Source organism: Bradyrhizobium nitroreducens, assembly GCF_002776695.1.
GTDB lineage: Bacteria > Pseudomonadota > Alphaproteobacteria > Rhizobiales > Xanthobacteraceae > Bradyrhizobium > Bradyrhizobium nitroreducens.
Genome location: NZ_LFJC01000003.1, coordinates 1379293 through 1433153, shown reverse-complemented (window position 1 = coordinate 1433153; position 53861 = coordinate 1379293). Strand labels below are relative to the sequence as shown.

The 53861-nt window shown below is 64.9% G+C and carries 61 protein-coding genes and 1 pseudogene (2 of these 62 only partly in view); 35 read left to right on the top strand and 27 right to left on the bottom strand.

The window, feature by feature from the left end:
• Together TSA1_RS38780 and TSA1_RS07260 are read left to right on the top strand one after the other, a co-directional pair.
• A protein-coding gene (locus TSA1_RS38780) for a hypothetical protein (RefSeq protein ID WP_145984279.1) crosses the window boundary here: on the top strand, positions 1-143 show its 3' portion. The gene continues 277 nt to the left of window position 1, outside the view; 143 of the gene's 420 nt are visible here — the last part of the coding sequence; its start codon lies beyond the left edge, outside the window; its stop codon occupies positions 141-143.
• Positions 144-177: 34 nt separating this feature from the next.
• Positions 178-543, top strand: a complete 366-nt coding sequence (locus TSA1_RS07260; protein ID WP_100175755.1) for a hypothetical protein — start codon at positions 178-180, stop codon at positions 541-543.
• Here the strand turns inward: TSA1_RS07260 and TSA1_RS07255 are convergent, their stop codons facing one another.
• Both TSA1_RS07255 and pdxR read right to left on the bottom strand, forming a co-directional pair.
• The gene (locus tag TSA1_RS07255) at positions 544-789 is read right to left on the bottom strand and encodes a DUF6719 family protein (RefSeq protein ID WP_100175754.1); all 246 of its coding nucleotides are present in this window, start codon (positions 787-789) and stop codon (positions 544-546) included. It abuts the gene before it with no gap.
• A gap of 65 nt (positions 790-854) precedes the next feature.
• Positions 855-2345, bottom strand: a complete 1491-nt coding sequence (gene pdxR / locus TSA1_RS07250) for a MocR-like pyridoxine biosynthesis transcription factor PdxR (protein WP_100175753.1) — start codon at positions 2343-2345, stop codon at positions 855-857.
• A 73-nt stretch (positions 2346-2418) separates the two neighbouring features.
• Here pdxR and TSA1_RS07245 point away from each other — a divergent pair, with 73 nt between their 5' ends.
• The 5 genes from TSA1_RS07245 to kynU all read left to right on the top strand — a co-directional run bounded on the left by TSA1_RS07245 (position 2419) and on the right by kynU (position 7634).
• Positions 2419-3144, top strand: coding sequence for a pyridoxamine 5'-phosphate oxidase family protein (locus TSA1_RS07245; protein ID WP_100175752.1), 726 nt, complete (start codon positions 2419-2421; stop codon positions 3142-3144).
• A 54-nt stretch (positions 3145-3198) separates the two neighbouring features.
• Positions 3199-4476 carry an ArgE/DapE family deacylase gene (locus TSA1_RS07240; RefSeq protein ID WP_100175751.1) on the top strand — a complete coding sequence of 426 codons (1278 nt, stop codon included), beginning with the start codon at positions 3199-3201 and terminating at the stop codon, positions 4474-4476.
• A 250-nt stretch (positions 4477-4726) separates the two neighbouring features.
• Positions 4727-5536: an alpha/beta hydrolase gene (locus tag TSA1_RS07235; protein ID WP_100175750.1), complete on the top strand. Its 810-nt coding sequence runs from the start codon at positions 4727-4729 to the stop codon at positions 5534-5536.
• Positions 5537-5572: 36 nt separating this feature from the next.
• Positions 5573-6412, top strand: coding sequence for a tryptophan 2,3-dioxygenase (gene kynA / locus TSA1_RS07230; protein ID WP_100175749.1), 840 nt, complete (start codon positions 5573-5575; stop codon positions 6410-6412).
• Positions 6413-6431: 19 nt separating this feature from the next.
• Entirely contained in the window at positions 6432-7634 is a 1203-nt protein-coding gene (kynU, locus tag TSA1_RS07225) for a kynureninase (RefSeq protein ID WP_174718790.1), read from the top strand.
• Between the two features lie 162 nt (positions 7635-7796).
• On the opposite strand, the pseudogene TSA1_RS07220 reads toward kynU, so the two are convergent.
• A pseudogene (locus tag TSA1_RS07220) lies at positions 7797-8608 on the bottom strand (cobalamin-binding protein).
• A 118-nt stretch (positions 8609-8726) separates the two neighbouring features.
• Here TSA1_RS07220 and TSA1_RS07215 point away from each other — a divergent pair.
• On the top strand, positions 8727-9125 hold the full coding sequence (locus TSA1_RS07215; RefSeq protein WP_100175747.1) for a PaaI family thioesterase: 399 nt from the start codon (positions 8727-8729) through the stop codon (positions 9123-9125).
• A gap of 152 nt (positions 9126-9277) precedes the next feature.
• Positions 9278-9883 carry a GNAT family N-acetyltransferase gene (locus tag TSA1_RS07210; protein WP_100175746.1) on the top strand — a complete coding sequence of 202 codons (606 nt, stop codon included), beginning with the start codon at positions 9278-9280 and terminating at the stop codon, positions 9881-9883.
• Between the two features lie 189 nt (positions 9884-10072).
• Here the strand turns inward: TSA1_RS07210 and TSA1_RS07205 are convergent, their stop codons facing one another.
• Both TSA1_RS07205 and TSA1_RS07200 read right to left on the bottom strand, forming a co-directional pair.
• Complete coding sequence (locus tag TSA1_RS07205; protein ID WP_100175745.1) at positions 10073-10378, bottom strand: hypothetical protein; 306 nt, start codon at positions 10376-10378, stop codon at positions 10073-10075.
• 95 nt (positions 10379-10473) lie between these two features.
• On the bottom strand, positions 10474-11160 hold the full coding sequence (locus TSA1_RS07200) for a DUF2161 domain-containing phosphodiesterase (RefSeq protein ID WP_100175744.1): 687 nt from the start codon (positions 11158-11160) through the stop codon (positions 10474-10476).
• Positions 11161-11285: 125 nt separating this feature from the next.
• On the opposite strand from TSA1_RS07200, the gene TSA1_RS07195 reads away from it, so the two are divergent.
• Complete coding sequence (locus tag TSA1_RS07195) at positions 11286-11633, top strand: GrlR family regulatory protein (RefSeq protein ID WP_100175743.1); 348 nt, start codon at positions 11286-11288, stop codon at positions 11631-11633.
• Here TSA1_RS07195 and TSA1_RS07190 read toward each other — a convergent pair whose 3' ends face one another.
• Both TSA1_RS07190 and TSA1_RS07185 read right to left on the bottom strand, forming a co-directional pair.
• On the bottom strand, positions 11634-12314 hold the full coding sequence (locus TSA1_RS07190) for an SDR family oxidoreductase (RefSeq protein WP_100175742.1): 681 nt from the start codon (positions 12312-12314) through the stop codon (positions 11634-11636).
• Between the two features lie 23 nt (positions 12315-12337).
• On the bottom strand, positions 12338-13096 hold the full coding sequence (locus TSA1_RS07185; RefSeq protein WP_100175741.1) for a tyrosine-protein phosphatase: 759 nt from the start codon (positions 13094-13096) through the stop codon (positions 12338-12340).
• Positions 13097-13167: 71 nt separating this feature from the next.
• On the opposite strand from TSA1_RS07185, the gene TSA1_RS07180 reads away from it, so the two are divergent.
• Positions 13168-13494: an MliC family protein gene (locus TSA1_RS07180; RefSeq protein WP_100175740.1), complete on the top strand. Its 327-nt coding sequence runs from the start codon at positions 13168-13170 to the stop codon at positions 13492-13494.
• A gap of 109 nt (positions 13495-13603) precedes the next feature.
• On the opposite strand, the gene TSA1_RS07175 is transcribed toward TSA1_RS07180, so the two are convergent.
• Positions 13604-13807, bottom strand: coding sequence for a DUF2735 domain-containing protein (locus TSA1_RS07175; RefSeq protein ID WP_100175739.1), 204 nt, complete (start codon positions 13805-13807; stop codon positions 13604-13606).
• Positions 13808-14341: 534 nt separating this feature from the next.
• Between TSA1_RS07175 and TSA1_RS07165 the strand changes: the two genes are divergently transcribed.
• The 8 genes from TSA1_RS07165 to TSA1_RS07130 all read left to right on the top strand — a co-directional run bounded on the left by TSA1_RS07165 (position 14342) and on the right by TSA1_RS07130 (position 23119).
• Positions 14342-15376 (top strand): glutamine synthetase beta-grasp domain-containing protein, encoded by a 1035-nt coding sequence (locus TSA1_RS07165; protein ID WP_100175738.1) that lies wholly within the window; start codon positions 14342-14344, stop codon positions 15374-15376.
• A 200-nt stretch (positions 15377-15576) separates the two neighbouring features.
• Positions 15577-16278, top strand: coding sequence for a GrlR family regulatory protein (locus tag TSA1_RS07160; protein ID WP_100175737.1), 702 nt, complete (start codon positions 15577-15579; stop codon positions 16276-16278).
• 18 nt (positions 16279-16296) lie between these two features.
• Entirely contained in the window at positions 16297-16980 is a 684-nt protein-coding gene (locus TSA1_RS07155) for a substrate-binding domain-containing protein (RefSeq protein WP_100175736.1), read from the top strand.
• A gap of 32 nt (positions 16981-17012) precedes the next feature.
• On the top strand, positions 17013-17834 hold the full coding sequence (locus tag TSA1_RS07150; RefSeq protein ID WP_100181013.1) for a tetratricopeptide repeat protein: 822 nt from the start codon (positions 17013-17015) through the stop codon (positions 17832-17834).
• A gap of 71 nt (positions 17835-17905) precedes the next feature.
• On the top strand, positions 17906-18055 hold the full coding sequence (locus TSA1_RS07145; RefSeq protein ID WP_007609497.1) for a hypothetical protein: 150 nt from the start codon (positions 17906-17908) through the stop codon (positions 18053-18055).
• Between the two features lie 275 nt (positions 18056-18330).
• On the top strand, positions 18331-19035 hold the full coding sequence (locus TSA1_RS07140) for a hypothetical protein (RefSeq protein ID WP_100175735.1): 705 nt from the start codon (positions 18331-18333) through the stop codon (positions 19033-19035).
• A gap of 304 nt (positions 19036-19339) precedes the next feature.
• Positions 19340-21082, top strand: a complete 1743-nt coding sequence (locus TSA1_RS07135) for a S1 family peptidase (protein ID WP_100175734.1) — start codon at positions 19340-19342, stop codon at positions 21080-21082.
• Positions 21083-21496: 414 nt separating this feature from the next.
• Complete coding sequence (locus tag TSA1_RS07130; RefSeq protein ID WP_100175733.1) at positions 21497-23119, top strand: ABC-F family ATP-binding cassette domain-containing protein; 1623 nt, start codon at positions 21497-21499, stop codon at positions 23117-23119.
• Here TSA1_RS07130 and TSA1_RS07125 read toward each other — a convergent pair.
• Positions 23116-24099: a glycerophosphodiester phosphodiesterase family protein gene (locus tag TSA1_RS07125; protein ID WP_100175732.1), complete on the bottom strand. Its 984-nt coding sequence runs from the start codon at positions 24097-24099 to the stop codon at positions 23116-23118. The genes TSA1_RS07130 and TSA1_RS07125 overlap by 4 nt on opposite strands.
• Before the next feature lie 144 nt (positions 24100-24243).
• Here TSA1_RS07125 and TSA1_RS07120 point away from each other — a divergent pair, with 144 nt between their 5' ends.
• Positions 24244-25119: an MBL fold metallo-hydrolase gene (locus TSA1_RS07120; protein WP_100175731.1), complete on the top strand. Its 876-nt coding sequence runs from the start codon at positions 24244-24246 to the stop codon at positions 25117-25119.
• Positions 25120-25256: 137 nt separating this feature from the next.
• Here the strand turns inward: TSA1_RS07120 and TSA1_RS07115 are convergent, their stop codons facing one another.
• A complete protein-coding gene (locus tag TSA1_RS07115) occupies positions 25257-25505 on the bottom strand; it encodes a hypothetical protein (RefSeq protein ID WP_100175730.1) in 249 nt (82 codons plus the stop codon).
• 202 nt (positions 25506-25707) lie between these two features.
• Between TSA1_RS07115 and TSA1_RS07110 the strand changes: the two genes are divergently transcribed.
• Positions 25708-26172, top strand: a complete 465-nt coding sequence (locus TSA1_RS07110) for a cupin domain-containing protein (RefSeq protein WP_100175729.1) — start codon at positions 25708-25710, stop codon at positions 26170-26172.
• A gap of 6 nt (positions 26173-26178) precedes the next feature.
• Here the strand turns inward: TSA1_RS07110 and TSA1_RS07105 are convergent, their stop codons facing one another.
• Positions 26179-27141, bottom strand: coding sequence for an alpha/beta hydrolase (locus tag TSA1_RS07105; RefSeq protein ID WP_100175728.1), 963 nt, complete (start codon positions 27139-27141; stop codon positions 26179-26181).
• A 118-nt stretch (positions 27142-27259) separates the two neighbouring features.
• Between TSA1_RS07105 and TSA1_RS07100 the strand changes: the two genes are divergently transcribed.
• From TSA1_RS07100 to TSA1_RS07090, 3 genes are all read left to right on the top strand, one after another.
• Positions 27260-27937: a nitroreductase gene (locus tag TSA1_RS07100; RefSeq protein WP_100175727.1), complete on the top strand. Its 678-nt coding sequence runs from the start codon at positions 27260-27262 to the stop codon at positions 27935-27937.
• A gap of 269 nt (positions 27938-28206) precedes the next feature.
• On the top strand, positions 28207-30222 hold the full coding sequence (locus TSA1_RS07095) for an FIST N-terminal domain-containing protein (protein ID WP_100175726.1): 2016 nt from the start codon (positions 28207-28209) through the stop codon (positions 30220-30222).
• A gap of 123 nt (positions 30223-30345) precedes the next feature.
• Positions 30346-30549, top strand: a complete 204-nt coding sequence (locus TSA1_RS07090; RefSeq protein ID WP_100175725.1) for a hypothetical protein — start codon at positions 30346-30348, stop codon at positions 30547-30549.
• A gap of 27 nt (positions 30550-30576) precedes the next feature.
• Here the strand turns inward: TSA1_RS07090 and TSA1_RS07085 are convergent, their stop codons facing one another.
• The 3 genes from TSA1_RS07085 to TSA1_RS07075 form a co-directional block, all read right to left on the bottom strand.
• Positions 30577-31677, bottom strand: a complete 1101-nt coding sequence (locus TSA1_RS07085; RefSeq protein ID WP_100181012.1) for an HD-GYP domain-containing protein — start codon at positions 31675-31677, stop codon at positions 30577-30579.
• Positions 31678-31742: 65 nt separating this feature from the next.
• Positions 31743-32069 carry a PilZ domain-containing protein gene (locus TSA1_RS07080; protein ID WP_028136749.1) on the bottom strand — a complete coding sequence of 109 codons (327 nt, stop codon included), beginning with the start codon at positions 32067-32069 and terminating at the stop codon, positions 31743-31745.
• Positions 32066-33172 carry a DUF2336 domain-containing protein gene (locus TSA1_RS07075; protein ID WP_100175724.1) on the bottom strand — a complete coding sequence of 369 codons (1107 nt, stop codon included), beginning with the start codon at positions 33170-33172 and terminating at the stop codon, positions 32066-32068. Before TSA1_RS07075 ends, TSA1_RS07080 begins: the two co-directional genes overlap by 4 nt.
• A 279-nt stretch (positions 33173-33451) precedes the next feature.
• On the opposite strand from TSA1_RS07075, the gene TSA1_RS07070 reads away from it, so the two are divergent.
• Positions 33452-34399: an AraC family transcriptional regulator gene (locus tag TSA1_RS07070; RefSeq protein ID WP_100175723.1), complete on the top strand. Its 948-nt coding sequence runs from the start codon at positions 33452-33454 to the stop codon at positions 34397-34399.
• A 48-nt stretch (positions 34400-34447) separates the two neighbouring features.
• Positions 34448-35038 carry an NADPH-dependent FMN reductase gene (locus tag TSA1_RS07065; protein ID WP_100175722.1) on the top strand — a complete coding sequence of 197 codons (591 nt, stop codon included), beginning with the start codon at positions 34448-34450 and terminating at the stop codon, positions 35036-35038.
• Positions 35039-35043: 5 nt separating this feature from the next.
• On the opposite strand, the gene TSA1_RS07060 is transcribed toward TSA1_RS07065, so the two are convergent.
• Together TSA1_RS07060 and TSA1_RS07055 are read right to left on the bottom strand one after the other, a co-directional pair.
• Positions 35044-37125 (bottom strand): methyl-accepting chemotaxis protein, encoded by a 2082-nt coding sequence (locus TSA1_RS07060; protein ID WP_100175721.1) that lies wholly within the window; start codon positions 37123-37125, stop codon positions 35044-35046.
• A gap of 106 nt (positions 37126-37231) precedes the next feature.
• On the bottom strand, positions 37232-37663 hold the full coding sequence (locus tag TSA1_RS07055) for a DUF1810 domain-containing protein (protein WP_100175720.1): 432 nt from the start codon (positions 37661-37663) through the stop codon (positions 37232-37234).
• Positions 37664-37873: 210 nt separating this feature from the next.
• On the opposite strand from TSA1_RS07055, the gene TSA1_RS07050 reads away from it, so the two are divergent.
• The 3 genes from TSA1_RS07050 to TSA1_RS07040 all read left to right on the top strand — a co-directional run bounded on the left by TSA1_RS07050 (position 37874) and on the right by TSA1_RS07040 (position 40372).
• Complete coding sequence (locus tag TSA1_RS07050) at positions 37874-38839, top strand: DUF2778 domain-containing protein (protein WP_174719283.1); 966 nt, start codon at positions 37874-37876, stop codon at positions 38837-38839.
• Between the two features lie 66 nt (positions 38840-38905).
• A complete protein-coding gene (locus TSA1_RS07045; protein ID WP_100175718.1) occupies positions 38906-39163 on the top strand; it encodes a hypothetical protein in 258 nt (85 codons plus the stop codon).
• A 117-nt stretch (positions 39164-39280) separates the two neighbouring features.
• Positions 39281-40372: a TRAP transporter substrate-binding protein gene (locus TSA1_RS07040; protein WP_100175717.1), complete on the top strand. Its 1092-nt coding sequence runs from the start codon at positions 39281-39283 to the stop codon at positions 40370-40372.
• A 148-nt stretch (positions 40373-40520) separates the two neighbouring features.
• Here the strand turns inward: TSA1_RS07040 and TSA1_RS07035 are convergent, their stop codons facing one another.
• The 6 genes from TSA1_RS07035 to TSA1_RS07010 form a co-directional block, all read right to left on the bottom strand.
• Positions 40521-41303, bottom strand: a complete 783-nt coding sequence (locus TSA1_RS07035) for an ABC transporter ATP-binding protein (protein ID WP_100175716.1) — start codon at positions 41301-41303, stop codon at positions 40521-40523.
• A complete protein-coding gene (locus TSA1_RS07030; RefSeq protein WP_100175715.1) occupies positions 41291-42346 on the bottom strand; it encodes a dihydrodipicolinate synthase family protein in 1056 nt (351 codons plus the stop codon). Before TSA1_RS07030 ends, TSA1_RS07035 begins: the two co-directional genes overlap by 13 nt.
• A gap of 6 nt (positions 42347-42352) precedes the next feature.
• Entirely contained in the window at positions 42353-43174 is an 822-nt protein-coding gene (locus TSA1_RS07025) for a GNAT family N-acetyltransferase (protein ID WP_100175714.1), read from the bottom strand.
• Positions 43161-44198 carry an NAD-dependent epimerase/dehydratase family protein gene (locus TSA1_RS07020; protein WP_100175713.1) on the bottom strand — a complete coding sequence of 346 codons (1038 nt, stop codon included), beginning with the start codon at positions 44196-44198 and terminating at the stop codon, positions 43161-43163. The genes TSA1_RS07025 and TSA1_RS07020 overlap by 14 nt, the downstream gene beginning before the upstream one ends.
• Positions 44199-44224: 26 nt before the next feature.
• Entirely contained in the window at positions 44225-44995 is a 771-nt protein-coding gene (locus tag TSA1_RS07015) for an ABC transporter permease (protein WP_100181011.1), read from the bottom strand.
• A 99-nt stretch (positions 44996-45094) separates the two neighbouring features.
• Positions 45095-45742 carry a TetR/AcrR family transcriptional regulator gene (locus TSA1_RS07010; RefSeq protein WP_100175712.1) on the bottom strand — a complete coding sequence of 216 codons (648 nt, stop codon included), beginning with the start codon at positions 45740-45742 and terminating at the stop codon, positions 45095-45097.
• A gap of 99 nt (positions 45743-45841) precedes the next feature.
• Between TSA1_RS07010 and TSA1_RS07005 the strand changes: the two genes are divergently transcribed.
• From TSA1_RS07005 to TSA1_RS06985, 5 genes are all read left to right on the top strand, one after another.
• Positions 45842-46846, top strand: a complete 1005-nt coding sequence (locus TSA1_RS07005; protein ID WP_100175711.1) for an ABC transporter substrate-binding protein — start codon at positions 45842-45844, stop codon at positions 46844-46846.
• A gap of 269 nt (positions 46847-47115) precedes the next feature.
• Positions 47116-47814, top strand: a complete 699-nt coding sequence (gene minC, locus TSA1_RS07000; RefSeq protein ID WP_100175710.1) for a septum site-determining protein MinC — start codon at positions 47116-47118, stop codon at positions 47812-47814.
• Between the two features lie 19 nt (positions 47815-47833).
• Positions 47834-48649 carry a septum site-determining protein MinD gene (gene minD, locus TSA1_RS06995; protein ID WP_100175709.1) on the top strand — a complete coding sequence of 272 codons (816 nt, stop codon included), beginning with the start codon at positions 47834-47836 and terminating at the stop codon, positions 48647-48649.
• Positions 48646-48927, top strand: coding sequence for a cell division topological specificity factor MinE (minE, locus tag TSA1_RS06990; protein ID WP_100175708.1), 282 nt, complete (start codon positions 48646-48648; stop codon positions 48925-48927). The genes minD and minE overlap by 4 nt, the downstream gene beginning before the upstream one ends.
• Positions 48928-49136: 209 nt before the next feature.
• The gene (locus TSA1_RS06985) at positions 49137-49322 is read left to right on the top strand and encodes a hypothetical protein (RefSeq protein WP_100175707.1); all 186 of its coding nucleotides are present in this window, start codon (positions 49137-49139) and stop codon (positions 49320-49322) included.
• 4 nt (positions 49323-49326) lie between these two features.
• On the opposite strand, the gene TSA1_RS06980 is transcribed toward TSA1_RS06985, so the two are convergent.
• The 3 genes from TSA1_RS06980 to TSA1_RS06970 form a co-directional block, all read right to left on the bottom strand.
• Positions 49327-51438, bottom strand: a complete 2112-nt coding sequence (locus tag TSA1_RS06980; protein WP_100175706.1) for a PAS domain-containing protein — start codon at positions 51436-51438, stop codon at positions 49327-49329.
• Between the two features lie 133 nt (positions 51439-51571).
• The gene (locus TSA1_RS06975) at positions 51572-51823 is read right to left on the bottom strand and encodes a hypothetical protein (RefSeq protein WP_100175705.1); all 252 of its coding nucleotides are present in this window, start codon (positions 51821-51823) and stop codon (positions 51572-51574) included.
• A 109-nt stretch (positions 51824-51932) separates the two neighbouring features.
• The gene (locus tag TSA1_RS06970; RefSeq protein ID WP_100175704.1) at positions 51933-52322 is read right to left on the bottom strand and encodes a hypothetical protein; all 390 of its coding nucleotides are present in this window, start codon (positions 52320-52322) and stop codon (positions 51933-51935) included.
• A 130-nt stretch (positions 52323-52452) separates the two neighbouring features.
• Here TSA1_RS06970 and TSA1_RS06965 point away from each other — a divergent pair, with 130 nt between their 5' ends.
• Complete coding sequence (locus TSA1_RS06965; protein ID WP_100181010.1) at positions 52453-53238, top strand: SDR family NAD(P)-dependent oxidoreductase; 786 nt, start codon at positions 52453-52455, stop codon at positions 53236-53238.
• Here the strand turns inward: TSA1_RS06965 and TSA1_RS06960 are convergent, their stop codons facing one another.
• Both TSA1_RS06960 and TSA1_RS06955 read right to left on the bottom strand, forming a co-directional pair.
• Positions 53239-53469, bottom strand: a complete 231-nt coding sequence (locus TSA1_RS06960; RefSeq protein WP_028136727.1) for a DUF6894 family protein — start codon at positions 53467-53469, stop codon at positions 53239-53241.
• 360 nt (positions 53470-53829) lie between these two features.
• On the bottom strand, positions 53830-53861 hold the end of the coding sequence (locus tag TSA1_RS06955; protein WP_100175703.1) for a hypothetical protein. Its footprint extends 1024 nt past the window's final position; 32 of the gene's 1056 nt are visible here — the last part of the coding sequence; the start codon falls outside the window, past its right edge; its stop codon occupies positions 53830-53832.

Genomic DNA, 53861 nt, shown 5'->3' with positions numbered 1-53861 from the left:
TTGCTTTCGGCTTCGTGATCGTCGGCTCCTCGTTCGCGGGTGCGCCGGACGGCAATCTTCCCGGCGTCGGCACCTTCCAGTACAGCGGCTCGCCGATCACCACCGCGAGCTCGCAGCCGATCATGGTTGCCGCGCGCTTCTGATCGACAACAAGAAAATCAGCCGATAAAGGCCGTCATGCTCGTCCGATTTTGCGCCGCCGCGTTCGTAACCGTTCTGACGATCAATGCCGCCGAGGCGCAGGTGCGCGCGCCCTCGCGGTTACCGGATCCCCGCAGCGAATTCGTGCGTCAGTGCGCACCGCGGATGATTGGACGGTGGGAGCATCCCGAGGAAGTCTGCGGCTGCCTGCACGATCACGCCGCGGCCGCGGTCGAGGATCGCGACCTGCGCGAGGCGCTGTTGCGCGGTATCAGCGAGACCGGTGTGCCCACGATCGAGACCGACTGGGTGCCGGCTTCCAAGCAAAGCGAGATCGGTCCGACCTTCACCAAGATCGCCAAGCCGACCCTGCAGTGCATGTTCGATCCGGCGAAGCAGTAGTTACTTCGTCTTCGGGCCGTAGCGCTGCACGCAAGTGGCAGTACGCACGACGCCCTTGTCGGACATCCGCGCCCCGCGCACTTCCTTGACCTGTCCGGCGGGACAGGTTCCGTCATCCACCTGAACGCGCTGCCCCAGCTTGAGGTCGACGATGTCCTGCTCGCGTCCGACCGTGGTGGCATGCGCCGTCGCGGCAAGCGCGATGGAGATCAGGAACGCGAGGCTGGTCGTGCGGCGTAGCGGCATGGTGAGGTCTCGGCGGCGATGCCGCAATGTAGGCATTGGCCCGCGATTCTCATAGTGAACGTTCGTTATGCCCGCCGCGCCGACTTGTTCCGAGTGCGCAGGGCTGCGCGCGATTCTCGCGCCAACTGTTCCGCGGAGGCGATGAGTTGTGGAACCGCATGCCCGGAAAATCCCAGCACGAAGCCGGGCAGAGGGCGCGCGCGCAAATAGGTGTCGGCCAGGAGCCAGCCTTCCGCACCGGCCGCCTGCTTGGCTTGCGCGGCCACGGACAGATCTACCGAGGGATCGAACCGGGCGACCAGATGCAGGCCTTGTGACGGCACCGGCACCGACAGCGCGCCATCGGATGCGGCCTCCAGCGTCTCGGCCAGCACGTCTCGGGCCTCGCGATAGAGCTTTCGCACCCGCTTGAGGTTTGCGGCGAACGCGCCCGAATTGAGCATGTCGGCCACCGCGCCTTCCATCAGCGTGCCGGGGAAGCGATCGAGCGCCGCGCGCGCAGCCGTCACATCAGCGATCAGGCGTTCGGGCAGGGCGCAATAGCCGATGCGCAGGCCCGGAAACAGCGTCTTGGCGAAGGTGCCGAGATAGATCACGCGCTGGAGACGGTCGATGCCGGCGAGCGACATCAGCGGAGCGCCGTCATAGCGAAACTCGCTGTCGTAATCGTCCTCCAGCACGAAGGCGCCGGCCTGCTTGGCCCAGTCCAGAAGCTCGAGCCGCCGCGACATCGACATCTGCACGCCCAGCGGAAACTGGTGTGACGGCGTGACATAGGCCGCGCGCGCAGACGGCGCAGCGGAGCGGCCCTTGGCGACCCGCATGCCGTGCTCGTCGACAGGAACGGGCACGGCGCGATAGCCGCAATGCGCGATGGTCTTTCGCGCGATGGGATAACCTGGGTCCTCGCACCAGATCTGGTCGCCCGCTTTCAGGATCGCGCTCAGCACGATGCGCAGCGCGTGCAGTGTGCCTGACGTAATCACGATCTGATCGGGATCGCAGCGCAGCCCGCGCGCCGACAACAGATGATCGGCGATGGCCGCACGCAGCTCTCGGCTGCCGCGCGGATCGCCATAATGCAGATGCTCCGACCCGAACGCGCGCATGCGGCGGCCGACGTAGCTGCGAAAACGCTGCAATGCGCGTTCGTCGATATGGGTGCAGCCGAGTGCGAAAGCGCCTTGTCGCGGCGCATCGACCGCGACCTTCGGCTTGCGCGGCACGGCCGCGCGCGCAGGGATCCGTGCGGCGACGAAGGTGCCGGAGCCGACTTTGGCCTCGGCAAAGCCGTCGGCGATCAGGCGTTCATAGGCGATCACGACGGCGTTGCGCCGAAAGCCGGTCTGCTTCGCCAGCGTGCGCGACGGCGGCAGAGGCTCTCCGGGCTTGACCAGGCCGGAGACGATCATCTCGCACAGCGCCTGATAGAGCCGTTGCGCGGCGGAGGCGCCGGCCGTGACGTGTGGGCCGGTGAGGTCGAGCGGCAGCTCGGTCTTTGTCGGCAAGGAAGTCTTGGCCGGCGGGGGCATGGAATTGGTCGGAATCTTTTGCATGGAATTGGAACTATCGCAGACCAAATGCGTCGCTACAACTGCTCCAGATCTTCCAATCCGATCAGGAGCAGCCGTGAGCCAGGCCGAGACTTCGAATTCCTATCCGATATCCGCGCGCAACCAGGTGAAGCGCCGGCACGACCGCGGCTTCTACGATCACGAGACCGTTCATCGCATCCTGGATTCCTCGATGCTTTGCCACGTCTCCTACGTGATCGACGGCCAGCCCTATTGCACGCCGACCTTCTTCTGGCGCGAGGGCACGAAGCTGTACTGGCACGGCTCGAGCGCCAGCCGCATGCTGCGCAACCAGACCAAAGGCGAGCGCGTGTGCCTGACGGTCGCACATCTCGACAGCCTCGTTCTGGCACGCTGCGGCTTCAACCATTCCGCCGACTATCGCGCGGTGATGGCGTTCGGCACAGCCTATCTCGTCACCGACCCCGAGGAGAAGGAGCGGGCAGTGATCGCGATGGTCGACCGCTTCTTCCCGGATCGCACCGCGGGCCTCAGAGCGAGCAACACCCAGGAGATCAAGGCGACGTCCTTCATCGCGATGGAGATCGAGGAGGCCTCGGCCAAGATACGCGCCAAGGGTGTCGCTGACGACGACGAGGATTATGCGTTGCCGATCTACGCCGAGCGCATTCCGGTGCGCACCGTGCTCGGCGCGCCGGAGCCGTGTCCGCGCCTGCTCGACGGGGTGGGCCGCCCTGCGACGCTGAATGGCTATTCGGAAGGCCGACTGCTCGAAGATGCATTGCGGGATGCATATTTTGTGGAGTACCCGAACGGCTGAAATCGGCTAGCTTGCGCACTCCTTGGAAACCGTTGGAATGCCTGGAGTTGCCTGATGAATGCCGAAACGCAGCAGAGGATTCTCGACGCCGTCGATGCCGGCTTCGAGGCCCAGCTTGCCACCACACGCGATTTCGTCGCGATCCCTTCGACCCGCGGGGCGGAGGGGCCGTGCCAGGACATGATCGGCGACCTCTTGCGCCAGCGCGGCTACGAGGTCGACGACTGGCATATCGATGTCGATGATCTCAAGGATCTGCGCGGCTTCGGCCCGATCGAGCATGATTTCTCCAAGGCGCGCTCGGTGGTGGGCACCTACCGTCCGCAAACGAATGGCGGCAAATCGCTGATCCTGCAGGGCCACTGCGACGTGGTGCCCGCCGGTCCCCTGGAATTGTGGGAGACGCCGCCGTTCTCGCCCGTCATCAAGGACGGCAAGATGTTCGGCCGCGGCGCCTGCGACATGAAGTCAGGCACCATCGGTGCGCTCTATGCGCTGGATGCGATCAAAGCCGCCGGCTTCAAGCCCACCGCGCGGATTCACTTCCAGTCCGTCATCGAGGAGGAGAGCACCGGCGTCGGCGCCCTCTCGACGCTGCAGCGCGGCTACCGCGCGGATGCCTGCTTCATTCCGGAGCCGACCGGCGGCAAGATGGTACGCTCGCAGGTCGGCGTGATCTGGTTTCGCCTGCGCGTGAAGGGGCATCCGACACATGTCGCCTTCGCCGGCTCCGGGGCCAATGCGATCATGGCGGCCTATCATCTGATCCATGCGCTGCAGAAGCTCGAGATCGAATGGAACGAGCGGGCGAAGGCGGACAAGCACTTCAAGACGCTCAACCATCCCATCAATTTCAACCCCGGCATCATCAAGGGCGGCGACTGGGCCTCCAGCGTACCGGCCTGGTGCGACGTCGATTGCCGGATTGCGGTGCTGCCGGGCTGGTCGATCGCCGATCACCAGAAAGAGATCATGGCCTGCGTCGCGGCCGCCGCGCGCAACCATCGCTTCCTCGCCAACAATCCGCCGGAGATCGAATGGTCGGGCTTCCTGTCGGAAGGCTATGAGCTGACGGACGCCGCGGCGCCGGAGGCCGCGTTCGGCAAGGCATTCGGCAAGGTCTATGGCGGCGCCGTCGAAGACCTCGTCTTCACCGCGCTCACCGACACACGCTTCTACGGCCTCAACCACGGTATCCCGAGCCTCTGCTTCGGCGCCAGCGGCGGCGAGATGCACGGCTTCAACGAATATGTCGATCTGGACTCGCTGAAGAAAACCACCAAGGCGATGGCGCTGTTCATCGCGGAGTGGTGCGGGGTGGAGAAGGCGTAGCGGTCACCTCAGGCACAGCTCTCCTAGGTTGGGCAAAGGCGCACCTGTGCCGTGCCCACCACCTTCCTCGATTTCGTGCGGGTGGTGGGCACGCTTTGCTTTGCCCGCCCTACGGCGTCTCGGCTGGAGCGCCATCTGCCTGAAACACGTGCTTCGCCAAATCCTTTAAGCTTAAAAGAAAGACTAGGATGCCGGTCTGTCCGGTGGCAGACTGGCGCTCAGCCCGCTGAACGAGTCCCAGGGAGACACGATGCGCGATTGGGATGATGCTTATGCCAATTCGGCCCATATCCCGGGCTCGGACAAGATGCCGGCGCAATGGGCGGAGCAAGCGGCGGCTTACCGGGCCGGGCTGACAAATTTTCGACCCGACATCGCCTATGGCGCCGGTGAGCGCCAGAAGCTGGACTTGATCCTGCCCGACGGCCACAGCAAGGGCCTCGTCGTCTTCGTCCATGGCGGCTACTGGATGCGCTTCGACAAGTCGACCTGGACCGATCTCGCGGAAGGCGCGCGTCATCACGGCTGGAGCGTGGCGCTGCCGAGCTACACGTTGACGCCGGCCGCCCGCATCAGCGACATCACCGCCGAGATCGCCGCCGCGATCGCGAAAGCGGCTTCACTCGTCGCAGGGCCAATCCGGCTTGCCGGCCACTCCGCCGGCGGCCATCTCGTGATGCGCATGCTGTGCGACGACAGCCGGCTGGAGCCCGCCGTCTATAATCGCATTGCCGGCACGCTCTCGATCAGCGGTCTGCATGATCTGCGTCCGCTGCTCAAGACCAGGATGAACGAGACGCTGCGCATGAGCATGGAGGAGGCCACTCTGGAGAGTGCGGCGCTGCATTTGCCGCGCGGGCATGCGCCCGTGACCGCCTGGGTGGGTGGCGTCGAGCGGCCCGAATTCATCCGCCAGTCAGACCTGATGGCCAACATCTGGACCGGCTTCGATGTGCCGACGCGCCTCGTGGTCGATCCCGGGCTGAACCATTTTACAGTGATCGACGGACTGAAGGATCCGGCTTCGCCGATCACCGCGCGCCTGATCGGCCTCGACTGAGCAAAGCCGGGGAAGATCGATCGAAAGGGCCTGTCCATGACGTCCAGCGACTACGATCCCACCAGCGAAGGCGCCGAGACCGATTTCGCCCGCCGTATGTCCTATGGCGACTACCTGGCGCTGGATGCGATCCTCGGCGCGCAGCACCCGCTCTCGGAAGCGCATGACGAGATGCTGTTCATCATCCAGCATCAGACCACGGAGCTGTGGATGCGCCTTGCCATTCACGAGCTCAGTGCTGCGCGCCGCGCCATCGCCAGAGACGAAGTGTCGCCCGCCATGAAGATGCTGGCGCGGATGTCGCGGATCTTCGAGCAGCTCAACAACGCCTGGGACGTGCTGCGCACGATGACGCCGAGCGAGTATACGCGCTTCCGCTCGCAACTCGGACAATCCTCGGGCTTCCAGTCGCGGCAATACCGGCTGATCGAATTCCTGCTCGGCAACCGCAACCACGCCATGCTGAAGCCGCACGCGCACGATGTCGAGACGACGAAGCTGCTCGAGGCCGAACTCGCAACGCCCAGCCTCTATGACGAGGTGCTCAGGCTCGCCGACCGCAACGGGCTCAGGATGCCGGCAGCGGTGCTGGCGCGCGATGTTCGCGAAACGCACAGCTTCAACGAAGGCGTGCTGCAGGCCTGGCGCGTGGTCTACGAGGCGCCGGAGACGCATTGGATGCTCTACGAGCTCGCCGAAAAGCTGGTCGACTTCGAGGATTATTTCCGCCGCTGGCGCTTCAACCATGTGACGACGGTCGAGCGCGTGATCGGCTTCAAGCGCGGCACCGGCGGCACCGGCGGGGTCAGCTATCTCAAACGCATGCTGGAGGTGGAGCTCTTCCCCGAACTCTGGCGCGTCCGCACCATTCTGTAGAAATGCCCAAGAAATATCCATGACCAGATATCGCGTCTATGACGACACCAAAGCTCTGTTCCACTTGCCCGATGGCGTGATCTATCTCGACGGCAATTCGCTCGGTGCGCTGCCCCGCGGCGTCGCCGAGCGGGTCAACCGCGTGATCACGACCGAGTGGGGCCATGAGCTGATCCGCGCCTGGAACACCGCGGGCTGGTATGTCCAGCCGCGCCTACTCGGCGATCGCATCGCACGGCTGATCGGTGCGGAAGCCGGCTCGGTGATGGTCGGAGACACGCTGTCACTGAAGGTCTATCAGGCGCTCGCCGCCGCGCTGGACATGAACGCATCCCGCAAGATCGTCCTGTCGGACACCGGCAACTTTCCGACCGATCTCTACATGGCCGAAGGCCTGATCGAGACACTTGGGCGCGGCCATCAATTGCGCTTGGTGGCGCCGGAGGAGATCGAATCCGCGCTCTCGGAGGATGTCGCGGTGCTCTACATCACCGAGGTCGACTATCGCACCGGCCGTCGCCACGACATGGCGGAACTGACCGCGAAGGCGCATGCGCTCGGCATCGTCACCGTCTGGGATCTCGCCCATTCCGCCGGCGCGCTGCCGGTCGCTCTTGCCGCGTGCGGCGCGGATTTCGCGGCGGGCTGCACCTACAAATATCTCAACGCCGGTCCCGGCGCGCCGGCCTTCCTTTACGTCGGCCCGCGCCACGCCGACACGGCGCGGGCGGCGCTGTCGGGCTGGATGGGGCACGCCAAGCCGTTTGCGTTCGAGCTGGCCTATGCCGCCGCCGGCGGCGTCGAGCGCATGCGCGTCGGTACGCCTCCGGTACTCGCGATGGCGGCGCTGGAGGCTTCGCTCGACATCTGGGACCGCGTCGACATCGCGGAGGTCCGCGCCCGCTCGCTGGCGCTCGGTGACTTGCTGATCGCCGAGGTCGAGCGCCGCTGCCCGTCCTTGAGGCTGGTCACTCCGCGCGCGCATGAGCACCGCGGCTCGCAGGTTTCCTTTGCCTTCGACGGCGGTTACGCCGCCATGCAGGCGCTGATCGCACGCGGGGTCATCGGCGATTTCCGTGCGCCTGACATCATGAGGTTCGGGATCACGCCGCTGTACATTGGCGAGAGCGAGATCGTGCGGGCGGCGGAGATCATCGAGGGGGTGATCGCAGGCGAGGTGTGGCGACGGCCGGAATATCAGGTCGTGAACGCGGTGACGTGAAAATACATCGTCGTCACTCTTCTATCACCGTCACCCTGAGGTGCGAGCCTGGCGGTGCGAAGCGTCGCTGGGCGAGCCTCGAAGGGCGATGGCCCGGCTCCATCGGGGCCGTTCATCCTTCGAGGCTCCTCATGCGACGCGTTGCGTCCCATGCCTCGCACCTCAGGATGACGGGGTAGGCAGTTTCGAATCCCGCCCCCACAATGCCGACACGATCGCATCCAGCCCATCCGTCAACGCCGCCGGCCCAGGCTGAAGGATGACCGGCGACTTGATCTCCACGATGCGATTGCCGCGCACGGCGGGGATATCGCCCCATCCATGGCGCGCGCAAATGCGGGCAGGGACGACTTTCTTGCCGCACCACATGAGGCGAGGATGACGTCGGGCGCGGCTTCGCGCACCGCCTCTGCCGCGACGATGCGGTCCTTGGCCGCCTGCTGGCGTCGCAGCTCGGCAAAGACATCCGTACCGCCGGCGATCTCGATCAATTCGGAGACCCAGCCGATCCCGGAGATCAAGGGATCGTCCCACTCCTCGAAATAGACCCTTGGCCGCGGCGAGGGGCGGGGCATTGCGGCAATCGCCGCCAGGCGCTGCTCCAGGCCTTGCGCGAGGCCCTCCGCGCGCTCCGTCGCACCAACCAGTGCGCCGAGCATGCGGATCATCGCAAGGATGCCGGCGACGTCGCGCTGGTTGAAAACGTGGACATCCACGCCAGCGCGCACGAGGTCGGCGACGATGTTGGCCTGAAGGTCGGAGAAGGCCAGCACCAGATCGGGTTCCAGCGCCAGGACCTTCGGAATGTCCGCCGAGACGAACGCGGAGACGCGCGGCTTCTCGCGCCGCACCTGCGGCGGTCGAACCGCATAGCCGGAGACGCCGACGACGCGGTCCTGCTCACCGAGCAGATACAGCGTCTCGACGGTCTCCTCGGTCAGGCAGATGATGCGGCGGGGCGGGAAATGGCGCATGGACCGAGCCTATGCACAATGTCCGCGCCGATGTCAGCCCGGCCATGACCTCGGACGTCATTGCCTTGCCGCGCGAAGCAATTCACGTTGAGGCAACAAGGAATTGGGAGGAGATCTGATGACGCCGCTGGAGAAACTTAAAGCGATGAAGATGCCGTTCGCCGAGCTCAAGGGCGTCGAGTTCATCGAGGCCGGGAAGGACCGCGTGGTGGCGCGGATGACGGTCCGGCCCGACCTCTGCACGCTGCATCACACCATCCATGGCGGCGCGGTGATGGCGCTGGCCGATTCCGTTGGCGCGGCCGCGACCGTGATCAACCTGCCTGAGGATGCCAAGGGCACCACCACACTGGAGAGCAAGACCAATTTCATCGGCGGGGCGAAGGAGGGAACCACGGTCATAGCCACCGCGACCCCGGTCCATCGGGGCCGGCGGACCCAGGTCTGGACCACCCGGCTGGAAACCGAGGACGGCAAGCTGGTGGCCGTGGTGACCCAGACCCAGTTGGTCCTGTAAGACTACGGAGCTTTGATTTTATTAACGAATTAGTCGCTCCCGATGCCGTTAAGTTAGGCAGGTTCCCGTCTTGAAAAATATGGTGCGATGCACAATATAGGGATCCTAGGGATTCGAACGCCTCCTCGAGGGACACCAAGAGGAGTTTTGACGTGGTACTTGAAGCGACCGTTCGCACCGCCCCTGGCTATGTGCGGACTTTGATCCAGCAGGAAGAATTGCCGCTCCTGCGTGATCACCTGCTGCGGCTCGATGCTGGAAGCCGGCACGACCGTTTCAACGGTTATCTCGACGACAGCTTCATCGAGCGTTACGCCGCCCGCTGCGCCGAGGACGGCACCGTGATCGTTGCCTATATTGTCGACGGCGTGGTCCGCGGTGCGGCCGAGCTGCATCCGCCGGAAGGCGAGGCCTTGCCTGAGGTCGCCTTCAGCGTGGAAGCCTCCGCGCGACGCCAGGGTGTCGGCACCGTGCTGTTCCGCCGCCTGATCGCGGAGGCCCGCTGGAAAGGCTACAAGCGGCTGCGCATCACAACGGGTGCGGAGAATCACGCGATGCGGGCGCTCGCCAGGAAGTTCGGGGCGCATCTGGCTTTCCGCCATGGCGAATCGACCGGTACGATCGATCTCGCCAGGACACCCGAAGCGGAGCTCGCCGATCTCGCGGCTTCGCCATTCGCGGCCGGTCGCGCGCTTCTCAGCCTCAACTCGACCTGCTGGAAGATCATCTCCAGCATGTACGACAATCGCGCCGCCTGACCTCAAAAAAGGCGGATGGAATCAAAAGAAGCGGACCGGCATCGCCGGTCCGCTTCTTTATTCCGCAGGTCGTGAAGTGAACGCTTTAGAGCGTTTTTCGAGCGAAGTGGACACCGGTTCGCGTGAAGAAAACGCGTCAGAACAAGAATATAGAGCTTCGGTTCTGATTCAATCAGAACCGAAAATGCTCTAGGTGCCGGTGCGCGTGCCGGTGCCGAAGCGGCGGACGACGCGGCGTTCGACCACGATGGAGCGCTGCGCGCCCTGTTCGCCGGCGATCACGCGCGTCGCAGTGATGCGGCTGTTGGTGCGCGCCTGCTTCTTCACCTCGGCCTGCACGACATCGAGCGGCATCCCCATCAAGGCTGCGGCGATCTCGGCCTGCTGCTCCTGATCGTCGGTGATGCCAATGGCGGCGAAGATCGCCTCGTCCAGGGTCGGCGGATCATGGCGGACGCGCCGCGTGCCATATTTGGTATTCCAGTCTGCGCTCATAACGGCCTCGTTTTGATGCCGGGATACCTAGTGCCGCGAATGTTGCATTGCAATATGAAATTGGTGTGGCATCTCAGCTATGCACCGGTCGGGTGTCATGGTAGCGACGCAACCCCGGAAGCGACCTCAACCCGCTGCTGTGGCCAGCGTTTCAGGGCCGCGTGTCCGGCTTCGGTGAGCCCGTAGACTCCCCGGTCGGCCCGTTCGAACCAGCCATACACATTGTTAAGCAAGATCTTGCCGGCATCAGGACAGCGCTCGCGCAAGTCGCGCACGCGCCGCGGTCCCTCAGCAAGCGCCGAGGCGCAGGCCAGCGCCTGCTGCCGATAGGCCGTCATGATCGGCGCGCGGGTGCTGCCGCCGAGCACGGGATCGCCTTGGCGGCGCTGATGCTCGGCGACGAGGCGCGAGCGCACCTTCGGCTCGCGGCGCGGCGCCGCCGTCGGCGGCTTCACCAGCACCTCGACCTGGCCGCGGTCGGTAACCCCAAGCATTCCGAAGCCGAGGCGGCGGCAGAGATTGCGATAGCGCGCATCGCTCTCGCGTCCCTTGCCCCGGATCGACATCTTCGCCGCGATCCAGACCTCGTCGGCTGCGGACGCGCGATCGACCGCCTGCAGGATCAGCTCGAGATTGAAGGCGAGCTTGAGTTCGCCGATCACCACGACCGGCGGATCGCCGGCGCTGAGGCCCACGAGATCGCAGCCGCCGATCTCGCCCTTGACCGTGAAGCCGAGCTCTTCGAGGAAGCGTTTGACGGGCAGGTAGAGCGCGGTTTCCACGGGGTATCCGATCGGAGAATCAGTTGCGGCAGTCTAGCCCGGATCGCATCTCGGCCTCTGCGCCATTTGCCGGGGAGAGAGCGGTGCGGCTATCCTGCAGCCGGACAGCCGGGCGCATTGCGAAGATGACGATCAGGAACGGGCTCTATCACATCCGCATCGAGATGCTGGATGCCGTGCAGGGCGGCAATCAGGGCGTGATGGTGCTGCGCGACGGCACCATGCGGGGCGGCGATTCATTCTTCTTCGCCTACGGCACCTACACCTCGGCCAACGGGAAGTGGAAGGGCGAGCTGACCAACGAGGAGCATTCGCCCTCATTCGACGAGCGCCCGGTGTGGGGCCGCAAGGTCGTGACCATCGGCTTCAGCGGCACTTACACCGACGAAACCGCGTATGGCGAGGGCATTGCGCTCGCCGGCAAGCAGAGCATCCGTTTCAAGGGCAATCTGCGGCTGCTGGTGCCGGATTGATTACACCCGTCCGGCTACCGGGATCAGCGCGCCGGTGACGCCGCTGGCGGCGTCGCTGGCGAGGAACAGGATGACCTCGGCGAGTTCCTGCGGCGTCACCCATTTGGAGAAGTCCGCCTTCGGCATGTCGGCGCGGTTGGCGCGGGTGTCGATGATCGACGGCAGCACTGCATTCACCGTGACCTTGCCTTTCCACTCGTTGGCCAGCGCCTCGGTGAGGCGATGCACGCCCGCTTTCGACGCCGCGTAGGGGCCCATGCCGGAGCCGGCCTGGAGCGCGCCCATCGCGCCGATATTGACGATGCGGCCAGCGCTGGACGCTGCGAGATGCGGCAGCGCCGCGCGCGAGGTGTTGAGCGCGGTCAGGACGTTGAGCGCGTGCATGCGCTGCCAGGTCTTGGTGTCGCCGTCGCCGACCGTCTCGAACGCAAAGCCGCCGGCGATGTTGATCAGCGCATCGAGTTTGCCGAAATGTCTTTCCGCCGCGTCGATCGCGGTCTTTGCCTGGGCCGCGTCGGACAGATCGACGCCGCCGATTTCGATGCGCTCGGGCGTCGCCGACAGTTGCGAAGGCGCGTGGTCGATGCCGGCGACGCGTGCGCCGCGCGACTGCGCGATTTCGGCAACCACTTTGCCAAGCGCGCCGAGCGCGCCGGTGATGACCAGGATCTTACCTTGCATTGTCGATCTCCCGGCGCTGCGGCCTACGATTCCAGATAGCGCGCCTTCAGCGCGGCCCGCTCGGTCACGCCGAGCTTGAGCCCGTCGCGAAGATAAGTTTCGAGATCGCCGTATTCATGGCCGATCGCCTCGAAAGCCGCGGCAAGATACGAGGCCTCGACGCTGCCGATGGCGTTGCGAACGTCCTCCGGCAGGTCGATGGCAGCCGTCGCATCGCGCCTGTAGTGCTGGTTGGTCAAGAGGTAGTCCTCGGCGATGACGTCATCGGGTACGCCGAGCGCATGCAGGATCAGCGCGCTGGCAAAGCCGGTACGGTCCTTGCCCGCGGTGCAATGGATCACCAGCGGTGCGCGGTCTTCCAGCAGATGGCCGAACAGGTTGCGAAAGCTGTGCGTGTTGTGGCGGACATAGTTGCGGTAGGACTCGCGCATGAGCTCGAGGGCGGCCGCCGCGGTCAGCGTGCCCTCCGCGAGTTCGGCGCGCAGCGCGGCGACCACGGTCGGTTCGATCGGCAGCGGATGCACCGTGATCTCGTCTACGACGCAGATGCCGGCCGCGCGCTCCTCAATCCCGCGGAAATCGAATGCGCTTCTGATGCCCAGCGCACGGACGATCTCGACGTCGGCAGCGGTGAGCTGGCCGAGATGGTTGGAGCGGAAGATGTGCCGCCAACGTGTGGTGCGGCCATCGGCGGTCGGATAGCCGCCGAGATCGCGAAAGTTGCTGGCGCCCTGCAAGGCGAGGTGGCGGGCAGGGGAGTCCTTGAGGGAGGAGTCTTGCATGGGATCAGCTTGGGTTATGGTTCCAGCGGGCGCACGGCGGGCGTCCTTGAGGTCTATTACAGGGGGCGATCATGGACCGGCACAAGGCCATTGTTTTGGCGATCACCATGCTGTCGGGCGGAATTTTCGGTGTGACGCAGGCCGATGCGCAGAACTTCCGGACCTATCGCTGCGCCGATGGTACGCAGTTCATCGTTGGATTTTATGACGCCGACAAGCGGGCCTTTCTCCAGATCGACGGCGAGCCGGTCACGCTCGCCAAGCGGCTGTCGGTCTCCGGGGCGCGCTATTCGGGGGCCGGGGTCACGCTGAAAATTCCCAGAACGGGGCCCACCACGGTGAAGCACCTGGGGCGGCCGGTCACGACCTGCGCGGTGATCGAAAGGCCCGGAATCTAGCCGCGGGGCAGCAGGAATCAAAAAGGGTCGAAACACCGTTGTTTCGACCCTTTCTCAACTGTCGCCATGCGCTTGCGCGAGCGCGGCGATGTCAAACCAAGCCCTGGCATCAGCGATCCCATTTCGGCTTGGCCTCGTCGACAGCGTCCTGGTGATACCAGCTCTCGCTGCAGATCGAGACGTTCGCAGGAAGCGAGCCGTGATCGGCAGGAAGGCGGGTCTCGCCATAGCGGCGTCCGGCGAGAGCTGCGCGGCCCCCGACCGGAAACTGATAGATCGTTGCCGATCCGTGACTCAGACCATTGTTCATCATTACGATTCTCCTTGGTCGAAGCGCCTTAGCCTCCATGGTGCGCCCGACTCGTTCGATTGTGGTTACCGGAATCCCCATATCGGCCGCGGCTCCCGAATTGGAAAGTGCTGAAAAGGAGATCAGTTGCCGCCCAATTTATGAGCAGTCGAAGGTATGCATCCCCTAAGGCACGCTCTCGGTGACCAACGCTTGGGCCATTCCAAAGGTTGCTGCGTAGGGGTGGGAGACTTTGCGAATATTGCCAGCGGTTGATGCGTGTTTCATCGGCAACTTCCAGCGCTGCGTTGTCTGCATCAGAAACGGGCGATTTTTCCGGGGTTTTCGCGCTGCAGCTTCACGTGAAGGTGCGCGGCTATGACGCAGACCACCGGGCCCGACTCTTCGCGGCGGAAGGCCCCCGGACAGCGGTGGAAAACCCTCCGCACTGCGGCCTTTTGGCACGCAAAATGCTTGTAGGGGGCCGGCCGATGATGGCCGGGTACAAACGTGCGGGGCTCTCAACCCCACCTTTCGCATCATCTACAGAGAGGCTCAATGACCAAGTATAAGCTCGAGTACATCTGGCTCGACGGATATACGCCGACTCCGAACTTGCGCGGCAAAACTCAGATCAAGGAATTCGCGTCGTTCCCGACGCTCGAGCAGCTTCCGCTCTGGGGCTTCGATGGCTCCTCCACCCAGCAGGCCGAAGGCCACAGCTCCGATTGCGTGCTGAAGCCGGTCGCCGTCTTCCCGGATGGCGCGCGCACCAACGGCGTGCTCGTGATGTGCGAAGTCATGATGCCCGATGGCAAGACCCCGCATCCGTCGAACAAGCGCGCCACCATCCTCGACGACGCCGGCGCCTGGTTCGGCTTCGAGCAGGAGTACTTCTTCTACAAGGACGGCCGTCCGCTCGGATTCCCCGAATACGGCTATCCCGCGCCGCAGGGCCCGTACTACACCGGCGTCGGCTACAAGTTCGTCGGCGACGTCGCCCGCAAGATCGTCGAAGAGCATCTCGACCTCTGCCTCGCGGCCGGCATCAACCACGAAGGCATCAACGCGGAAGTCGCGAAGGGCCAGTGGGAATTCCAGATCTTCGGCAAGGGCTCCAAGAAGGCCGCTGACGAAATGTGGATGGCCCGCTACCTGATGCTGCGCCTGACCGAGAAGTACGGCATCGACATCGAGTTCCACTGCAAGCCGCTCGGCGACACCGACTGGAATGGCTCGGGCATGCACGCCAACTTCTCCACCGAGTACATGCGCACCGTCGGCGGCAAGGAGTATTTCGAAGCGCTGATGGCCGCCTTCGACAAGAACCTGATGGACCACATCGCCGTCTACGGCCCGGACAACGACAAGCGTCTGACCGGCAAGCACGAGACCGCGCCGTGGAACAAGTTCAGCTACGGCGTTGCCGATCGCGGCGCCTCGATCCGCGTTCCGCACTCCTTCGTCAACAACGGCTACAAGGGCTATCTGGAAGACCGCCGTCCGAACTCGCAGGGCGACCCATACCAGATCGCTTCGCAGATCCTGAAGACGATTGCGTCCGTGCCGACCGAGAAGAAGGCGGTCGCCTAAGATCCTCCCGGCCCGGGCTGGGGGGCTGGCCCGGGTTGGCTTTCAATCCGCCGGAGCTGAAAGGCTCCGGCGGATTTTTTGCATCTGGATGACGCCGTTCCTGTGGTCATGCGATGCCTAGGCCGTGCGATACTTGTCCTTCGCACTGGAAAGCGGGATAGAGTGCGCGCGGATGCGCGCAGGGGCCGGGGACGCGGCTGGTGTTTGAGGGCTTCTACAAGGTTCGATTTCAGCTCGGCGACGTCGTCGGCCGCAGCGTGATGCATGCGGGCAATGGCAAGATGCTCGGCGGCAATTCGGCCTTCGCCCATATCGGCACTTACGAGAAGACCGATAGCGGCGTCGACGTGGTGATCAGCACCGTCCGCCACAATCCCGATCCGAATTATCGCGCCATGGCGGGCACCGACGATGCCACCTTGCTCGCCAGGGGCTGGGCCGACGGCGATCTCTTCCGCTTCAAGGGCGAATTGAAGGAGCTGCCGGGCGTTCCGTTCCAGTCGGTGATGACACCGATCACGGACGACGAGGCGCCGACCTTCGGCGGCATGAGCGAAGGGGGCATCGCCGACGGGCTCTACTCCATCCATCTGCGGATGCTCGATGGTCTCGACGGCAGTCTCACCGGCGTGATGCTGCTCAACCAGGGCCGCATCCTCGGCGGCGATGCCGCGTTCTACTATCTCGGCAGCTACATCGCCACGAACGGCCGCTGGAAGGGCCAGATCCTCAACCAGGAACATACGCCGGCCAAGGACGATCCGATCTTCGGCGGCCACGAGGTCGGCATCGGCTTCTCCGGCAGCTACGACGCGGAACAGGCGGTGCTGGAGGCAACCGCGCTCGCCGGCAAGCGCAGCCTGCGCCTGACCGCCGCGCTCAAGCTGATGCACCGTGCCTGATCGCGACGGGAAGGACCCATGGAAAAGATCCGCATGCTTTCGACGCTCGGCCTGATGGGCGCGATGCGCAGCCTGGCCTCCGCCTTCGAGGCCGAAACAGGCATCCATGTCGACGCCGACTTCGCGCCGACCCTGGCGCTGCTCAAGCGCCTGCGCGCCGGCGAGGCTGCCGATCTCGTCATCCTCACCCGCGAGGGGCTCGACGACATGATCGGCGAAGGCCGGGTGCTCGCCGATGGCGCGGCCGATCTGGCGCGGTCCTATGTCGGCATCGCCGTGCGGGCAGGGCAGGGGCATCCCGACATCGGCAGCGAAGCGGCGCTGCGCACGACGCTGCTCGCGTCGCGGTCTGTCGCCTATTCGCGGCTGGGCGCGAGCGGCGTCTACTTCGCCCAGTTGATCGCGCGGATGGGGATCGCAGCCGAGATCAACGCCAAGGCCACCGTCGTCGAGCAGGGCTTTACGGCCGAGCGGCTTGTGACCGGCGAGGCCGATCTCGCCGTGCAGCAGCTCAGCGAGCTGAAGCAGGTCGAAGGCATCGAGGTGGTCGGACCGATCCCGCACGAGCTGCAAACGCCGGCGGTGTTCTCCGCCGGCTGCATGGCAGATGCAAAACATGCCGAGGCCGCGGAGCGGCTGTTGCGTTATCTGGCATCGCCGGAGGTCGCCCCGGCCTTGCGCCAATCGGGACTGGAGCCCTAGATATGCCGGAGCGGGAAGGCAACGTCGTGTCCATGCGGATTTGTCTGCTTACCATCCTGCTCGCGCTCGCCGCGCCCTCGGGCGCGCTTGCGCAATCGGCTGATCTCGTGCTGTGCGACCGTGTGGCGGCCGATCCCAGCGATCCCGACAAGCCGGCTGACGTGCGGGGCGTCAGCGAGATCGCATCCTCCGACGTCGCGACTGCGATCAAGTTCTGCAGGCAGGCCGCGCCGTCCTCGCGGCGCGCGATGTTCGCGCTCGGTCGCGCCTTTGCGGCCAACCGGCAAACAAGCGAGGCGATCGCCGCCTGGCGCAAAGCGGCCGACAAGGGATCGAGCGCGGCCATGGTCGAGCTCGGCGTCGCCTACGGGACCGGCTCGGGCGTTACCAAGGACGAAGCCCAGGCGCGAAAGCTGTTCGAGAAGGCGGCGCAGGCCGGCAACCCCCGCGGCGTCAGCAATCTCGCCGCGCTCGGCGGCGCTGGCGGCGCCGCACCGGCCGATCCCGCGCAGGCGCGCGCGCTGCTCGGCAAGGCTGCCGAAACCAATCCGGAGGCGCAGTACCAGCTCGGCCTGATGCTGTCCGAAGGCACGGGCGGCGCGAAGGACGACGTTGCGGCGCGTGCGCTGTTCGAGAAGGCGGCCGCACAAAACCATCCCGGCGCGCTGGAGCGGATGGGGGCCTTCGCGCAGGAAGGCCGCGGCGGGCCGAAGGACAAGGACGCCGCGAAAGCCTATTACGAGCGCGCCGCCGCGCTCGGCGATGAGGACGCCAAGAAGGCGCTGGAGCGACTGCGCTGCCCTTACGCGATCAAGGACAAGCAGGGCAAGCTCGTCACCACGCTGTGCTTCTGAACGGAGCCGGGACCCGACGGAACCCGGCTCGCGCGTGCGCCGTTGATGCCCGATCACAGCGGAGCGCAATCATGATCCGTAAACTGGCCTCGGGCGAATACCGCCTCTATTCACGCAAGGTGAACCCCAAGACCGGCAAGCGTCGCAACCTCGGGACCTTCAAGAGCCGTGCGGCGGCCGAGAAGCACGAGCGCGAGGTGCAGTATTTCAAGCGTCACTGACGCGCGCGCAGGGTCCTTCGCGACCGGCCAGGCAAAAAGTGCGAAAACAACCCCATGCACAGTAGCCAAGTGCTTGAAATCGCTTGGTCGCTGAAATCGCCTGTCGATCGAACCCGCTCGTTATCTGGCGAAATGTCTTGCCTCGTCGGGCAAAACAGGAACGTAAGGTCGCCGGAGATCGCGCAACGGCCCTGCGCGGAAAAAGCGGATGGTCGCGATGTGGCGGCAATGCTAGGTAGCCGGCGGTTCTTTTCCGATTTTGCGGGCTCATTGCGTTGCTGGATGGACTCTACAAGGTTGAATACGGCGTCAACGATGCGTTCGGGCGCAGCATCATGTGCCTGCATGATGGCAAGATGCTGGGCGGCAATTCGGGCTTCGCGCATCTCGGCACCTATGCCGAGCGTGACGGCGAGATCGTCGCCGAGGTGATCACCGAGCGGCACAACCTCGATCCCAGCTACAAGCCGCTGATGGGCGCCGACGTCGCCAGGATCGGTGCGCGAGGACGGCTGATCGGCGATCAGATCCGTCTCCAGGGCGGCGCGGACACCATGCCGGGCGCCAATTTCTGGGCCAATCTCACAAGGCTCGATGACGGCGCGCTGCCACTGCGCGGCACGATCGGGCAAGGCGGCATCGCCAACGGGCTCTACGGGATGAGCCTGCGCGCGCTCGACGGCGTCGATGCCGGCCTCTCCGGCGTGGTGCTCTTGATCGACGGCCGCATCCTCGGGGGCGATGCCTTCTTCTATTATCTCGGCTCCTATTCCTCGGCGGACGGCCGCTGGAAGGGCGAGATGCTGAACCAGGAGCACACGCCCGCGAAGGGCGAAAACCCCGTGTTCGGCGGCTACGAGGTCGGGATCGGCTTCTCCGGGACATGCACGGAAGACAGCGGCGAGCTCGAAGGCATCGCGCTCGCCGGCAAGCGCAGCCTGCGCCTGGCGGCTTCGCTCAGGCTGATGCGAAGGGCGTAGGGCAGCTGATAATTTCGTCGCGCCTGCTGTCGCGAGACGACGTTGATGGCGTGCATCCGGATGCTGGTCTAGGGCCAGAACCGGCCATTCCACGATGACTCCCTTCGACGTTTGGCGGTGCTTCCTTCTCACGGCAGGTACGGACGGAGCGCCTGCAGCGCGTCGGCGCTACGGGTAGGATGCGTCATGACCGCCTTCCCGGAAGCGATCTGCAACAACGATCTTCGCTCCGAGGCCAATCGTCTGCTAACGTCCCCCTTGGGCCGTAGCAGGTCAATCTTGGAAACAAGGAGAAGATGAGCCTATGGTGAGCTTACTTCTCAAGGTCGTGTACAGCGCGCTGCTTCTGGGAATCGTCGGAGTTGCTGCGCGCGAACTCTGGACCGTGTGGCTCGACACACGGGTCTATATCGGCACCTTCGATGTCGTGTCCGAGTCCGGGAAGGACGATGGTGCGAGCCAGGCGTTTTCTCAGCGGATCGTCGCGGCCCAGACGATCCTTTCGCAACAGGTGATCGACTATCAGTCCCGCCGCAGCGGCGACACTCCGAGCGACCCGACCTATGTGATTCCGGGAATGCCCGCGTTAAACCTGCCACCCGAGGCGCTGGCTGGTGTCGACATCACCGTTCAGAACATCAATGTGCGTCAGATCCTGACAGCGGTTCGGCGTGGCTTTCTCGAGCCAAATGAAGTAAGCGGCCGCGTGACTCAGCGTCCGGGGTCGTTTCTTGCGGCAGTCGAATGGCCGCAAGCGCCGAGACCCGCTGGCGGCGCCCCCGCTCTCACGAAATTTCTTGTACCCAGCCGAGCGTCTGCTCAGGAAGAAGCCGCCTATATCGCCTGTTCGATTTCGTGGGCGCGAGCGGCGAGCAGCGATGCAAAATTCGCGGCCATTCCCCGCACCCAGTTCTGCGACTTCGCTGCCGCCCTGACCGACCTCTACGCCCTCGAGGACGCCGCCTCGACGCCGGATGGGCTGGACGAAAAGGGCCTCCAGGTCGTCCGCAAGCACGCGGCAACACTGCGTTCGCATTATGAGGACAACCATGTCTTGCCGGGAATCTATCGCCTTCGCGCCGATCTGCTGGAGCTTCTTCCTGAAAGAAAGCGGACCCAAGACGAATTGATCGAGGCGCAGGAGGCACGGGTTCGCTACGCCATGTTGAGCTCGGAATTGCAGGGCCTGCCGGAGGAAGAGAAGCGCATGGCGGCCCTTGCCATCGCGCGGCCCGCTATTCTGCTCGACAATGGCAAACTCAAGAACCCGCCAGAGAATTGGGCCGGTGTGCTGAAGCGCCATATTGTTGAGATTGGCGCTGCAGCCGAGTCCACTGGGTTGATTTTGGACTCCGCTGGAAACCCCACTGGCACAGGATTCATCGTGGCGCCCGGCGTCATGATGACAACGTCCTACATCCACAATGCGGTTCGTACGTCAAAGACGCAGCCATCGACGCCCGCGAAGTCGCCCAGACTTTGCCTCGGACAGAGCGCGGCCAATTGCGTCACATCGCTTGAGCTCGGGGATGTCATTTACCCGAAGGAAGCAGCCGATTCACCTCTCGTGCTGATAGAGCTCCACGGTCATGATCAGGTTCTCCACCCCCCGCTGAGCGTTGCCGATGCGCTGCCCGCGCCGAACGAAGTCGTCGGGAGCTATGTCCATGTGATCGGCTATCCTGTCCGTGACCCACGTATGCCGGAAGAGTTCATCAAGCGTCTCCTCAAGGAGAGTGATGGACAGAGGAGGCTGATGCCCGGGCGGGTCCTCGCAGTAGGTTCTTCCATGTGGATATATCCGGCCGGAGACACGACGGTCCTCACGACCGACATCAGCACGACCAGCGGCGCGGGCGGCGGTCCTCTCATCGATCTGAAGAGTGGAAAAGTCATCGGGGTTGCTCACTCCGGCGTCTGGAAAGGGGATCGCGGCAAGTTCGCCTATTCGGTGCCCCTCCCACGCGCGGCCATTGACATCATCAACCAGCGAACGCGCGGAACGCAAGACAGCCAGGCTCTTCCGGCAAAGCAATCCAACAACTGAGGCTCTGCGATCGGGGCGCGGTCTGCGCGTTGAGGCCTCGCTCAAGCCGATAGATCGCGCCTGGGACCTGTGCTGACAATGAAGGGGGCGTGGCGCCTTCTGGTCAGGACGGCGGCGGGTCCCGACCGACTTACACACGCCGGCCGCAAACGCTGCGGTCCAGCGGCTTGGAAACGCCGATACGGGCAATCCGAGGAAGTGACGATCATCACGCGTCGGGTTTGCGGGCGGAGGGGTGGTTTACCGTGCCGGTAGCTCGCCAGCCGACATTAAGGCCGTCGAGGTTCACCCTTGAGCTGAGGGATGATGGGGGAATTAGCACGCGCTGGGGCTGGATCCCGGCGTGACCCGGGCTTCCCCTGGCCGCCTGTATGCCCTAATGACGCTGCAACGCAACATTCCCCCAAAGACCTCATGATCCGCCTCGACAACGTCAGCAAGCAAGCCGGCCACCAGATCCTGTTCATCGAAGCCTCGGCGGCTCTCAACAAGGGCGAGAAGATCGGCCTCGTCGGTCCGAACGGCGCCGGCAAGACCACGCTGTTCCGGATGATTGCCGGTGAGGAACTGCCCGACGAGGGCCAGGTCTCGACCGATCGCGGCATCACCATCGGCTATTTCAACCAGGATGTCGGCGAGATGTCCGGCCGCAGCGCCGTGGCCGAGGTGATGAACGGCGCCGGCCCCGTCAGCGAGGTCGCGGCCGAGCTGCGGCAGCTCGAAGCCGACATGGCCGACCCCGACAAGGCCGACCAGATGGACGAGATCATCGCGCGCTACGGCGAGGTGCAGCATGCCTTCGAGGAGCTCGACGGCTATGCACTGGACGGCCGGGCGCGGGAGGCGCTGTCGGGCCTCGGCTTCAGCCAGGAGATGATGGACGGCGACGTCGGCAAGCTCTCCGGCGGCTGGAAGATGCGCGTGGCGCTGGCGCGCATTCTCCTGATGCGGCCCGACGTGATGCTGCTCGACGAGCCGAGCAACCATCTCGATCTCGAAAGCCTGATCTGGCTGGAGAAGTTCCTGCACGACTACGAAGGCACGCTGCTGATGACCTCGCATGACCGCGAGTTCATCAACCGCGTCATCTCCAAGGTGATCGAGATCGATAGCGGCTCGCTGACGACCTACAGCGGCGATTACGAGTTCTACGAGCAGCAGCGCGCGCAGAACGAGAAGCAGCAGCAGGCGCAGTTCGAGCGCCAGCAGGCCATGCTCGCCAAGGAGATCAAGTTCATCGAGCGCTTCAAGGCGCGCGCCTCGCATGCGGCCCAGGTGCAGAGCCGGGTGAAGAAGCTCGACAAGATCGAGCGGGTCGAGCCGCCGCGGCGGCGCCAGAGCGTGGCATTCGATTTTCCGCCGGCGCCGCGCTCGGGCGAGGATGTCGTGGCGCTCAAGAGCGTCCACAAGGGTTACGGCAGCAAGCGGATCTATGACGGGCTCGATTTCATGATCCGTCGCCGGGAGCGCTGGGCGGTGATGGGCGTCAACGGCGCCGGCAAATCGACGCTGCTCAAGCTCGTTGCGGGCGCGAGCGAGCCGGACCAGGGCACGGTGGCGGTCGGCGGCAGCGTCAAGATGGGCTATTTCGCCCAGCACGCGATGGACCTGCTCGACGGCGAGCAGACGGTGTTCCAGTCGCTCGAATACGCGTTTCCAACCGCGGGGCAGGGGTCCCTGCGCGCGCTTGCGGGCTGCTTCGGCTTCTCCGGCGACGACGTCGAGAAGCGCTGCCGCGTACTGTCGGGCGGCGAAAAGGCTCGCCTCGTGATGGCCAAGATGCTGTTCGACCCGCCGAATTTTTTGGTGCTGGACGAGCCGACCAACCATCTCGATCTCGCCACCAAGGAAATGCTGATCACGGCGCTGTCGGATTTCGAGGGCACCATGCTGTTCGTCTCGCACGACCGGCATTTCCTGGCGACGCTCTCCAACCGCGTGCTGGAGCTGACGCCGGAAGGTATCCACCAGTTCGGCGGCGGCTACACGGAATATGTCGCGCGCACGGGGCAGGAAGCGCCCGGGCTGCGGAGCTAGTCTTTGCCCTTGCCCGCGATCTCGGCGATGGCCTCGATCTCGTTGGTCCAGATTCCGCCGGAATACCCTTGCGGCAACCGCGCGAGCAATTCGGGCGTATCAATGCCGGTGGAGAATTCACCGCCGCTGTAGGGACCAAGCACGAAAACCGCGCTGTTGGCGTCGGCCATCCGATTGAGGAAGCGGTCGGGCCAGCCCCATAGCCAGGGGGCGACGTTGATCGGCACCAGCACCATCGCGTTGTTGCAGGCGGCCGGGACCAGACCGGTCCAGCCATAGCCGATATAGCCGATCAGGCAGCTTCGGATGGCCGCGCGCGAGATCGTGCGGACGTCAGGGGTGAGGCGACGGACCATGTCGACCGGTTCGTCGCCGCCATAGACCATGATGGCATGGCGCCGCGCGGCCGGCAGTGCGTTCAGCACGGCGGCGAGCTTCTGGCCTTCGCCCGCGTCGCGACTCTTCACGTTGACGAGGAGTTGCCTGTCCGGGAAAGCGGCGAGCACTTCGGGCAACGTCGGCATCATTCCGACGGCCTTGCCGCGAAACGGGAACGTCTTCCCGCCGTCGGCGGTGTAGCCGTAACCGATGTCTAGCGTTTTCAGCTTCGCCATGCTCTGCTCGCGGGTGACGCCATGGCCATCGGTGCGGCAGTCGACCGTCCAGTCGTGGAACACGGCGAACTCGCCGTCGGTGGTCGGGTGCACGTCGAGTTCGACCATGTCGGCGCCGGCCTCGAAGCTGGCGCGCATCGAGCGCAGTGTGTTCTCAAGATAATCGTGGCTCGGTGGCAACATCCGAGCGGCGGTGCAGGTGTCGTTCTTCAGGTCGCGCTCGTCGAAGCGTTGCGCTATGCCGCGATGGGCCAGCAGCACCGGCTTGCCGCCCCGATGCGGCGCCAGAAGACTGGTATTGTTGATGTAGATTCCGGCCGCGACGGCAATCGTGATGGCCGCGCCAAATCTTAGTTTCCTGCCCACCAGCCATTCCTCATTCCGAGATCATCTTCTTCCGCGTTTGAGGTTGATTTGCGGCGCTTCGGGTCTGGGAGGTCGATGCGTCGAACGACTTGAAGGCCCTGATCGTGTTCGCTACGCTTTCGCAAAAAAAAAGGGAGCGAAACCATGAAGCAACTCCGGATCGGCGACATCACCATCGATGCGGTGATCGAGCGGGAAGGGCCGTGGCGGCGGCCGCAGGATTTCTTCCCGGCCTATGACGACGCGGTCTTCAAACATCATTTGCCGACGATGGAGCCGGAGGTGTTCGACGCCGCGCGCGGCATGATGGTGATCACCTATCAGACCTTCGTGGTGCGTACGCCGCGTTACACCATTCTGGTGGATACCTGCACCGGTGAGGACAAGGGCCATCCGCCGCCGTTCGACTTTCCTGGCAAGGAGCGCTGGCGCAACGAATTGTTCGCGCTCGGAATCTCTTTCGAGCAGATCGACTACGTGTTCTGCACCCATCTGCATATCGACCACACCGGCTGGAATACGACCCTGCGCGACGGCCGCTGGGTGCCGACCTTCCCCAACGCAAAATACGTCTTCCACAAGGGCGAGTACGCGGCCTGGGAGGCCGAGCACGCCAAGGGCAACAATCCGCCGGGCACCGTGTTTCGCGACAATTGCCTGCCAATCGTCGAGGCGGGGCAGGCGCTGCTCGTGGACGACGATTACGCGCTCGACGACACGGTGACGCTGACGCCGACGCCGGGGCATTCGCCCTGCCATTGTTGCGTGAACATTTTCTCGAAGGGCCAGCGCGCGGTGGTCGCGGGTGATCTCATGCATCACCAGATCCAGTGCCGCGAGCCTGACTGGTCGGCGCGGCCGGACTGGGATCCGAAGCAGTCGGCGGTGTCGCGGCGGAAGTTCTTTGCGTCGGTGGCAGACACGGACACGCTGATCCTGCCGATCCACTTTCCGGCGCCGACGGCGGGAAGGATCCGGCCGTGGGAGGGGGCGTTCGACTATCGGTTCAAACGGGAGTGAATCTCACCGTTATGGCCGGGCTTGTCCCGGCATCCACGATCTTTCGCGCGGTACCAAGAACGTGGATGCCCGGGACGAGCCCGGGCATGACGCATTCGCGGAACGATGATCGCCAAGCTGCAACGAACTCGCTGCAATCAGGCGCCGACTTCGCACTTCTTCATGAAGCTGTTCTTGGCAGCGCCGGCGAGCGGCTTGCCATCGGCGCTGACGGCTTTGGGGGTGCAGGCATCGGCCTTGCACTTCTTCAGGAACGAGGTTTTGGCTGCGCCGGCCAGCGGCTTGCCGTCCTTGCCGACCGCCTTGCTCTCGCAGGTGTCCTCCGCGAAGGCCGAACCTGCAGCAAAGGTGGCAACGATCGCAGCCAGGAAAATCCGCTTCATCATGGGTGTCTCCGTAAACCAGAAATGGCGGGGGAGATTGGAGCCGGGAATCGTGGCGCAATCAAGCTGGATGAGGCCGTTGGGCCCGACCGCGTGGCGTTTTTTGCGGTGGACGTTCGGCCCTCCCGCGGTCTGTTGCACTGCTCGCTGACCCCGGCGGGCAACCCTGCTAGGCTTGGCCAGCTTAGCTGGACGGAGCATCGTCATGGACGCCGTAACCCCGAAGCACCCGGAAGCCGCCGATCAGCATTCTCACCTGGTCCGGCCTCAAGATATGGAATGGCAGACCACGCGCTTTCCGGGGTGCGAGGCCAAGACGCTGCTGTTCGATCGCCGCACGGGTCTGATGACCGCCCTGATGCGGTTTGCGCCGGGATCGGTGCTCCCCGACCACGAGCATGTCGGCATCGAGCAGAGCTGGGTCATCGAGGGCGCGCTGGTCGACAAGGAGGGGCCGGCCAAGGGGATCGCCTGCAAGGCCGGCGAGTTCATCTGGCGCGAGGCCGGCAGTCGGCACGCCGCCTGGTGTCCTGACGGGGCGCTGATCCTGGCGATCTTCCAGGTGCCGAACAAGTTCTTTGAAGCCGACGGTCGCGTCGTCGACGCCGCCGGCCATGATTGGGACGAAACCTGGGGGCACACAGGCGCGCAACAGGCGCGGAGCGCCTGATCGTCCTCAAGCGCCTCGCATCAGCAGGGCCCGGAAATCGGCCCGCGCGCGCTGCGCCTCCGCGCGCGCGACGTCCGAGGCGTCGCCCATGCCGAAATAGCCGTGGATCAGCCCGGGGCCCTCATGGTGCTTGACCCGCACGCCGGCCTCCTCCAGCGCCCGTGCGTAGGCCGCGCCCTCGTCGCGCAGGGGATCGAACCAGGCGGTGGTCACGATCGCCGGTGCAAGGCCTGCCAGCGAGGCAGCCCGTAGCGGCGAGACGCGCCAGTCCAAGGCATGGCCGGGATCGGCGAGATAATGGCCGCAAAACCATTCCATCGTGGCACGCGTCAGGAAGTAGCCGTCGGCATTCTCGGCGCGCGAAGGATAGCGCGCGTTCTCGCGCGCATCGGCGTAAGCGCCGAGGACGTCGGTGACGGGATAGACCAGCAATTGAGCGGCGAGCTTGATGCCGGCATCGCGGCAGGCGATCGCTGTGGTCGCGGCGAGATTGCCGCCTGCGCTGTCGCCGGCAACGCCGAGGCGTCTTGCATCGCCGCCAAATTCCGCGACACGGGTGAATACGTCGCTCACCGCTGCGAACGCGTCCTCGAAGGCGCCGGGAAAGCGCGTCTCGGGCGGCCGGCGATAATCGACGGAGACGACGACGGCACCGGTCTCGATCGCGAGATTGCGCGCCTGTCTGTCGTGGGTCTCGAGGTCGCCCGCAACCCAGCCGCCGCCATGGAAGAACACCACGGTCGGGGCGGGTGTCGTGCCGATCCGATAGACGCGCGCAGGAAGCGGGCCGGCGCCGCCTTTCACGTTGATGTCGGTGACGCTGTCGACGGGCGGCGGCGGGATGGCGGCGCGCGCGGCAGCCAGTGCGCGCAAGGAATCGCGGGCGCTCTGTGGCGTCATCACCGTGGGATCGCGCATCGGCATGAGCGGAATGATCTGGGCGATGACGGGATCGAGTGGCGCGGCCATGGCAGGTCCTCCAGGGTTCTTGGTCTTGCTTGCGGGTTAGCATAGATTTTGCGCGCCGCATCGGCAACCGGCGTCGTGTCGTTGCGCCGGCGGATGAACGGGCAGGGAGGTTCTTGAGGTGGAATTCGAAACGCTGGTCCAGTCGCGCCGCAGCGTGCGTGGCTTCAAGAAGGAGCCGGTGCCGCGCAAGGTGATCGAGGCGATCATCGACAGCGCCAAGCGTGCGCCGTCGTCGATGAACACCCAGCCCTGGCACGTCCACGTGCTCACTGGCACGCCGCTCGAAGAGGTCCGCCGCCGCAACATGGAAGAGATGATCGGCGGGGCCAAGGTCAAGCGCGACATCGTCAGCCACGGCGAATACCAGGGCGTGCACCGTACGCGGCAGGTCGACATCGCCAAGAAGCTGTTCGGCGCGATGGGGATCGCGCGGGACGACAAGCCGATGCGGCAGGACTGGGTGCTGCGCGGCTTCCGCCAGTTCGACGCGCCGGTGTCGCTGGTGTTGACCTACGACCGCGTGCTCGATCCCGGTGCGGTCTGTCATTTCGATCTCGGTGCGCTCTGCTACGGTATCGTGCTCGCAGCGTGGGATCGCGGTCTCGGCTCCGTCATCAACGGGCAGGGCATCATGCGCTCGGACATCGTGCGCGAAGTCGCGAAGATTCCAGAAGACGAAGTCATCATGACCTGCGTTGCGATGGGGTATCCCGACGACGGCTTCGCCGCGAACGCGGTGCGATCGGATCGCGAGCACAATGACGAGTTCGTGCGTTTCGTCGGCTTCGCCGATTGATACACGCACATGCGTCCATGACCTGCGTTGGACGTGTGGAAGCGCGCTCTTGCATCGCTCTGATTCCTTGCGATGCAAGAATTTGATCCAGATCAAGCGCGCCGACGTGATCGGTATCATGAACCCGTAGGACCAGGCGGCGCCGTAGTCCTACGGTGCTGATCCGCCGCACAAACGCAGCGATGCGGCGGGGTTCCTAACCGAATGGCAATTTCGAATCCGTAGTTCAATCCTCTGAGACGTCGCCCGCGTCGAACAAGGATATTGCCATGCTCTCGTTCTTTTCCCAGGCAAGTCATAAGCAAGCATCGCCCTCGATCGTTCCGGACGTTCCTGACGAGACGCCGGCCTCCCGCGAGCCTTGCGCGATCCGCGTGCTGGAGAGCGATGACCGGCTGCAGAATATTTCCGAGAGCGACTTCGTCGTTGCGGGGGCGCGCGCGCCGCTCGCCCTCGCGTTCATCTCGCCGCATTGCGACTTCGCGCGCGTGGTGTCGTCGCTGCAGAGGCTGGCGGGTTCGACGCCGGTGATCGCGATGTCGACCGCGGGCGAATTGTGCTCGGCGGGCCAAGCGCTCTACAAGGCGACGGGCGCAAGCTGGTCGTCGGTCGTCGTGCAGATCTTCCCCGCCGATCTCTTTCAGTCGATCAGCATCCACAGCGTTCGCCTCCACAACGAGGACATTCGCAAGGGAGAGCCGTCCAAGGCCCATGATGCGCGTATCGAGGCGGTCGCCCGGGAGCTCGGAACGATCCGCACGCCCTTCGTGATCGACGTACGCGACACCATCGCCTTCGCGCTCGTGGACGGCGTCTCCGCCTCGGAGAACTATTTCATGGAGGCCGTGTACAGGAGAGGCAAGTTTCCGTGCGCCTTCGTCGGAGGCTCTGCCGGCGGCAAGCTCGACTTCAAGAACACCTATCTCTACGACGGCAGGCAGATTCTCGAAAATCATGCCCTCATCGCCTTCATGAAGCTGGCGCCGGGCCGCGCGTACAGCATCTTCAAGACCCAGAACTTCAAGAAGACCGGCAAGTCCTTCGTCGTCATGGGGGCCGACCCGAATCGGCGCACCGCCTCGGGCGTCCTGGAGGCGGGCGAGATCAGGCCGTTGGCGTTTGCGGTCGCGAAGGCGCTGAACACGACGCCGGCGAATTTGATGTCGATGATGACGAAGCACTCCTTCGGCATCGAGGTCGGCGGCGACCTGTTCGTGCGCTCGGTCGCCGGCATCGATGCGCAGACCGGCGTCATCTCGTTCTTCTGCGACGTCAATTCGGGCGACAGGCTCGAACTGCTGGAAGCGACGGATTTCGTCGACCAGACGCGGCGCGACCTCGCAGCCTTCCTGCGCGACAAGCCGCCGGCGCTCGGCGCGATCCTGAACGACTGTATCCTGCGCCGCCTCAACAACGAGAGCCAGCTCCGCAACATGGGCGGGATGTGGCCGATGCCGGTCGCGGGATTTTCGACCTTCGGTGAGCTGTTCGGAATCAACATCAACCAGACGCTGACGGCGATCGTGTTCTTCGACGTCAGTGAAATGCCGTTGAACGATCCGTTCATCGAGCTGTTCCCGATCCACTATGCGCATTTCGTCGAGTATTTCACGCGCACCCATCTCAACCGCATGGTGCTGCTGAACCAGATCAAGGACGGCATCGTCCAGCGCCTGACGGAGTATCTGAGCGCGACTGCCACGCTGAGCGGGAAGGTGGAGGGCGCGTTGCAGCAGACCGCGTCGATCAACGCGATCGTGGAGGAGATCCGTTCGGTCATCATGGCGAGCGCGCAATCGGCGGCGAAGGCGACCGACACCACGGCATTGTCGCAGGAATTCGCCGGCCTCGCTCAGGCCATGAACGGGCTGCGCGACATCCTCAAGATCATCGACACGATCGCGGGCCAGACCAACCTGCTCGCGCTCAACGCGACGATCGAGTCGGCGCGCGCCGGCGAAGCGGGACGCGGCTTCTCGGTGGTGGCGACCGAGGTGAAGAAGCTCGCGCAGGACACCAGGAGCAGCCTCACGCGCACCCATGCGTCGATCGGAGGCATGGAAACCTCGATCGAGTCGCTTGGCGCCAATATCAACGATACCCGGGGCCAGCTGATCCGGACCCAGGAAGGCTACAACAGCATCGTGACCCAGATCGAGGACATGTTCAAGAATCTTCAGATGATCAATACCGTGCTGTCGGACCTCGAAAGCTTCGTGCGCGACCGCAACGGGGCATTGACGAGCGCGATGAACGACATCGCGACGTTGAAGCGGATCGGCTAGGACGCAGAATCTGCCCCGGCGCAAAATTCGGTGACGACCATTCAGTTGGCTCTTGCAATCTCATCGCGCTAGCAGGAACAATATGCCTCGTGAGAGGTTTGTTGCTGGCGCGAGGGAATTGACATGCGGCGGCTGGCTAGCCTGGTTCGGCGGTTCTTCGGCCCGCGGCTGCGGCGCCCGATCGATAGTGACCCATCTCTTCCTTTCACACCCGAGGAGTTCGGCCGGCTGATTCGCAGCGGCCGGCATGAGGACATGAAGCTGCTGGCCGAAGGGCTGGCCTGCCGGTCCATCCCGCGCCGCGCCAGCCATCGCGCCACGCATTAGGAGGCATGCGAGACCGGTCTGTCCCGCTCACCGCGTGAGCGCGACCTGCTTGAATGAATGGACCAGAGCCTTTTCCAGCTTGCCATTCATCCCGCACAAAACGTCGTAAGCCTCCGCACGCGGCATGGTCGGCTTGTAGTGCCGGTGCTCGATCAACGCCGCGAAGATGTCCGAGATGGTCAGAATCCGCACGATGTCGCCAATGCTCTCGGCACAGAGAGCATCGGGATAGCCGCTGCCGTCGAGATACTCGTGATGATGCCGAACGGCATCGAGGATTTCCGGCGAAATGTGGTCGTGCCCCTTCAAGAACTCGTAGCCTGCGGCCGGATGGGTCTCAATCAGGGCGCGTTCCTCCGCATCGAGCCGGCCCGGCTTGTCGAGGATGGCGAGCGGGATCCGTGCCTTGCCGACGTCGTGGAACATGGCAGCCGAATAGAGACGCTCCAGATCGGTGCTCCCCACACCGAGACTCAAGCCGAAGTCGATGACGACGCCGGTCACGAGCAGGCAGTGCTGGTAAGTTCCCTCGTGGTGGCGCCGTACCGTCGTCAGCCATTCCGAAAGGCCTCGCTCGGTGATGCGATCGGCGATCTGGCGGCCGACTGCCTTGGTGCCGTCGACGTCGAGGGGCTGACCAAGGGTGACCGCCGTAAACATCGAGGCGATCGCGGTTGCCGCGGCCTCCACCGCGTTGTCGGACCTTGCAGGCCCGCTCGATGAGACGGAAGACGGATCCGCCGGATCGGACAGGGCCGCCAGCAGTCTGGACCGGTCGATCGTACCGGGCAGAACGAGAGTCGCCCCGAGCGCGTAGGCTTGCGAGATACTTACGTGAGAGCTGTGTTCGAGCAGAAATATTCGCTTCCCTGCCTTGGCGAGATGGCCAGCCCGTTTCTTGATGGCCGCGATATTGTCGATATCGCGAAGGTCCGCGCGGATCACGATGGCGGAGGGCACCCGCGACAGCTTGGCTTCGGCATCCAGCCGTTCTCCCGCGACGGCGAAGCGCTCCTCGAGCATCGAGCAGACGCCGGCCAGCTTGTCGGATGTCTCGGCGAGAACGTGCACGAACGAACGCGCCGGTTGCTTCTCGCTGTTGCCGGCCGGGTTCGCGGGGCGGAGCATGGTTCGCGTGTTCTGCACGGCTTGACCTGCGATGTCCTGGCTTACGGGATGAATTGTCGGCCAGGCTAGCCTGGAGCGGTTTGGGTCTTTGCTTGCGGTGCGCTCACCGGCTTCTTCTTGCCATCGGCTGTGACGAAGTGAACGCCGGCCGTGGTGCCGTCGATCCAGACCAACTCGCAGCGCCGATAGGCGAGTCCGGTCGACGACAGCACCAGGAAGAATTCCTTGGCCTGCAGCACGTCCAGCGTGCCCTCGACCTCAACCTTCGCACCCGTCTGCGACACGTCGAGCAGGACGCAGCTTCGCCGCCATGTGCCGTCCGAGCCCATCAGATTGACGGGCTGGCGGTGGTCCATCTTCACGCGAGACGCCTTGCGACCATCGAACTTCATCGGTTGCCCCCTGACTTTGCGGTGCGAAGTGCCGGATCACCCGTACCTGCACGTGCAGCGATTTCCCCCCATCGCACCGTCCATTGGCTGGTCGACAAGAGCAGTGTCTCGAAAAGGTGTTGCGCGCGCTTGCGCTGAGCATAGGAAAGCCTGATCCCGCTCCGGTTGCTCAGGACGGCGAGCGTGGTCTGCCAGTTCAGCCGCGAAGCCCGACAGGCCATGACGATGCCTTCGCAATCCTCGTCGGTCATGACGCGCTCGACGATCTCGATGGGCGCCCCCGAAAGCACCGACAACGCGGTGAACAGATTGGCGGTCTCGCCGCGGATCGCGAAGCGGTTCACCGTGGAATCGTTCAGCTTGCCGATCCGGTTGAGCGCGACGATCTCCGGTCGTGCGCTTGCATAGGCGGCAGGACCGGGCAGTTCGGGCATCTGGGACGCCTGTTGAGAAGGCGGGACGGGGGGGGAAGTCGGCTCGGCGCCTACGTTGGGGGGCGGCGAGGCCGAGAGCAACTTCCGCAGCACCGGGTCGGGCGTGCCCGGTCTAAGCGCCAGCGCCTTCGTGAGTTCGTCATCGCTCGCGCATGTCTCCAGCAGCGCGACGTAAGCGGCATCGGAGAACCGTGCCCCTGCATTGCTGATCAGTGCAAGGTGGATGGTGCGGCCGCCGCGCCTGATGAGCGTCTCGGTCAATGGCGATTCAATGCATGCGCGGGTGGCGATCGCGAGTTGCTGCCGTTCGCCGCCTGAAATCGCGATTGTTTCGAGATCGGACGTGGACAGGGCCTGCGATTTGACCAGAACGGGGCAAGCCACGGCGGGGTCGTCGTTGGAGGCGAGACGTCGCAACGTCGCCGGCGGAGCCACCTTGAGTTCGGCAAGCGCCACGCCGAGCTGAACCAATGCACGGGCGTCGACCCGCTCCGTCAATCGCAGCAGAATGCCGTCGACCACATTGGCCAGCAATTCCTGAGACCGGTCGCTGCTGCCTGTGAGCAGCTGCAAAATGCCGTCGAGGATGCGGGCGCAACGGTCCTGCGGACACGCCGCGACCGCATCCTCCAGCTCGACCATAATATTGGCAGGCGAATTTGCCGTCATTGGCAGGAGCCTGAGTTGAAATGACTTTGACGATCTAACGAGCTTCATTGCGCCTTAAGCGCGTTAAGGGCATTTGAAGCGTCGAGTATTCCGGTACCGGTTGAGCGACGAATTCTCGAAAAACGCTATCGAAATTCGGCGGGAACTGACGTTGGAGCTTGTCCTTTCGATCGGGCGATCGCCATCTGTTCTCGTTAAGGTTGATTTGTTTGATCCGGCGCAAACGGCCGGCACCCCCGCCGGGCGCCCGTCAATTGCGGCGCACCATTTCATATCACCATGAACAACATTGATGACGTGCCCGGGTTGGCACCCAGGATATTTCGCTTTTCGGACGTCGATGAATTTCGGAATGCCATCCGGGGCCTGAACTTCGAATTCACGCCGTTCGCGCGGAGGATTTCCGCCGAGCAGATCATACTGTCGTTGCCCGGCTGCGACGTGAATCTGACGACCGCTTTTCCACGCGTGGTCGATGCGCAGCTCGTCGAGAATTGTACGGCGGTCGGCTTCACCATGGACGACCTTGACGTGCCGATCCGCTTCAACGGCTCCCAGCGTGCGCGTCCCGCCGTCGTCGTCGGCAGCGGTGGCGCGGCCTACACCATCATCGAGGAAGTGCAGCGGCAGATCGCCTCGGTGGTGTTCAGGCCGGAAGTGACGGACCGCGGCTGGCCGAGGCCAGCGCAGAGCTTCAAGATCTTCGAAACGAGCGCCGCTGGCCTGGAGCGTTTGCGCGCTGTGGTGCGTGAGGTCCTGGCTGCGGCTTCGGAGCCCGTGCAGGCATCGGATCTCCCCCTCAAGGCAAGAGCCATGAAGGAATCTCTGCTCGGAGCCGTCGACCACGCACTGCATGACGTTGTTTCGGCCCGCTGGACCCTTCGTCCCAACGACGGACGAAATTTCAGGATATTCCGGGAGATCAGCGCGCTGTTGTCCGATGATCTCTCGCAGCCGATTTACAGCGAGGAGCTTGCGCGCAAGCTCGGGCTATCCGTCCGCACCATGCACGACATCGTTCGCCGCTATCGCGGCATGAGCCTGCACCGATACCTTCGTCTGCGCCGGCTGTGGCTGGTGCGGCAGCGGTTGCTCGCGGGCGCCGACAGCGTCAAGGCCGTGGCGCTCGCGTTCGGCTTCTGGCATCTCAGCGACTTCTCTCGAAGTTACCGCGACCAGTTCGGCGAGACGCCGTCGCAAACGCTGGAGCACGGCCGCAACCGATAGTCGGTAATTCGAGTAGGGTGGCCGCCGGTTTCGTGCTACCGTCCCGTCATGAGCAATCGCATCCTCGTCCTCTACGGATCCTACCGTTCTGACCGCATGGGCATCCGCCTTGCGAATTTCGTCATCGATCGGCTGCGCGCCCGCGGCGAGGACGTTGAATTCATCGACGCCAAGGCGGTCGGCCTGCCGATGCTCGACCGGATGTACAAGGAATATCCCAGGGGCGCGGCGCCCGAGGCGCTGGAAAAGCTGGCGGGGCAGATCCGCGGCGCCGACGGTTTCGTCTTCGTCACCGGCGAATACAATTGGGGCATCCAGCCGGGCTTGAAGAACCTCACCGACCACTTCCTCGAAGAGTGGTTCTGGCGCCCGGCCGCGATCGTGAGCTATTCGGCCGGCCGCCTGTCCGGCGCGCGCGCGGCAACCGCCTGGCACGGCACGTTGTCGGAGATGGGCATGGTGGTGGTGTCGAGCACCATCGGCGTCGGCCCGATCGCGCAGACATTGTCGGCAGACGCCGAGCCGATCGGCGAGGGCGGCAAGGCGCTGGAGCGCTCGTTCCCCCGCTTTGCGGATGATCTCGCCTGGTGGATCGAGGCGGCAAAAGCCCAGCGGGCGCGGAAAGCGCCGCCTTATTAACTTGCTTAAGCCGCCCTGACCTCGCCGAGGAAACGGTCGAACTGGTCGGCGAGATCGCGCGACTGCGTCGAGAGCTGCTCGGCGGCGCCGAGCACTTCCCTGGCGGCGGCTCCCGTGTCGTCGGCGGCGCGCTGCACCCCCGAGATGTTGGTGTTGACCTCCTGGGTGCCGCGGGCGGCCTCCTGGACGCTGCGGGCGATTTCCTTGGTGGCCGAGCCCTGTTCCTCGATCGCCGCGGCAATCGCCGTGCCGATCTGGTCGATCTCGCCGATGACGTCGGCGACGTTGCGGATCGCTGCCACGGTCTCGTCGCTGGCGGTCTGGATCGCCGTGATCTGCTCGGAGATTTCGGTCGTCGCCTTGGCAGTCTGTCCCGCCAGTGACTTCACTTCGGAGGCGACCACGGCGAAGCCGCGGCCGGCATCGCCGGCGCGGGCGGCCTCGATCGTCGCGTTCAGCGCCAGCAAATTGGTCTGCTCGGCGATGCTCTGGATCAGCGTGACGACGTCGCCGATCTTCTGCGCGCCCTCGGCGAGCGTGCGTGCGGTGTCGCCGGTGCGGCGGGCGTTCTCGACGGCGCGGGCCGCGATCTCGGTGGATTGTGCGACCTGGCGGCCGATCTCGGAGATCGAGGAGGTCAGCTCTTCGGTGGCGCTGGCGACGGTCTGCACGTTGGTCGAGGTCTGCTCGGAGGCGGCGGCGACGACCGCGGCCTGGCTATTGGTCTGGGCCGCCGTCGAGGTCATCGACTGCGCAGTGCTTTCCATGGTCGAGGACGCCTGGGACAGACCGCCGACGAGCTCGGTGACCTTGGCCTCGAACGCGCGCGTGAGCTCGTCGAGCGCCTGCGCACGGCGCATCTTGCCGTCGTTCTCGGCCTGCTTCTCGGCCGCGAGCCGGTCGGCCCGGATCATGTTGTCCTTGAACACCTGGACGGCCGCGGCCATCGCCCCGATCTCATCGGAGCGCTCGGCGCCGGGGATGCTGTCCGAAACCTCGCCTTCGGCAAGCCGCGACATCCGGCCCGTCAGGTTGACGATGGGGGCGCAGACGCGGCGGCGAACCACCACGATGAGGCCGACGCTCGCGATCAGGACCGCGGCAAGGCCTGCAAGCGCGATGATGAAGCTGGTGCGCGCGGCGGAGGAGGCGCCGGCGAGGATATGCTCGGCGTTGTCATAGAACGCGTCGCGAACCTCGATGATGGTGCTGAGGCCACGCTGCGTGGCGGCGTAATAGGTCTCCATGTCGTGCTCGTACTTGCCGGTGACCGCACCGTCCTTGACGAGCTTGAGCTCGCGGCCGAATTCCTCGACATAGATGGAATTGAACTTCTCGAGTGCCGCGGCGACGTTCGCCGGAGTCGCCGGATTGCCACGCAATTCGAGCAGCGCCATCACGAGCTGGTCGTTGCGGCCCTGCGAGCGGCCGATGTCGGCCTTCTCGGCGTCGGTCGCCGGCTTCTTTCCGCCGACGAGATTCTTGTGCAGGCTGGAGTTGAAGCCGCCGACGTCGCGCAGCGTCATGGCCGTATTGGCGTAGCTCGCCTGCCGGTAGGCGTCGCCGTTCAGAATCGCCATGCGGCGGACCTGCTCGTTGAGCAGCGCGGTCACGCCGCTGTTGAGCACGGCGTTGTCGGCGACGATCTTCTTGGCGGCGTCCTTGCGTGCCTCGGCAGGTCCCGCGAGCGCCTTGTCGATGGCCTCACGCAGCGCCGTGAATTTCGCGTCGATGCCGTCGATATTGCTGCCGATGGTGTTGCCGTCGTCGAGCGAGCCGGGCAGCTCCTTGCGCAGTGCATTCATCTTGTCGCGCGCACCGTCGGTCTGCTTGCGCAGCTTGCCTTGCTCGGCGAGCAGCGCGGGGTCGATGGTCGCAGGTCCGTAGAGGATGTTGGTCGAGAAGCCGCGCTCGGGGTTGAGATAACGCGGGATGTCGCTGGCGGCACGGACGATCGCGAGCCGGCCCTGAGCCTCGCTGATCCGGTCCATCGTCTGGTACTTCGTCACGGCGACGTAGACGGCGAGGCCGCCGCCCACCGTGGAGAGCGAAACGATCGCGGTGGTCAGGAGCGTACCAATTTTCATGATCTGTCCGGCAAATGACGCGTTGGAGAAAGATATTCTCCGGAAGTTGACAGACCCGTATTAATCGGGGGTTTACGCTGCCGGGCTCCGCGGGTGCGGGCCTGGCCTAGCGACCAAGGGTAGCAAGGATCTCCAGCGTCGCGGCGTCGCGCTCGCCTGCGAAGTACCGGTCGAGCGCCTCGCCGAAGACGGGCTGATCGGACACCGCGCCGAACAGCGTCATCGACGATTGGAATTTGGCGTCATCCGGCGTCCCGAGGATCGCGTTGATGCTCCGGCCCTGGATGGCGAGCACGAGGCTGGTGCATTCGATCAGGCGCGCCCCGAGCACGGGATGGGCGAGGTAGGCCCTTGCCTCGGCACGGGAACCAATAGCGTAGCGCTGCGACATGGCGCTGAAGCCGAGGCCAGCGATTTGCGGGAAGACGAACCACATCCAGTGGCTCTGCTTCCGCCCCCGGACCAGCTCCCCCTGGACGTCGCGATAAACCGGGTTTTGGGCTCGAACGAAGCGCTCCAGGTCGAAAGGATCGGTCATTGGATACCCCAGGGGTGCCTCGTCGGCCCTTGCCGGCCCTTGCCGGCCGCGATTATGCCTAACTTTTGGCTCCCAATGTGGTAGCTGGTATAGAGTCTCCGGGTGGGGGTTGGGCCCCCCGGGGGTCGATTTGGGGATCTGATGGTTTCCGACGCAGCACACGCCGAGAGGCTGTTGTCGCGCCGCCGTGTCGGGCGGGCCGAGCGCGTTTTGCTGTCTCTGGCTGCCGTCGCGCTGGCGCTGGGCGCTGCTGCCTGGATCGCTGATATCGGGGGGGCGCAGCTGGGCGCTTCGACCCCGCTGGCCTCCGCCGCGTTGCCGCCTGCCAACACCCCGTCCTTTGAAGACCGTTTCGCTTCGGCGTCCGGCAATCCGGCGGCCCGGGACCTTGGGCTCAGGACGCTTGAGCGTTCCGCCCTGAGTGCGGTCCAGATCAAGCTCCGCGACGCCAAGGCGATGCTCGCCCAGAAGCTCCAGGGGGACGAGTGGCGTTCGACCCTGACCGACGACGACCGGCACGTGGTTGACGAGAGGAGGCCCTCGCAACGTGCCGACGCCATCCCGATGCCGCGCTCGCGCCCGGCGCAGGCGGACTTCTCCGCACAGATCGCCTCGAGCCAGGCTTATGCCGAGACCAACCCCAGGGTCGACAACCGCAACTTCTTCGAAAAATTCACCGACAAGATCAGGCTGGCATCGCTGACGCCCGGCGACGGCCTGTTCGGCAAGGCGCCGGATCTCGCCGCCCTTGGCTATGATTCGCGGACGGCGGTCTACGACATCAAGGCCAAGGCGCTCTACCTGCCGAGCGGCGTCGCGCTGGAGGCCCATTCCGGCATGGGCGCGCTGATGGACGACCCCGACCATGTCGACCAGCGCATGGTCGGTGCGACCCCGCCCGCGATCTACGATCTGAAGCCGCGCGAAAAGCTGTTCCACGGCGTCCGGGCGCTGCGTTTGACTCCGACGGAGGGCACCAGCGCCCTTGGCCGGGTCGGCCTGTTGACCCACAGCTACATGCTGGGCCCGCGCGGCGATTCCAACGGCTGCGTCTCGATCAAGGACTATGATCGTTTCCTCAAGGCCTGGGACAATGGCGAGTTCAACCGTCTTGTCGTGGTGCCGAGCCTGAGCGGAGCGGCGACCGCCTCGCAGCGTGCGAGCACCGACTCCTGATATTTGCCCGTCACGGCGGGGCTGCCGTTTCCCCTTCGTTAAGCCGTCATCGTCCAGAAGCAGCCCATGAGCGATCCATCAAGTTCTGCGACCCCGCTGCGTACGACGTTCAAGATCAAGCTGAACGGTGACACGCTGGCGATCGCGACTGTCGGCCAGGCCTACCAATTCCTCACCAACTTCAAGTCGGTCGAGTGGATGGAATTCCGTTCCCTGCATGAGGACGCCGTCGCGGCTCTGGAAGGCGCTGCCGGTAACGCGATGTTGGCGGTGCAGGCCACCAATGCCGTGCGCGCGCTGTTCGTGAGCGCGAAGCTGCTCTGAACGGCCTGCGGGCCTTCTCCGTACGGCTTGAACTCCGGGACAGGAACGGGCAAACGATCCGCGAAGATCGTCGCTGCAAGCCCATATGTTTGAAACTTACTTTCAGGAGAGCTCATCATGGAACGCCGGACATTCCTTAGAGGTGGCGCGGTCGCTGGCGCTGCCACGCTGGTTGCTGCACCTGCGATCGCGCAAAGCGCGCCCGAGATCAAATGGCGCCTGACCTCGAGCTTCCCGAAGTCGCTCGACACCATCTACGGCACGGCGCAGACCTTCGCGAAATATGTTGCGGAGGCCACCGACAACAAATTCCAGATCCAGACCTTCGGCGCCGGCGAGATCGTTCCCGGCCTGCAGGCGCTCGATGCCGTCAGCACGGCCTCGGTGGAGATGGCGCAGACGCCGCTCTATTTCTACATCGGCAAGGAGCCGGCGCTGGCCTATGCCACCGGCGCGCCGTTCGGCATGAACCATCGCCACCAGGAATCGTGGTGGCACTTCGGCGGCGGCGCCGACCTCACCAATGAGGCGCTGAAGCCGTTCAAGGCGCACGCCATTCTGTGCGGCAATTCCGGCACCCAGATGGGCGGCTGGTTCCGCAAGGAGATCAAGACCGTCGACGACCTCAAGGGGCTGAAATTCCGCATCGCAGGCATGGGCGGCCATGTGCTGGCAAGGCTCGGCGTCGTGCCGCAGCAGATCGCGGGTGGCGACATCTATCCGGCGCTGGAGAAGGGCACGATCGACGCGGTCGAGTTCGTCGGCCCCTATGACGACGAGAAGCTCGGCTTCCAGAAGGTCGCCAAATACTATTACTTCCCGGGCTGGTGGGAAGGCGGCGCCATGCTGCACATGATCGTCAACGACGAGAAATGGGCCTCGCTGCCCAAGCAGTACCAGGCCATCGTCAACCAGGCGGGCGCGGCGGCCGGCGCCTGGATGCTCGAGAAATACGACAGCGTGAACCCGGCCGCGCTGAAGCGGCTGCTTGCCAATGGCGCGGAGCTGAAGGCATTCCCGCAGCCCGTGCTGGAGGCCTGCTACAACGCGACCCAGGACCATCTGAACGAGCTCGCCGCCAAGAGCGACCTGTTCAAGCGGACCAAGGAAAGCCACGACGCGTATATGAAGGAATTGCTGTTCTATACGCAGATCGCGGAGAACTTCTACGACAACTATTTGCTCAGCAAGGCGCGCAACAAGAGCTGAGACGGCGTCATTCCGGGGCGCGCCTCTTGGCGCGAGCCCGGAATCCCATTTCACCACGCGTATCGCGGCCCGATGGATTCTCAGATGCGCAATCGCGCATCGTAGCTCGCGACTTCGTCGCGCCCCGGAATGACAGCGGTGTGGCGAATTACGCCGGCCCCAAACCCAGCTTCGCGTAGATGCGCCGCGCATAGGCGCCGAACGCATCCGTGGTCTTCAGCGGCAGATCACGCGGGAAGGGCAGGTCGATCGGGAAATAGTCGGCCATCTTCGCGGGCCCCGCGGTCAGCACGGCGCAATGCGACGACAGGAACACCGCTTCCTGGATCGAGTGCGTGACGAAGATGATGGTCTTGCCGCTCTCGCGCCAGATCCGCAGCATCTCCAGGTTCATCTGCTCGCGCGTCAGTGCGTCCAGCGCGCCGAACGGCTCGTCCATCAGGATCAGCTTGGGATCGTGAATGAAGGCGCGCGCGATCGCGGTGCGCTGCTGCATGCCGCCGGAGAGCTGCTGCGGATATTTCTGCTCGTAGCCGGCAAGCCCGACCAGGTTGAGCAGATCGCGCGCCCGCTCGCGCGCGGCCTTCATCGGCAGGCCGACGATCTCGGCCGGCAGCAGCACGTTGTCCAGGATGGTGCGCCATTTCAGCAGCAGGGCCTGCTGGAACACCATGCCGATATCGCGGGTCGGATCGAACGGGCTGCCGGCGTTGCCGATCTTCACCGTGCCGCCGTCGGCGCCGTGCAGGCCGGCCAGGATCTTCATCACGGTGGTCTTGCCGCAGCCGGAGGGGCCGACCAGCGAGACCAGCTCACCTTCCTGCACGTCCATGGTGACGTCGGACACCGCCAGGAATTCAGCGCCTCTGCTGCGATAGACCTTGCGGACGCCTTGCAGGCTGATGAAGGGGGGCGAGCTCATGCCAGCCATTTGTTCAAGTTCGCGGCGACGAACGTATCGTCGCTGAGGTCGGCATGCTCGCGATAGACGCGGTCAATCTCCTCCTTCTGGCCGGGGCTGAGGCCCTCGTTCGGATCGAGGCACCACAGGCCTTTCATCAGGCCTTGCCGCCGCAACACCTCATGGCAGCCGGCGATGCAGCCGTGGAAATTGTTGGCGACGTCGAAGAAGGCACTGTTGCAATCGGTGACGCGGGCATCGAGCGCCAACAGGTCCGCGGGCACGCTGTCCTTGTGCCGGGCCGCCTTGCAGCGCTCGAACTGCTTGATCGCGCTCGCCGTCCACACCGACCAATGGCCGAGCAGGCCGCCCTTGAAGTACGTGCGCGTCGTCACGCCTTTGTCGCGCAGATCGAACGGCAGCATCAGATCGAGCAGGATGTGATCGTCGTTGCCGGTGTAGAGCGCGACACGGTCGAGCGCGCCCGCCGCCGCGACGCCGCGCAGCACGTCGAGCGTCCGATAACGGTTGAACGGCGCGATCTTGATCGCGATGACATTGTCGATCTCGGCAAAGCGTTGCCAGAACCGGCTCGACAGGATGACGCCGCCGACGGCCGGCTGCAGATAGAAACCGACCAGCGGAATTTCGGCGGCAACCGAGGTGCAGTGGGCGATGATCTCGTCCTCGGAAGCGCTCTTCATCGCGGCGAGGCTGAGCAGCCCGGCGTGATAACCGATGTCGCGTGCGGTGCGGGCCTCGGCGACCGCCTGTCCTGTCGGACCCGCAAGGCCCGCGACCATCGCCAGCGGACGCTTGGTCCAGGCGGCCGCGGTCTCGGCCGCGAGCTCGAGCACGGGACGGTAGAGGCCGACATCGCGGATCGCGAACTGCGTCGTGTGGACGCCGACGGCAAGGCCGCCCGAGCCGGCGTCGATGTAGTAGCGCGTCAGCGCGCGCTGATGTTGCTTGTCGAGCTGGCGCTCGGCGGTGAGCGCGAGGGGATGCGCCGGCAGCACGGTGCCCTCAGCGATCAGCTTGCGGATGTCGGCATTGATCTGGCTGTGGTGCATGATGTCCTATCCGAATTCGGGGCCGGCGACGGCGAACGGCAGTTCCTCGGCGGTGACGGTGGCGGGGCCAAACCGCATGCGCTGGAATGGCCGCTGGATGGTCCAGCCGGTGGCGGTCAGTCCTTCCAGGAATGCATCTTGCGACGCGATGGCGTCGAGCAGGAGCGGGCCGGTCTCGGAGCGCGCGATCTCGTCGACCATGGTCAGAGCCGCAGCGGCATTGTCGGCGAACAACGGGCCGATATGGCGGGCGGTCCGGCCGTCACGCACCAGCGCGATGGCGCCGTTCGCGGCGACGATGCGCGAGCCTGCGCGCTGGGCGAAGGCCGAGAGGAGGGCAGTCCGGTCGAAGCCGGTGGCTCGCTGGTCCCGCTCGGCAAGCGCTTCGAGGGTCGCGGACGACAATGGCGGCGCATCGGCCTGTCCAGGCCGCGCCAGCCTCAGGCGGCGCAATTGCAGCGTCGGGGTGAACCCCAGCGGCCCGTAGACGGCAGCGCCGTCCGGCGTGGCGTCGAGCCAGCTCGTCAGACCGTTCTGGCGTGCGGTTTCGAGACAAGCATCGACGAGGCGCGTGGCAAGGCCGCGGCGGCGATGCGTGCCTGACACCAGCACCATGCTGATCCAGGCGTTGTTGCCGGGATAGGGTAGCAGTGCTGCGGTTGCGATCAGCCGCATGCCGTCACGAATGCCGAACACGACGCCGTCGCGCAGGAAGATGCGCCAGTCCTCCTCGGTCTGGTTCCAGTGCGCCTCCGTCGACAGCGCGAGCCCCGCGATCGCGTCGTCGGTGCCGAGCTTGAGGATGGGCGCACCGTCAGTAACGGCCATCGCGCACCTCATATTTGGTAGGCTTGCCGAGGCTCGGCATGGCGCGGGAGACCCAGTCCGCGGTCCAGGCGATCAACTGCTCGGTGTCGACGACCGGAAGGCCGAACAGTTCGACCGCCTTTGACGTGTCGGTCAGCCACGCCGTCGGCTCCTCCTTGCCCGTCAGCACCGGCGCCCGGCCGAACCTTGCGCCGAACTTCTGGGCGAGATCGCGCACCGCCAGGATCTCGTGGCCGCTGACATTGATCGGCGAGGTCGGCGACGTGCAATGGGCGAGACAGCGCAGCGCCTGCGCCGACGCATCGCCCTGCCAGATGAAATTGACGTGGCCAAGGCTGACGTCGATCGGCACGCCCGTCAGCACTTTCGTCGCGATGTCGTGCAGCACGCCGTAGCGCATGTCGATCGCGTAATTGAGGCGGAACAGGCGTCCCGGCGTGCCGAACTTGCGCGAAAAATATTCGAACATGCGCTCGCGGCCGACGCAGGACTGCGCGTATTCGCCGGGCGGATTCGGCGCCATGTCCTCGGTTGAGCCTGTGCCGTCGACGGGGACGAACGGATAGACGCAGCCGGTCGAGAACGCGACGATGCGCGAAGACGGGAAGGCCTGCGCCACCAGCGCCGGCACATGCGCGTTCATCGCCCAGGTCAGCGACAGATCGCCCTCGGCGCCGAATTTCCTGCCGGCCATGAAGACGATGTTCGGCGTCTTCGGCAGCGACTGGATCGCCTTCTCGTCCATCAGATCGCAATTGATCGTTTCGACGCCGCGCGCGTGCAGCCAGTCCTTTACGCCGGCCTCGCTGAAACGGGCGACGCCGATGATTCGGCGATCCGGCACGGCCGCCTTGGCAAGGCCCGCCAGCGTCGGGCCCATCTTGCCGCCGACGCCGAGGATCATGATGTCGCCCTCGACCTTGGCGAGGTCGTCGATCAGGGCCTGGGTCGGGCGGCACAGCAGATCGTCGAGGGCCGCGATATCGGGGATGGTCTTCGGCAGTGTCTGGCGGGTGAGCAACATGGATTTGTCCCTCGGTTCTGCCGTTGTCAGCTTTGTCTTGCGTCACCGACCACGAACATGCGTTCGAGGGCGAGCACCAGGCCATAGAGGGTGACCCCAAGCAGCGTCAGCAGCACGACGGCCATCACCATGGCGGGCGTGTCGAGCGAGGACTGCACCTGGATCATGAGGTAGCCGAGCCCGCGCTCGGAGGCGATGAACTCGCCGACGATGGCGCCGGCGACCGCCAGGATGGCGCCGACCTTCATGCCGGAGAAGACGTAAGGGAGCGATCCCGGCAGCTGGATCTTGCGGAACAGCGTCCAGCGCGAGCCGCGCAGCGATTTGACGAGGTCGAGCAGGTCCGGCTCGACCTCGCGCAGGCCCCGCGCGGTGGTGAGCAGGATCGGGAAGAAGCAGATGCTGAAGGCGATCAGGATGTTCGGAACGATGCCGTAGGAGAACCAGACGATGAAGAGCGGGCCGAGCGCGACTTTCGGGATCATGTTCAGCGTCACGAACAGCGGCAGCAGCACGAGGCTGAGCAGTGGCGCCCAGCTGAAGATCACGGCGAGCGCGACACCGACGAAGGCGCCGAGCGCGAAGCCGCCGAGGATCTCGATCGCCGTCACCAGCGTGTTGGCGCCCCAGGCGTAGCTCGCGGTGCCCAGCGTCTTAATCGTCGCGAGCGGGGAGGGCAGGATGAATTTCGGCACGTGGAAGGCGTCGACCGCGACCTGCCACAGCACGAGCACGGCGAGGTGCACGACCAGGATGATCGCAAAACTGCGCCAGCTGCGTGCCCTGTCTCCTGCCACCGATTGCTCCCTGTCGGCGCGGCGGCGATGCCGCAAATCTTCAGCCCAAGCAGTCGCAAGCCTAGCCGCCCTCGGGGGAAGTTTCAACCATTTGGTTGATTAGGGCCGGAGCGACTGCAGCACCAGATCGGCGACGTGCCGGCGGCGGGCGCGGCGTGCGGTGCGGCTCGACAGGTCCTTGCCGAAGATCGCCGACAGCGTCGGGGTGTTGGAGAAGAAGAAATAGCTGAGGCCTGCAATGGAGATATAGAGCTGGACCGGATCGATCCCCTTGCGGAACACGCCCGCGCGCACGCCTTCGTTGAGGATGTGGGAGACGCTCTTCACCAGGGGGGAGTGCATCGCCTCCAGCCGCGTCGAGCCCCGGACATGGCGGGCGCCGCCGCGGTTTTCGTCGTTCAAAAGCACGATGAAATCAGGGTTTGCGGCCAGATGGTCGAACGAGGCCTCGATCAGTCGGAGGATCGCCTTCTCCGGCGGCAGGCCCTCGAGATTGAGCTTGCGCTCCTGCTCGCGGATGTCCTCATAGACCCATTCGAGCACGGCGAGGTAGAGTGCGTCCTTGTCGCCGAAATAGTGGTAGACGAGCTGCTTGTTGACGCCCGCGCGCATCGCGATCTCGTCGACGCGGGCGCCGGCAAAGCCGTGCCGGGCGAATTCCTGGCGGGCCGCGGTGAGCAGTTTCTTGCGGGTGGCGACGGGGTCGCGCCGCTGCGGCACGGTGTCGCCAGATCGTCTTGCGGGCATTTCCAACCAAACAGTTGACAAGTGGAGGGCGGGCTTGTTGCATTGGTATCCTCACACGGGGAGAGCGACAAGCCGGGTCGCGGCAATGGGAGAGATGCGATGAAGCGTTTGCAAACGGCTGTTGTGGCCCTGATGCTCGGTTTGCCGGCGGTGCCGGCGAGCGCGGGCGAGGCCGTCAACCTGATCCTGAACTGGACGCCGACGGCCGATCACTCGCCCTATTACTACGCCAAGGCGCAAGGCTGGTACGAAAAGGCCGGCATCGACCTCACCATCGAGACGGGCAAAGGCTCCGGCGTCTCCGCCGCCAAGGTCGGCTCCGGCGGCTCGCCCTTCGGCGTCGCCGATCTCGCCACCATGCTGGTGGCCAAGAGCAAGGGCGCCGACACGGTCGCTGTGATGAGCGTCTACGCCAATACCGGACAGACCTTCTACTGGTTGAAGAGCTATGGCGTGAACGGGGTCAAGGATTTTGCCGGCCACAAGATCGGCAATCCGCCCGGGGACGCCTCGCGCGTGATGTGGCCGGCCTTCGCCAAGGCCGCAGGCCTAGCGCCCGATGCCGTCGGTTTCGTCAATGTCGGGCCGACCGCGAAGATCGCGGCGCTGAAGAGCCACACCGTCGACATCATCAGCGACTTCTACAACGAGCACGATCTGAAGCTGATCGAGTTCGGCCAGGACCTCGGCTACGTCAACTGGAAGGACATCGGGCTCAACCCCTACGGCAACTCGCTGATCGTCAACGGCGCTTACCTGCAGAAGAATCCGAAGGTCGTCGAAGACTTCGTGCGCGTCACGCAGAAGGCCTTCGCGGCCTGCGTCGCCGACGCCACGCCATGCCTGAAGGCGCTGCTCGACCAGGTCTCCGGTCTCGACAAGGAGAACCAGGAGCGCCAGTGGGAGCGCATCAAGTTCCTGATGACGGACGAGTTCACGACGACCAAGGGTCTCGGATGGATCGACGGCGAGCGGATGAAGAAGGACTACGAGCTGGTCCAGACCTATCTCGGCATGGAGAAGCCGTTCGATGTGACGGCGGCGTTTACGACGAAGATGCTGGATCCGAGCATCAAGATGGATGCGAGCAAGGTGAAGAAGTAGGGGGCGCCGCGCGCTCCTCTCGTGCCCCGGACGCAGCGCAGGGTCCCTTGACGGTGCGCTGCAGAGTCGGGGCCCATTGTGCCGAGAGCATGATCCGGGCTGCCTGGGTCCCGGCTCTGCGCAGCAGCGTTGCACGCTGCAGCGCGTCCGGGACACGAGAGAGGCGCCAGCCGCCCATCCTCCCACGTAATCCCACGGAGAATTAACCGGCCGTTAACCATATCCGCCGCATCGTTAACCATTCAATAACAGGGAACGAGTCGGCCGCTATGGAGGCTGCAGTCAAACCTCAACGCCAAATGGTGCGCCTGCGCGGGCGCTCCTATGTGGCCTTCGTGTTTACGCCGACGGTTCCAGTGCAGGACTGGCTGCACGAGATCGACGCCACCATCGCGCGCTCGCCGGGCTTCTTTGCCGGGCGGCCCGTGGTGATCGATTTGTCCTCGGTCGATCTCAGCCAGTCCGGCATCGGCCATCTGCTCACCAGCCTGCAGGATCGCAACATCCGCGTGCTCGGCATCGAGGGCGTGGAGGAGGCGAGGCTGACCCCGATGATGCCCCCGCTGCTGTCGGGCGGGCGCAGCTGCGTGGTCGAGCCGAGCGCGCCGAAGAAGCCTGAATCGAAGTCCGAAACCAAGCCGACCTCGCTGCTGCTGGAAAACCCGGTGCGCTCGGGCCAGACCGTGATCTTTCCGGAAGGCGACGTCACCATCCTTGGCTCGGTCGGGTCCGGTGCGGAAGTCGTCGCCGGCGGCTCGATCCACATCTATGGCGCCTTGCGCGGCCGCGCCATGGCGGGCGTGAACGGTCACACCAGCGCGCGCATCTATTGCCAGAAGATCGAAGCCGAGTTGCTTGCGATCGACGGGTTTTACCAGACCGCCGACGATATCGATGCCGCTCTTCGCGGCCGGCCTGCCCAGGCCTGGCTGCAGGGCAACACCATGCGAATTACCGCGCTGAACTGACCAGAAGGAGATTTTTGAGATGGCCAAGGTACTGGTCGTGACGTCAGGCAAGGGGGGCGTCGGCAAGACGACGACGACCGCCGCACTGGGGGCCGCGCTGGCGCAGCGCGGCGACAAGGTCGTCGTCGTCGATTTCGACGTCGGCCTGCGCAATCTCGACCTCGTCATGGGCGCAGAGCGCCGCGTCGTGTTCGACCTCATCAACGTGGTGCAGGGCGTTGCGAAACTCCCGCAGGCGCTGATCAAGGACAAGCGGCTGGAGAACCTCTGGCTGTTGCCGGCCTCGCAAACCCGCGACAAGGACGCGCTGACCGAAGAGGGCGTCGGCAAGGTCATCGCCGATTTGCGCAGCCGCTTCGACTGGGTGATCTGCGACAGCCCGGCGGGCATCGAGCGCGGCGCCTCCATGGCGATGCGCTTCGCCGACGAGGCCGTCATCGTGACCAATCCGGAAGTGTCCTCGGTGCGCGATTCCGACCGCATCATCGGCATGCTCGATTCCAAGACGGTGCGGGCCGAGAAGGGCGAACGCGTCGAGAAGCACATTCTCATCACCCGCTACGATCCCTCGCGCGCCGCGCGCGGCGAGATGCTGACCATCGACGACATCCTCGAAATCCTCGCAACGCCGCTGCTCGGCATCATCCCCGAGAGCCAGGACGTGCTGCGCGCCTCCAATGTCGGCACGCCCGTCACGCTGTCGAACGCGGACGGCGCACCGGCGCGGGCCTATATCGACGCGGCGCGCCGGCTGTGCGGCGAGACCATCGCGATGCACGTACCGACCGAGCGCAAGGGCTTCATGGATCGTCTGCTGCGACGGAGGGCTGCATGAGCATGGGTTTGCTCCGGCTTCTCCGCGGCAACAAGGCCTCTGCACCGGTCGCACGTGAGCGGCTGCAGATCCTGCTTGCCCATGAACGCGGAATGCGTGGCCAGCCCGATCTGCTCGGTGTGCTGCGTGAGGAAATTCTCGCCGTGGTCTCCAGGCACGTCACGCTGGACCCGACCAAGGTCATCGTCCGGCTCGAGCGCGGCGACGAGGTGTCGACCCTGGAGGTCGATATCGAGGTGCCCAACGATTTCGAGCGCAAGAAAGTGGCAGTCGCGTAAGGGCGCGGCCGGCGACTCCCAGCTTTGGGGTGGGTGAGAGGGCGGTCCGCCGGGCATGGCGGGCCGCCTTCGTCGTCCCGGGCGGATCGAGCTCCAGCGAGTGTCGATGTGATCGGCTCGGCCGGAACGGCGATCATGGCGAGATCGTTGTCTCGGACGCGGAGCGCCGAGCCGGGCGCCGCGGTGTCCTCATAGCGGGAGAAAAGCCCATGATGTCCGAGGTCCAGGTCCACACCGTTGCGCGGCAAATGCTCGAACAGCACGGTTTTGCTGCGATCGCGAAGGCTGCCGAGCAGGCTCGGGCCTGCGAGGGCCGCGGCGAGGCCGACGAGGCCAAGGAATGGCGCCACATCGCCGACGCCATGAAGATCATGCGCGGGCCTGCCCAGAGCTGATCTTTCAAGTCCGGCCGGTTCCATCCTTGATCATCTCGAGGACGCGGGCAGCCAGCGCCTCGACCACGAACGGCTTTGTCAGCACCTGCATACCCGGGGCGAGCTGGCCGTTGCCAATGATGGCGTTCTCCGCGTAGCCGGTGATGAACAGCACGTTCAACGCCGGCCGCGTGGTGCGGGCGGCATCCGCGAGCTGGCGGCCGTTCATGCCGCCGGGCAGGCCGACATCGGTGACGAGCAGGTCGATCCTCGCATCCGATTGCAGGATGTTCAGGCCGCTCGGCCCGTCATGCGCTTCCATGACGTTGAAGCCGATCTCCTCCAGCGCATCGGTCAGAAGCATCCGGATCGAAGGCTCGTCATCGACGATCAGGATGGTGTGGCTTGCCTCCGAGCGCACCGCATTCCTGGTGGGGGGCGGTGAAGGCTTGTCCGCCTCCTTGCCGTAATGGCGCGGCAGATAGAGGCACATGGTCGTGCCCTGGCCAACCTCGGAATAGATCCGGACCTGGCCACCGGACTGGCGGACGAAGCCGTAGACCATGGAGAGCCCGAGGCCGGTGCCCTGTCCGATCGGCTTGGTCGTGAAGAACGGATCGAAGGCGCGCGCGATCACCTCCGGCGTCATGCCGGCGCCGGTATCGGTGACGCAGAGCGAGACGTACTGCCCGGGACTTAAATCGAGTTCGGCGGCGGCGTGCGCGTCGAGCCAGCGGTTGGCAGTCTCGATCGTGAGCCGGCCGCCTTCGGGCATCGCGTCGCGGGCATTGAGGCAGAGGTTGAGCAGGGCATTCTCGAGCTGCGAGGCATCGATCAGCGTCGCCCACATTCCGCCTGATGTGACGACCTCGACGGCGATCTCCGGGCCGACTGTGCGGCGGACCAGCTCCTCCATGCCCATCACGAGGCGATTCACGTCGGTCGGCTTGGGATCGAGCGTCTGCCGCCGCGAGAAGGCCAGCAGCCGGTGCGTCAGCGCGGCAGCACGCTTTGCGGCGCCTTGCGCCGCCGTCACGTAGCGGTCGATGTCCTTGATACGGCCCTGGCCGAGGCGGATTTGCAGCAATTCCAGCGATCCAATGATGCCGGTGAGCAGATTGTTGAAGTCGTGCGCGAGGCCGCCGGTGAGCTGGCCGACCGCCTCCATCTTCTGCGACTGCCGCAGCGCTTCCTCCGCCTCGCGCAGCCGCTCCTGCTCCTTCAGACGATCTGTGACGTCATAACTGAACTGGTAGGCGCCGAGCGGCCGGCCGCTGCCGTCGCGCAGGCAATTGAAGCGCATCTCGTAGAACCGGCGGGCCCGCCCGGGCGCACCAAACTCGGCGATCTCGACGAACGCTTCTCCGGCGAGGGCCCGCGACCAGACCGCGCGGACGGCGTCGCGATGCTCGGGTTGACCCTCAAGCAGCTCAAGCATGTTGTCACCGACCTTCGGCAAGATGCCGTAGATGCGATGAAATTCGCGCGCCGACGCACCGTTGATCGCAAGCCAGCGAAAGTCCGGATCGACGACCTGGACGAAGGCATCGGTGCCCTCGACGAGGTCGGCCATCAGCTTGCGCTCGGCCAGAGCCGCCACCACGCGCGCTTCGAGCGTCTCGTTGAGCTGCTGCAGCTCCCGTTCGGCGCGCTTGCGCGCGGTGATGTCCTGGAACAGCACGGCGACCTGCTTGCGGCTGGCGGGCTCGACGCGGAAGGCGGCGAGCTCGAGATGGCGGCCGGTCGCAATCAGCTCGCGCTCGAACCGGATCGGTCGGCCCGTCCGCAGGACATCGCTGTAGAGCTCCACCCAGCCGTCGGCCTCGTCCGGAACCATCTCCCGGACCTTCTGGCCGACCACGTTGGGGATGCCGGCGTGCTGGGTGTAAGCGGGATTGGCTTCGACATGGACATAATCGCTGAGCGGTCCGTGCGGCCCGTCGAAGAACTCGATGATGCAAAAGCCTTCGTCGATCGAGTTGAACAGCGTCCGGTACCGCTCCTCGCTCTCGGCCAGCGCGGATTCCGCCCGGCGGCGCAGGGTCTGGTCGGCTGCTCCGAGCGCCTTCAGGTGGGCGTTTTCCTCCTCCAGCGCCTTCAGACGGCGTTGGAGGTCCTCAAACTCGATCGAATCCACAATCGCTCGCGGGGTTGGCACTTCCAAGGGGCCGCTCCTCGGCCCTGTCCACGGTGTGGGGCGGTCATATGCACCGTGGCAAGCCACCGGCTCAACGCGGATGGAACCTGAGGGTTCCCGCAGCGCTGGCGGCTCAACGCTCGCCCTGATCGGTGTCACGTACGCCGGTCTTGTGCTGCGTCTGCGGCTGGGCGCGGTCACCCGTCTCCTTGCAAGGGAGCGGCTCCCAGGATCCGTCCGGCGCCTGTTGATAGGCACTGCACGATGAGGACGAGGCCGATTTGTCCTCGTCCTTCTGGGCACCGGTGTTCTTCGCCAGTGCCGGGGTGGCCAGCGCTGCGCTGGCGGCGAGCGCAGCAGTGAAAACGAGGTGGGCAATCCGCATGGGCTCCTCCTGTTCGAAGAAGCCCGCATGCTGGCGAGGAATGTGACGATTGTTGGCCCGGGGGGAGGGGTTCCGTGACGCGTGCTTAATGCCGCGAAAGCCTGGCTCGCTAGCCGCCCTTGGCGCGGATCAGGCCGGCAAGATTGGTCTTCTGGGCCTCGCACCAGCTCGGCATGCCGAGGCGGCGCTGGTTGAGATCGGTCGCCTGGGTCGCCACCGCAACCTCGGCCATCAGATCGTCGTCCTGCTTCTCGCCCATCTTGCCGCCGGTGTGCATCCAGGCGATCGCCTTGCGCACCTTCTCGGTGGTGCCCTCGGGCAGGTGCATCTGCTCCGCCTTCTGGACCAGATCCTGGTAGACGACGTCCGTGCCCGGACATTCAACCTTGGCGGCGAAGGCCTGCAGGACCAAGGTCACATAGGTCGAGCGTGGGTGGTCCTCGGCCTGCGCGGGAGCGGCGATCAGCAACAGGCCAGCCATCAGGAAACCGTAGCGCATCCTTGGTATCTCCTCCGATTTTTGGGAGGCTAGCGTCCGGCGGGCGGCTCCGCAATGGTGCCAGGTGCGAATTTGTCGCTCCCCGCTGCAGTGCGCTATCGTGGGCAGCATCCCGGCCTTGGAGCGCGACATGAGCCTGTTCAGCACGCCGTTCGATCCCATCCGTGACACGGCGCTCGTGACCGGCGCGGGCAACGGCATCGGCCGTGCGATTGCGCAGGCTCTGATCGGCGAGGGCGTCCGGACCGTGTTCGCCGACGTCAGCGCCGAGCGGGTGACGGCCGCGATCGGCGCTTGTGCGAAGCCTGAACTGGCGGTGCCCTGGGTCGGAGATCTTGCCGAGCTCGAGGCATGCGAGGCGTTGCTTGCCGCAGCAAGCGCATCATTGGGCGAGATCACGCACTTCGTCCACAGCGCATCGCCGCCGCGGCGCGAGGCCGATCATGCCCTCGCGGTCGATCGCAGGACCTGGCAGCAGATGCATGCCGTCAATCTCGATGCCGGCTTCCACCTGGCCCGAGAGCTCGCCAAGCGGCTGATCGCGGCGAAGCGGCCGGGCTCGTTCCTGTTTCTCACGTCGCTGCATGCTGGCACACCGCGCAACCTGCCGCATTATTCGACGGCGAAGGCGGGGATGGCGATGCTGGTGAAGGAGCTGGCCAAGACGTTTGGCCGCTCCGGCATTCGTGTCAATGCGCTGGTGCCCGGCGCGATCGCCGCAGGCGGGTTCGTCGCGGATGCTTCGCTGGCGAAACACATTCCGCTCGGGCGTCTCGGCGAGGCCAATGACCTCGCACCGATGGCGCTCACGGTGCTGTCGAACAAGCTGTCCGGTTACGTCACCGGCGCGTCCTTCGTCGTCGACGGCGGCTTGTCACTGACCAACTGGTTCGAGCCGCCGGCGCTGGACGAATAGTCAGCGGCGCCAGGCCGGCACCGGATCGAGCGGCGTGCGATAGAGCTCGTTGTGATCGCGATCGGTGACGCGCACCGCGCAACCCTTCTGCTGCAGCTCGGGCTTCACCTGCGACAGCTCGCATGCGAGTTGATCGGCGCGGTCGGAGGCAACCTCGATGTCCTCGAGAATGATTCCGCCCTGGTTCCTGAACTCTTCACCAACCACAAGATCGAAGGAGTAGTAAGGCATCCGAATTCCCCGATGTGAGGAGCTGAGCTTCCGTGGAAGTCTCAACGCATATCGGATGGTACCACTGAGTCGATATCTACAGGGTGAACAGGCCGCGCAATCTCTGTGCTTATGGCGCAGAAATGATGTGCAGGGTGTGAGCGCATTAATATTTTATTAAATATGTCGGCGCGATCATAAGGCATGGAATTGCAGCAGAACCGGGCTCCGGGAACCGGCAGCTGCAAGAGAAGGCCGCCGGCATAGATCCCGACGGCCTTTTCTCTTGAGCGGAAGATGGCCTGCGCATCGCTTTCCGTAATTGCCCGGACTCAGCGCACCACATCGACTCGGACAGCGTCGGCGAGAGCTGTTGCGCGGTTAGCGCAGCGGCATCGGCGGACGTACGACGG

What these genes read in the sequence shown, in the direction of transcription:
- TSA1_RS07085 (WP_100181012.1), bottom strand. Translation starts at nt 31,677, where the DNA reads ATGCTCCGCCCCGCGAACCCGGCCGGCAACAGCGAGAAGCAACCGGCG.
- TSA1_RS06965 (WP_100181010.1), top strand. Translation starts at nt 52,453, where the DNA reads ATGAGCCTGTTCAGCACGCCGTTCGATCCCATCCGTGACACGGCGCTC.
- TSA1_RS07120 (WP_100175731.1), top strand. Translation starts at nt 24,244, where the DNA reads ATGAAGCAACTCCGGATCGGCGACATCACCATCGATGCGGTGATCGAG.
- TSA1_RS06970 (WP_100175704.1), bottom strand. Translation starts at nt 52,322, where the DNA reads ATGCGCTACGGTTTCCTGATGGCTGGCCTGTTGCTGATCGCCGCTCCC.
- TSA1_RS07215 (WP_100175747.1), top strand. Translation starts at nt 8,727, where the DNA reads ATGACGCCGCTGGAGAAACTTAAAGCGATGAAGATGCCGTTCGCCGAG.
- TSA1_RS07070 (WP_100175723.1), top strand. Translation starts at nt 33,452, where the DNA reads ATGAACAACATTGATGACGTGCCCGGGTTGGCACCCAGGATATTTCGC.
- TSA1_RS07080 (WP_028136749.1), bottom strand. Translation starts at nt 32,069, where the DNA reads ATGAAGTTCGATGGTCGCAAGGCGTCTCGCGTGAAGATGGACCACCGC.
- minD (WP_100175709.1), top strand. Translation starts at nt 47,834, where the DNA reads ATGGCCAAGGTACTGGTCGTGACGTCAGGCAAGGGGGGCGTCGGCAAG.
- minE (WP_100175708.1), top strand. Translation starts at nt 48,646, where the DNA reads ATGAGCATGGGTTTGCTCCGGCTTCTCCGCGGCAACAAGGCCTCTGCA.
- TSA1_RS07150 (WP_100181013.1), top strand. Translation starts at nt 17,013, where the DNA reads ATGCGGATTTGTCTGCTTACCATCCTGCTCGCGCTCGCCGCGCCCTCG.
- TSA1_RS07040 (WP_100175717.1), top strand. Translation starts at nt 39,281, where the DNA reads ATGGAACGCCGGACATTCCTTAGAGGTGGCGCGGTCGCTGGCGCTGCC.
- TSA1_RS07240 (WP_100175751.1), top strand. Translation starts at nt 3,199, where the DNA reads ATGAATGCCGAAACGCAGCAGAGGATTCTCGACGCCGTCGATGCCGGC.
- TSA1_RS07055 (WP_100175720.1), bottom strand. Translation starts at nt 37,663, where the DNA reads ATGACCGATCCTTTCGACCTGGAGCGCTTCGTTCGAGCCCAAAACCCG.
- TSA1_RS07260 (WP_100175755.1), top strand. Translation starts at nt 178, where the DNA reads ATGCTCGTCCGATTTTGCGCCGCCGCGTTCGTAACCGTTCTGACGATC.
- TSA1_RS07255 (WP_100175754.1), bottom strand. Translation starts at nt 789, where the DNA reads ATGCCGCTACGCCGCACGACCAGCCTCGCGTTCCTGATCTCCATCGCG.
- TSA1_RS07190 (WP_100175742.1), bottom strand. Translation starts at nt 12,314, where the DNA reads ATGCAAGGTAAGATCCTGGTCATCACCGGCGCGCTCGGCGCGCTTGGC.
- TSA1_RS07010 (WP_100175712.1), bottom strand. Translation starts at nt 45,742, where the DNA reads ATGCCCGCAAGACGATCTGGCGACACCGTGCCGCAGCGGCGCGACCCC.
- TSA1_RS07045 (WP_100175718.1), top strand. Translation starts at nt 38,906, where the DNA reads ATGAGCGATCCATCAAGTTCTGCGACCCCGCTGCGTACGACGTTCAAG.
- TSA1_RS07060 (WP_100175721.1), bottom strand. Translation starts at nt 37,125, where the DNA reads ATGAAAATTGGTACGCTCCTGACCACCGCGATCGTTTCGCTCTCCACG.
- TSA1_RS06975 (WP_100175705.1), bottom strand. Translation starts at nt 51,823, where the DNA reads ATGCGGATTGCCCACCTCGTTTTCACTGCTGCGCTCGCCGCCAGCGCA.
- TSA1_RS07110 (WP_100175729.1), top strand. Translation starts at nt 25,708, where the DNA reads ATGGACGCCGTAACCCCGAAGCACCCGGAAGCCGCCGATCAGCATTCT.
- TSA1_RS07235 (WP_100175750.1), top strand. Translation starts at nt 4,727, where the DNA reads ATGCGCGATTGGGATGATGCTTATGCCAATTCGGCCCATATCCCGGGC.
- TSA1_RS07180 (WP_100175740.1), top strand. Translation starts at nt 13,168, where the DNA reads ATGGACCGGCACAAGGCCATTGTTTTGGCGATCACCATGCTGTCGGGC.
- TSA1_RS06985 (WP_100175707.1), top strand. Translation starts at nt 49,137, where the DNA reads ATGATGTCCGAGGTCCAGGTCCACACCGTTGCGCGGCAAATGCTCGAA.
- TSA1_RS07030 (WP_100175715.1), bottom strand. Translation starts at nt 42,346, where the DNA reads ATGCACCACAGCCAGATCAATGCCGACATCCGCAAGCTGATCGCTGAG.
- TSA1_RS07185 (WP_100175741.1), bottom strand. Translation starts at nt 13,096, where the DNA reads ATGCAAGACTCCTCCCTCAAGGACTCCCCTGCCCGCCACCTCGCCTTG.
- TSA1_RS07195 (WP_100175743.1), top strand. Translation starts at nt 11,286, where the DNA reads ATGACGATCAGGAACGGGCTCTATCACATCCGCATCGAGATGCTGGAT.
- TSA1_RS07005 (WP_100175711.1), top strand. Translation starts at nt 45,842, where the DNA reads ATGAAGCGTTTGCAAACGGCTGTTGTGGCCCTGATGCTCGGTTTGCCG.
- TSA1_RS07065 (WP_100175722.1), top strand. Translation starts at nt 34,448, where the DNA reads ATGAGCAATCGCATCCTCGTCCTCTACGGATCCTACCGTTCTGACCGC.
- TSA1_RS07145 (WP_007609497.1), top strand. Translation starts at nt 17,906, where the DNA reads ATGATCCGTAAACTGGCCTCGGGCGAATACCGCCTCTATTCACGCAAG.
- TSA1_RS07075 (WP_100175724.1), bottom strand. Translation starts at nt 33,172, where the DNA reads ATGACGGCAAATTCGCCTGCCAATATTATGGTCGAGCTGGAGGATGCG.
- TSA1_RS07035 (WP_100175716.1), bottom strand. Translation starts at nt 41,303, where the DNA reads ATGGCTGGCATGAGCTCGCCCCCCTTCATCAGCCTGCAAGGCGTCCGC.
- TSA1_RS07115 (WP_100175730.1), bottom strand. Translation starts at nt 25,505, where the DNA reads ATGATGAAGCGGATTTTCCTGGCTGCGATCGTTGCCACCTTTGCTGCA.
- TSA1_RS07025 (WP_100175714.1), bottom strand. Translation starts at nt 43,174, where the DNA reads ATGGCCGTTACTGACGGTGCGCCCATCCTCAAGCTCGGCACCGACGAC.
- TSA1_RS07135 (WP_100175734.1), top strand. Translation starts at nt 19,340, where the DNA reads ATGGTGAGCTTACTTCTCAAGGTCGTGTACAGCGCGCTGCTTCTGGGA.
- TSA1_RS07175 (WP_100175739.1), bottom strand. Translation starts at nt 13,807, where the DNA reads ATGATGAACAATGGTCTGAGTCACGGATCGGCAACGATCTATCAGTTT.
- TSA1_RS07130 (WP_100175733.1), top strand. Translation starts at nt 21,497, where the DNA reads ATGATCCGCCTCGACAACGTCAGCAAGCAAGCCGGCCACCAGATCCTG.
- pdxR (WP_100175753.1), bottom strand. Translation starts at nt 2,345, where the DNA reads ATGCAAAAGATTCCGACCAATTCCATGCCCCCGCCGGCCAAGACTTCC.
- TSA1_RS06960 (WP_028136727.1), bottom strand. Translation starts at nt 53,469, where the DNA reads ATGCCTTACTACTCCTTCGATCTTGTGGTTGGTGAAGAGTTCAGGAAC.
- kynA (WP_100175749.1), top strand. Translation starts at nt 5,573, where the DNA reads ATGACGTCCAGCGACTACGATCCCACCAGCGAAGGCGCCGAGACCGAT.
- TSA1_RS07105 (WP_100175728.1), bottom strand. Translation starts at nt 27,141, where the DNA reads ATGGCCGCGCCACTCGATCCCGTCATCGCCCAGATCATTCCGCTCATG.
- minC (WP_100175710.1), top strand. Translation starts at nt 47,116, where the DNA reads ATGGAGGCTGCAGTCAAACCTCAACGCCAAATGGTGCGCCTGCGCGGG.
- TSA1_RS07020 (WP_100175713.1), bottom strand. Translation starts at nt 44,198, where the DNA reads ATGTTGCTCACCCGCCAGACACTGCCGAAGACCATCCCCGATATCGCG.
- TSA1_RS07095 (WP_100175726.1), top strand. Translation starts at nt 28,207, where the DNA reads ATGCTCTCGTTCTTTTCCCAGGCAAGTCATAAGCAAGCATCGCCCTCG.
- TSA1_RS07205 (WP_100175745.1), bottom strand. Translation starts at nt 10,378, where the DNA reads ATGAGCGCAGACTGGAATACCAAATATGGCACGCGGCGCGTCCGCCAT.
- kynU (WP_174718790.1), top strand. Translation starts at nt 6,432, where the DNA reads ATGACCAGATATCGCGTCTATGACGACACCAAAGCTCTGTTCCACTTG.
- TSA1_RS07165 (WP_100175738.1), top strand. Translation starts at nt 14,342, where the DNA reads ATGACCAAGTATAAGCTCGAGTACATCTGGCTCGACGGATATACGCCG.
- TSA1_RS07090 (WP_100175725.1), top strand. Translation starts at nt 30,346, where the DNA reads ATGCGGCGGCTGGCTAGCCTGGTTCGGCGGTTCTTCGGCCCGCGGCTG.
- TSA1_RS07155 (WP_100175736.1), top strand. Translation starts at nt 16,297, where the DNA reads ATGGAAAAGATCCGCATGCTTTCGACGCTCGGCCTGATGGGCGCGATG.